Here is a 57,050-nt window from a genome sequence, read left to right on the forward strand (position 1 = left end):
GATGATCGTGACGGTGTCCGCGATGGCGCGGATCTCCTTCAGCTTGTGGCTGATGATGATGCAGGTGATGCCCTGTTGGCCAGTCCCATCCTCATCATGCGCGACATCGTCAAGGAGTTCGGCGGCGGCGTCCGCGCCCTCGACGGCGTCTCGCTCTCGGTCCAGCCCGGCGAGGTCCACGCCATCTGCGGCGAGAACGGCGCCGGCAAGTCGACCCTGATGAAAGTCCTCTCCGGCGTGTACCCGTACGGCAGCTTCGAGGGCACCATCGAGTTCGAGGGCGAGGAGGCGCAGTACCGGTCGATCAACGACAGCGAGGCCGACGGCATCGTGATCATCCACCAGGAGCTCGCCCTCAGCCCCTACCTCTCCATCGCCGAGAACATCTTCCTCGGCAACGAGAAGTCGACCCGCGGCGTCATCAACTGGAACGCGACCAACGCGGAGGCGGCCAAGCTGCTCGCCCGCGTCGGCCTCGCCGAGAGCCCCGCGACCAAGATCCTCGAGCTCGGCGTCGGCAAGCAGCAGCTCGTCGAGATCGCCAAGGCCCTCGCCAAGGAGGTGAAGCTCCTCATCCTCGACGAGCCCACCGCGGCCCTCAACGACGAGGACAGCGACCACCTGCTCGGCCTGATCGACCAGCTCCGCAAGCAGGGCATCACCTGCATCATCATCAGCCACAAGCTGAAGGAGATCCGCGCCATCGCGGACACCGTCACGATCATCCGCGACGGCCGCACCATCGAGAGCTTCCCGATGGCCGGCGAGGAGGCGTCCGAGAGCCGGATCATCCGCGCGATGGTCGGACGCGACCTCAACAGCATGTTCCCGCCGCGCGACCCGCAGATCGGCGAGGAGAAGCTGCGCGTCGAGAACTGGACGGTCCACCACCCCGTCGACATCAACCGCGTGGTCGTCGACGACGCCTCCTTCACCGTACGCGCCGGCGAGATCGTCGGCTTCGCGGGCCTGATGGGCGCCGGACGCACCGAGCTCGCGATGAGCATCTTCGGGAGGAGCTACGGCACCGGCATCTCCGGCCGCGTCTACAAGGACGGCAAGGAGATCCAGACCCGCACCGTCGACGAGGCCATCCGCAACGGCCTCGCCTACGCGACCGAGGACCGCAAGCGCTACGGGCTCAACCTCATCGGCGACATCACCGTCAACGTCTCGGCCGCCGCGCTTTCGCGCCTGGCCCGGCTCGGCGTGATCGACAAGCACCGCGAGTACAAGGTCGCCGACTCGTACCGATCGAAGATGAACATCAAGGCGCCGACCGTCTCGGCCGTCACGGGGAAGCTCTCCGGCGGCAACCAGCAGAAGGTCGTCCTCTCGAAGTGGATCTTCTCCGGTCCCGACGTGCTGATCCTCGACGAGCCCACCCGCGGCATCGACGTGGGAGCCAAGTACGAGATCTACGGGATCATCAACGAGCTCGCGGCCCAGGGCAAGGCGGTCGTCGTCATCTCGTCCGAGCTGCCCGAGCTGATCGGCCTCGCCGACCGCATCTACACCATCTCCGAGGGACGGATCACGGGCGAGATCGATCGCGCCGACGCCACCCAGGAGCACCTCATGCACTACATGACCGCCGGAAAGGAACAGGCCCGATGAGCGCCACGACCACCAGAGCGCCGGCGGACACGCCCGCCAACACGCCCTCCACCCCGCCCAAGCGCTCGCGCCGGCTGAACATCAACCTCCGGCAGTACGGCATCCTCGCCGCGCTGGCCATCATCGTCCTGCTCTTCCAGGTGCTGACCGGCGGGCGCCTGCTCCTGCCCGGCAACGTCAACAACCTGATCCAGCAGAACGCCTACGTGCTGATCCTCGCGATCGGCATGGTGATGGTCATCATCGCCGGCCACATCGACCTCTCGGTCGGCTCGGTCGTGGCGATGGTCGGCGCCATCTCGGCGATCGCGATGAACAACTGGGGCCTGCCCTGGTGGGCGGCCGTCGTCGTCGCCCTCGTCACCGGCGCCGCCGTCGGAGCCTGGCAGGGCTTCTGGGTCGCCTTCGTCGGCATACCGGCGTTCATCGTGACCCTCGCGGGCATGCTGATCTTCCGCGGCTTCACCCTCGTCCTCCTCACCGGCGGGACGATCAACGGCCTCCCCACCGAGTTCACCGCGATCGGCGCCGGCTGGCTGCCGGGCGTCCTCGGCGGCATCGCCGGCCGCGACGCGCTCACCCTGGTCCTCGGCCTGATCGTCTGCGTCGTCCTCGTGGCCCAGCAGCTCCGCAGCCGCGCGACCCTCCGCCGCCTCGAGCTGCCCCGCGAGCCCATCGGCTCGCTGGTCGCGAAGTCGGCCATCGCCGTCGTCGCGATCATGGCCCTCTCCTGGCTGCTCGCCGGCTACAGCGGAACCCCGATCATCCTGATCGTGCTCGCCGTGCTGATCCTCGCCTACAGCTTCGTGCTCGGCCGGACGGTCTTCGGCCGCCACATCTACGCGATGGGCGGCAACCTGTTCGCCGCGATGATGTCCGGCGTCAAGACGAAGTGGGTCAACTTCTTCATCTTCGTCAACATGGGCGCACTGGCCGGAGTCGCGGGCATCGTCAGCACCGCCCGCGCCGGCGGTGCGGTCGCCTCGGCCGGACAGAACTACGAGCTGGACGCGATCGCCGCGGTCTTCATCGGCGGCGCCGCCGTCCAGGGAGGCGTGGGCACCGTCGTCGGAGCCGTCATCGGCGGACTCGTGATGGGCGTGCTCAACATGGGCCTGTCCATCCTCTCGGTCGACGCAGCCTGGCAGATGGCGATCAAGGGCTTCGTGCTCCTGCTCGCGGTGGCGTTCGACATCTTCAACAAGCGCCGCGCCGGCGGCCGCTAGGCGAACGCCGGGCGCCGCCCAGCGGCGCTCCTCGTCCTTCTCTTCTACAGTTCTCGGGCGCGGCTTCTCCTCGGGGGAGCCGCGCCCGAGTGCATCCGAGACCCGTCGGGGTCCAGCGACAGGCAGGCGATCATGGCAGGAGCAGTCGGAGCCTCCAGCAACGCGCTGCTGCGCCGCACGAACCTCGCGAGCCTCGCGACGCTGGTGCACCGCTCCGGTCCCACCAGCCGCGCCGAGCTCGGCCGCCTCACCGGGCTGAACCGCTCCGCCGTCGCGAACCTGGTCGGCGAGCTGAGCGAGCTCGGCTGGGTGGCGGAGGAGACCACCGCACCGGACGGCCGCATCGGCCGCCCCAGCGCCACCGTCGTCCCCGGCGACCGGTTCGCGGCCGTGGGCGTCCACCTCGACACCGACGCGATCATCGTCGGCCTCGTCGGCCTGCACGGCGAGCTGCTGCGCCGCGTCCGCTTCGACACCCCCAAGCCCGCGAGCCCGGCCACGGTGGTCCGCGTCGTCACCGGCATCGTCGAGGGCTTCCGCTCCGAGCGGGAGTCGCTCCGCACGCTGGTCGGCGCGGGCGTCGCCGTCCCCGGCCTCGTCCAGGCCGACTCCGGCTTCGTCCACCGCGCCCCGCACCTGGGCTGGCGCGACGTCGACCTCGCCACCCAGCTGAGCCGCGCCCTCGACCTCCCGGTCGCCGTCGGCAACGACGCGACCCTCGGCGCCATCGGCGAGTCCCTCTTCGGAGCCGCGCACGGCGTGGCCGACGTCGTCTACGTCACCGGCGGCGCGGGCGGCATCGGCGGAGGAGTCATCATCGGCGGCGTCCCGCTCCAGGGCTCCTCGGGATTCGCGGCCGAGCTGGGCCACACCCTCGTCGCCACGAACGGCCGCCTCTGCGGCTGCGGCCGGCGCGGCTGCCTCGAGGCCGAGGTCCGGATGCGCTCCCTCCTCGACGTCCTCGGCGCCCGCGTCCTCGACCAGGACGAGCTCGACATCGCCCTGGGCACCTCCCGCGACCCCGCCGTCCTCGGCGAGGTCGCCCGCCAGGTCGACCTGCTCTCGGAGGGCCTGTCCACCTACATCAACCTCTTCAACCCCACCGCGGTCGTGCTCGGCGGCTTCCTCGGCTCGCTGCTCACCGTCGACCGCGAGCGCCTCGCCGCCCGCGTCTCCGCCCGGGCTCTGAGCGACCTCGCGCGCGGCGTGCGGATCGAGCGGGCCGCCCTGCGCTCGAGGCTGGAACTCGTCGGCGCCGCGGAGCTACCCTGGCGGCGGGCGCTGGCGGATCCCGCCGCCGTCACCGGGGGCGCGCAGCCGCCGGGTGGGAGCAGCAGCCGCGAGGACGCCCTGGGCGCCCGCGCCTGACCCCGGCACTCGAGTGCCGGCACCGCGTCGAGGAGGACGAGCATGGCCGACTGGAACGACACGATCATCGAGGAGTTCCGCGCGAACGGCGGGACCGTGACCACGGGCGGCTTCGGGAGGAGCCTCGTGCTGGTGCACCACCGCGGCGCCCGCTCCGGTGAGGAGCGCGTGACTCCGCTGATGGCGCTGCACCCCTCCGAGGACGTCTGGCTGCTCGCCGCGTCCGCCGCCGGTGCGCCCAAGCACCCCGCCTGGTTCCACAACATGGTCGCCCACCCGGACCTGGCGAGCGAGACCCCCGACGACGGCACCGTCGACGTCCGGGCGCGCGTCCTCGCCGGGGAGGAGCGCGACGCCGGCTGGGCCCGCTTCACCACCGCCTCCGCCGGCTTCCTCGACTACGAGAAGCGCACCACCCGTATCATCCCGGTCGTGGAGCTCACCCGCCGCTGACCGCGAGCCGTCAGCGCAGCAGCACGGGCACCGTGTCCGGCGTGCTCCAGCTCAGCGCGATCCGCTCGCGGAAGCCGCCGCTGCGCAGCTCCGCCTCGAGCGCGTCGATCACCACGGGGAGCAGCGCGCGCCGCTCGATCAGCAGGTCGAGCACGAGCCGGTCGCCGGCCGTCAGCAGCACCGGGCCCGATCCGGGCAGCACCGCGATCCACTGGCACTCCCCCACCTGCACGCTCCGGTGCCGGCGGAGGCGTCGGAGCAGCTCGGGCAGCGCCTGCGGATCGAGGGCGGACACGTCGGCACGGAGGGCGATCACCCCGCGAGCGTGCCCGCGCCGGACGACCTCGCGCCGACCTCCCGGTGAACACCGCCCCTCCGCGGGACGCCGCCCGCGAGAACGACACGACAGGAGCCCGCCCCGCGGCGCACCGCACCCGGGAACGGGAGAAGCCCCCGACCGGACATCCGATCGGGGGCTTCTCCTCTGGTTCTCTCGAACCCGGTTCTCTCGAACTCCGGTTCTCGTGAACTCTGGTGCGCGAGGGGGGAGTTGAACCCCCACGCCCTTTCGGGCACACGGACCTGAACCGTGCGCGTCTGCCTATTCCGCCACTCGCGCTCACCAGCGGCACCGAAGCGCCGACGAGAAATCGTAGCATCCCCCGGCCCCGGAGCCGAACCGGCACCCGCCGCCCCGGGTCGGAGCTCCCCCGGGAGCCGCCACCGGGCCGTGCCGGTGAGAGCGCGCACACGGCACTCCGGCCGCGAAACCACCGCGGAGGATCGCGCATCCAGACCATCCCAGTAACATGCCCGTAGCCGTGCGCGGCGCAGACCAAGAAGAGGAAGCGGCGACGGGCGCGCAGACATCTCGATCCGTGCGCGACCGCCGAGAAGGCGAAGAACCGGAAGATCGGAAGACTGTGGGCATACTGGACAACTTCGAGAAGGGACTCGAGCGCGTCGTCAACGGCGCGTTCGCGCGGACCTTCAAGTCGGGTCTGCAGCCGGTCGAGCTCGCCTCCGCCCTCCGCCGGGAGCTCGACACCACCGCCGCCGTGGTCAGCCGCGACCGCATCCTCGTCCCCAACAGCCTCGTCCTGCGGATGTCCGCGACCGACCTCGACCGGATGCAGCGCCTCGGCGCCACCCTGATCGACGAGCTCACCACGGTCGCCACCGAGCACGCCACCAAGCAGGGCTTCCGCTTCCCCGGCCCGATCGACATCTCCCTCGCCGTCGATCCGGCGCTCAGCGACGGCATGGTCGAGGTCGACTCCCGCAGCGTGAAGGGCACCGTCGCCTACACGCCCGTCCTCGACATCGACGGCCGGCGCCACCCGATCACGAAGGCGCGCACCGTCATCGGCCGCGGCAGCGACGCCGACATCACCGTCGACGACTCGGGCACGTCCCGCAAGCACGTCGAGATCCTCTGGGACGGCTCCCGCGCCCAGGTGCACGACCTCGGGTCCACGAACGGCTCCAAGCTCGACGGCCGGCCCGTCACGCAGGCGCCCCTGGCCCCCGAGCAGACCATCACGATCGGGCGCACCTCGATCGTCTACCGCGTCGTGCAGGGCTCCGCGCCCGCACGCACCGACCGCCCGTCCTCCGGCAGGGCAGCCGGACGCGGCTCCGAGGGATTCTGGGACGACCGGCTATGAGCGAGCTCACTCTCTTCCTCCTGCGCATCGCGTTCCTCGCGCTGCTGTGGTTCTTCGTGTTCGGCATCGTCTACGCGCTGCGCTCCGACCTGTTCGGGCAGCGCGTGCGCAAGCTGCCGCCCGGCGCGCAGGCCGCGTCCCCCGAGGCCCCGTTCGTGACGGCGGCCCAGCCCGTGGTCGCTGCGGCCGCCCCGGCTCCCGCGCCCGCGCAGCCCGCCTCCCCGTCGGCACCCTCGGCCCGGAGGAGCCGCGAGGCCGCCGCCGAGCGCGCCGAGCAGGGAGGCGCCGCCACGGTCCACACGGCGCAGCGCCTCGTGATCACCTCGGGCCCCAAGCGGGGCACCGAGCTCGAGCTGACCGGCGACCCGCTGACGATCGGCCGCTCCGCCGAGTCGACTCTGGTCATCCGCGACGACTACACCTCGACCCACCACGCGCGCCTTCTCCTCTGGAACGACGAGTGGATGATCCAAGACCTCGACTCCACCAACGGCACCTTCCTCGACGGCCGCCGTGTCGGCGCGCCCACCAAGGTGCCGCTGGACACGCCCGTGAAGGTCGGCACCACCACCTTCGAACTGCGGCGGTCGTAGCGCGTGGCCCCCACTCCGGAGAGCGGCTCCGGCCACGGCGCGGTGCGCGAGAGCGCCGCCGTCTCGCACGTCGGCAGAATCCGCTCGAACAACCAGGACTCCGGCTACGCGGGCCGGCAGCTCTTCGTCGTCGCCGACGGCATGGGCGGTCACGCGGGCGGCGACGTCGCCTCCTCCATCGCGATCAAGCGCATCGCGGAGGCGGACCGCGTCTACGCCTCCACCTACGAGGCCGAGGACGAGCTCAAGCGCACCCTGCTGGCGGCCAACACCCTGCTGGCCGACGCCGTGGTCGACCACCCCGAGCTCACCGGCATGGGCACCACCGTCAGCGCGATCGCCCGCGTCGGCGAGTCGGTGGCGATCGCGCACATCGGCGACTCCCGCATCTACGTCCTCCGCGACGGCCGGCTCGAGCAGGTCACGACCGACCACACCTTCGTGCAGCGCCTGGTCGACTCCGGCCGCATCACGGAGGAGGAGGCGATGACGCATCCGCGCCGCTCCGTCCTGATGCGGGTCCTCGGCGACGTGCACACCAACCCCGAGATCGACACGCTCACGCTCGAGACCGAGCCGCACGACCGCTGGCTGATCTGCTCCGACGGCCTCTCCGGCGTCGTCCCGCACGACGAGATCCTCAAGGAGCTCAACCGCGACGAGACCGCGCAGGAGGTGGCCGACCGCCTGATCCGCGACAGCCTCTCGCACGGCGCCCCGGACAACGTCACCGTCGTCGTCCTCGACATCCCCGGGGCGGGCGACACCGCGCGCATCCTCGCCCCCGTGGAGGAGCCGGTGGTCGTCGGATCCGCCGCCGCGCCCACGCCCTTCAGCACCGACGACTCGCAGAACCGCGTCCGGATCCCCGGCCTCCGCCTGCACACCCGGGCTCCCGCCGCGCAGGGCCCCACCCACTTCGAGCCCGCGTCCGAGGACTACCTCGACGAGCTGATCGAGGAGGACCGCCGCCGGCACCTGCGCCGCCGCATCACCTGGCTCGTCGGCCTGTCCCTCGTGCTCATCATCGGATTCCTCGGGATCCTCTTCGCCTACGACTGGACGCAGTCGCGCTTCTACGTCGGCACCGACGGGGACACCGTGATCATCTACCAGGGCATCCAGCAGTCGGTCGGCCCGCTCTCGCTCTCGGAGGTGAAGGAGGACACGGGAATCCCGCTCGACTCCCTCCGCGCCTACGACGTCGAGCAGCTGGAGCAGACGATCAGCGCCGACTCCTACGCCGGCGCGGTCGACATCGTCGAGCGCCTCACGGACGCGAACGGAGCACCATGACGGACGCCGCCACGGCCACCGCCCGCCCCGCCCCCGAGCGGCAGGGCTTCTTCCGCCAGAAGCTGCGCAATCTCGAGCTCCTGCTCCTGATCGGCGCGTGCCTCATCGACGCCGGCGCGATCGTGCTCGTGCAGCTCGGCGCCCTCGGCTCGATCGACACCACGCTGGTCTCGCTGGGCGCCGGCCTCTCGGCGCTCGTGCTCGCCGTGCACGTCGTGCTGCGCTTCGCGGCCCCGGCGGCCGACCCCTTCCTCCTCCCGATCGCCACCGTGCTGAACGGACTGGGGGTCGCCGAGATCTACCGGATCGACATCGCCGACGGCGCGACCGGCTGGGAGTCGGTGGCGGTGCGGCAGATCTTCTGGAGCGCCCTGGCCGTCGTGGCGGCGATCGTGGTGCTGCTGGTCATCCGCAACCACCGCGTGCTGTTCCGCTACACCTACGTCGCCGGGTTCGCGGCGATCGTGCTGCTCCTGCTGCCGCTCCTGCCCTTCATCGGCCGCGAGGTCAGCGGCGCGCGTGTGTGGATCGGGATCGGCGACGTGGCGAGCTTCCAGCCCGGCGAGATCGCCAAGATCGCCCTCGCGGTCTTCTTCGCCGGCTACCTCGTGCGCAACCGCGACTCCCTCTCGATGGTGGGCCGCACCGTCCTCGGGATGCGCTTCCCGCGCCTGCGCGACCTCGGCCCGATCCTGGTGGTCTGGGCGGTCACGATGGGCGTCATCGTCTTCCAGCGCGACCTGGGGACGGCGCTGCTCTACTTCGGCCTGTTCCTGGTCATGCTCTACGTCGCGACCGCCCGCACCAGCTGGGTCCTCATCGGCGTCGGCCTGTTCCTCGGCGGCGCGCTGCTGGCGAGCCAGACGCTCGACTACGTGGGCAACCGCTTCGCCAACTGGCTCGAGCCCTTCAGCGCCGAGCGCTACGGGGCGGATCCGGGCGGCAGCTACCAGCTCGTGCAGGGCCTCTTCGGCCTCGCGCACGGCGGGCTGCTCGGCACGGGCCTCGGCCAGGGGATGCCGGATCTCACGCCGGTCCCGCAGTCCGACTACATCATCGCCAGCCTCGGCGAGGAGCTGGGCCTCGCCGGGCTCTTCGCGATCTTCGGCCTCTACCTCCTGCTGGTCTCGCGCGGGTTCCGCATCGGCTTCGCCGGGCAGGACGACTTCGGGCGCCTCCTGGGAGTCGGCCTCTCGTTCGTGATCGCCCTGCAGTGCTTCATCGTCATCGGAGGCGTCACCCGCGTCATCCCGCTGACCGGCCTGACCACGCCGTTCCTCGCCGCCGGCGGCTCCTCCCTCGTGGCGAACTGGATGATCGTGGCGGTGCTGCTGCGCCTGTCCGACACAGTCCGCAGTCAGCCTCGTCTGGTGGTGTGATCCGTCGATGAACCGAGAACTCAAACGGGTGAGCCTCGTCGTGCTGACGATGTTCGTGGCACTCTTCCTCTCCACCACCACCATCCAGGTGATCCAGGCCGACTCCCTCGACGAGGACGGCCGCAACACGCGGACCCTCTACGAGAGCTTCTCGACCGAGCGCGGTGCGATCCTCGCCGGCGGTCAGCCGATCGCCTCCTCGACGCCGTCGGACGACCTCTACAAGTTCCAGCGGCAGTACGCGAACGGCCCGCTCTACTCCGCCGTGACCGGCTACTTCACTCTGAACCAGGGCACCACCGGCATCGAGCGCACGCTCAACGACTACCTCTCGGGCACCTCGAACTCGCAGTTCTTCGACGAGATCAACAACCTCGTCACGGGCCAGGACCCGAAGGGCGCGTCGGTCGAGCTCTCGATCGACCCGGTCGCCCAGCAGGCCGCCTTCGACGCGCTCGGCGACTACACGGGGGCCGTCGTCGTGACGGAGCCGGCCACCGGCCGCATCCTCGCGATGGTCTCGAAGCCCACCTTCGATCCCACCGCGCTGGCCTCCCACGACACCGACGACGTCCTCGCCGCCTACCGGGCGCTGAACGACGACTCCTCCGAGCCCCTCGTGAACCGGGCGATCGGCGGCTCGCTCAACCCGCCCGGCTCCGTCTTCAAGCTCGTCGTGGCCTCGGCCGCCCTCGAGTCCGGCCGCTTCACGGCCGACTCGAGCTTCCCCAACGTCGAGTCGTACACGCTGCCCGGCTCCTCGTCGCAGGTGATCAACTCCGGAGGCGGTCTCTGCGGCTCCGGAGAGACGGTCACGCTGGCCACCGCCGTCTCGCTCTCCTGCAACGTCCCGATGGCCGAGATGGGCGTGCAGCTGGGAGCAGACGCGATCCGCTCGCAGGCCGAGAAGTTCGGCTTCGACACCGAGCTCGAGATCCCGATGTCGGTCGAGGCGAGCACCTACCCGACGAAGACGGACGACGCCCAGACGGCCCTCACCGCCTTCGGACAGTACGAGGTGCGCGCGACGCCGCTGCAGATCGCCATGGTCTCCGCGGCGATCGCGAACGGCGGCGAGGTGATGCAGCCGAACCTGGTCGACTCGATCCGCTCGCAGGACCTCAGCGTGCTGCAGCAGTTCCAGGAGAAGTCGCTCGGCCGGGCGGTGAGCACGCAGACCGCGGACGCCGTCAAGGCGATGATGGTCGCCAGCGTCCAGGGCGGCGCGGCGACGAATGCAACAATAGGGGGCGTCACTGTGGCCGGTAAGACCGGTACCGCCGAGAACGGCGGGGACGACCCGTACACCCTCTGGTTCACCGGCTTCGCGCCTGCGGACGACCCGCAGTACGCCATCACCGTGCTCGTGGAGAACGGTGGAGGGCTCGGCCAGACCGGGTACGGCAACCTGATCGCCGCACCCATCGGACAACAGGTACTAGAGGCGGTGCTGAACAAATGAGACCCACGACAGGCCTCACCTTCGGGGGACGCTACGAGCTGCAGTCCCGGATCGCCATCGGCGGCATGGGAGAGGTGTGGCAGGCGACCGATCTCGTCATCGGCCGCACCATCGCGATCAAGATCCTGAAGGACGAGTACCTCGGCGACCCCGGATTCCTCGAGCGCTTCCGCGCCGAGGCCCGCCACGCGGCGCTGGTCAACCACGAGGGCATCGCCAACGTCTACGACTACGGCGAGGAGGACGGCTCGGCCTACCTGGTCATGGAGCTCGTCCCCGGCGAGGCGCTCTCGACCGTCCTCGAGCGCGAGCGCGTCCTCTCGACCGACAAGGTCCTCGACATCGTCGCGCAGACCGCGCTCGCCCTGCACGCCGCGCACGCCGCGGGCCTCGTGCACCGCGATGTGAAGCCGGGCAACCTGCTCATCACGCCGGACGGCCGCGTCAAGATCACCGACTTCGGCATCGCCCGCATCGCCGACCAGGTCCCGCTGACGGCGACCGGGCAGGTCATGGGCACGGTCCAGTACCTGTCCCCGGAGCAGGCGAGCGGCCAGCCCGCCTCCCCCGCCACCGACATCTACTCGCTGGGCATCGTCGCCTACGAGTGCCTGGCCGGGCGCCGCCCCTTCACGGGCGAGTCGCAGGTCGCCATCGCGATGGCGCAGATCAACGACACCCCGCCGGAGCTGCCGGTCACGGTCGCGGAGCCGGTGCGCAACCTCGTCTACTCCTGCATCGCCAAGAAGCCGGCCGACCGCCCCGCCACCGCCGCGCACCTCGCGCGGGCGGCCCAGGCGCTGCGCTCGGGCGACGTGCGCGGAGCGGCGCTGGCCGTCCCCGCGGTCCTCAGCGACCTGCCCGCGACGCAGGCGACCACGGTCCTCCCCTCCAACCAGGGCGCGACGCAGGCGACCACGGTGCTCCCCTCCGGCGCGGCCGCGGCCGCCGCTCCGTTCGTGCCGATCGAGGAGCCGCTCGAGCCGGCCGAGGAGCCGCGTCGCCGCAGCCCCTGGACCTGGCCGCTGATCGCCCTCATCGTGATCCTCGCCGTCGTCATCGCGGGCACGATCTTCGCCCTGACGACCGGCGGGAGCAGCGACCCGGCCGCCTCCCCCACCGCGCCGACCAGCACGGCCCCGTCGCCGACGCCGTCCGAGACTCCGAGTCCCACGCCGACGCCGACCTCGAACACGGTCGTCATCGACAAGGCCGACTACGTCGGGCGCTCCTTCGACGACGTCGAGACCGAGCTCGAGGCCCTGGGCATGGGCGTCCGCCGCGCGGACGGCCCGAGCGCCCCCACCGCCGAGCAGGTCGGACTCGTCGAGGACGTGAACCCCACCGCGAACGTGGTGAAGGGCACGACCATCGAGGTCTCCGTCTTCACCGAGGTCGCGACCCCGGACGCGCCGACCGCCGTGCCGACCGTCACCCCCGCCGCCTCCAGCGTCGAGGCGGGCGCGACGTTCAACGTCACCTGGAGCAACTACAACCAGTGCCCGAGCGGAACCTCCGTGAGCGGTTACCGGGTGACCGCGACCGGTGAGGGCGCGAGCGTGACGAGCACCAACCCGTCGAACTCGACGACCGCGACGATCCAGGCCGGCACCACGGCGGGCACGATCGACGTCACGTACACCGTGCTCTGCGGCGAGTCGGAGTCGGCGGCCTCGCCCACCCTCTCCGTCACCGTCGAGGAGCCGACTCCGACCCCGGCGCCGACCCCCACCTCGAAGGCCACCTCGACGCCCACCCCCTCCGAGTAGCGGCGGCGCGCCGGTCGGGGCACCACTCCGGCCCGGCGCCTCGCGGCCGTCGCGTCGCGCCCCCGCCCGGAACACCAGGGGCCCATAGGTACACTTGCCGTGGCTCCTCGGGGCCGCACCACACGGAAGTACAGGGCGGGAGCGTGCGCGTGACGGATGAGGGTCGCCTGATCGCGGGACGGTACCAGGTCGGGCCCCGGCTCGGCCGCGGCGGGATGTCCGAGGTGTACCTCGGCACCGACACCCGGCTCGGCCGCACCGTCGCCATCAAGGAGCTGAAGCTCTCCCTCTCCTCCGACTCCGCCTTCCGCCTGCGGTTCCGGCAGGAGGCGCAGTCCGCGTCGCGCATGTCGCACCCCACGATCGTCCGGGTCTTCGACGCGGGCGAGGAGGTCTCGCTCGACGACAACGGCGCCGAATCGCGCCGGCCCTTCATCGTCATGGAGCACATCGAGGGCCGCCTCCTCAAGGACCTGATCGCCGAGGGCCCCCTCGACGTGGACGAGGCCGTCCGCATCACGGAGGGCATCCTCACCGCCCTCGAGTACTCGCACCGCGCAGGCGTCGTCCACCGCGACATCAAGCCCGGCAACATCATGCTGACCCCGTCGGGCCAGGTGAAGGTGATGGACTTCGGGATCGCCCGCGCCGTCTCCGACTCCGCCGCCACGGTCGCTCAGACCACGGCGATCCTCGGCACCGCGGCCTACTTCTCCCCCGAGCAGGCGAAGGGCGAGCAGGTCGACGCCCGCAGCGACCTCTACTCCGCCGGCATCGTGCTCTTCGAGCTCCTCACCGGCCGTGCGCCCTTCCGCGGCGACACCCCGGTGGCCGTCGCCTACCAGCACGTCAGCGAGACGCCGCCGGCGCCGAGCTCCATCAACCCGGCCGTCACCCCCGCACTCGACGCGGTCGTCGCCCGAGCACTCTCCAAGGACCGCTACGAGCGCTTCCAGGGAGCTGCGGAGTTCCGCGACGACCTGCGCGACGCCGCCGCCGGACGCCTCCCCGACCACCGCCCGATCGACGAGCTGACCACCTCGCTCTTCGCGGCCCGCAGCCAGGGCGGAGTCAACGACTCCGAGCTCGCCCTCCGCCAGCTGGCCGAGGACAACTCGATCGTCCGCACCCAGCGCCGCCCGCCGGTCCTCTGGATCTGGTCCTCGATCGTCGTGCTGGCCGTGATCGTCGCCGCACTCGTGATCTGGGTGCTGACGCTCCAGCCCGCGTCGACGCTGCCGTCGCAGTCGCGCGAGGTCCCCACCCTCACCGAGACCACCTACGACAGCGCCCAGTCGACCCTGACCGAGCTCGATCTCGTGCCGAGCCAGGTCGCGGAGTACAGCTCGACCGTCCCCGAGGGCGAGGTGATCCGCACGGATCCGGGCTCGGGCACGATCGTCGCACCCGAGACGGTCATCCGCATCGTCGTGTCCCAGGGCCCCCAGCCCGTCGCCGTGCCGGACACCGTCGGGCAGAGCCTCGCCGAGGCCATCGACGCGCTCACCGCCGTCGGCTTCGTCGAGGGCTCTCAGACCCGCGAGAACTCGCCGACCGTCCCGGGCGACGTCGTGCTCTCCGCCTCCCCCGGAGCGGGCCAGCAGGTCGCCCCGGGCACGCCGGTCGACCTCACCGTCTCCTCCGGCCAGGTCACGCTCCCCGACCTCGTCGGGACGTCCCTCAGCAGCGCGCTGGCCACCCTCGCCTCCGAGAAGCTGCAACTCGTGGGGGTCGAGGTCCCGGACGAGACCTGCGACGCGACCCGGGCGAACCCGCCCATCACGACCCAGTCCCTGGCTCCGGGCGACGTCCCGCAGGGATCGACCGTCCAGCTCGGATACTGCGCGGGCTGACCCGGCCTGCAGCCCGCTGCGGCTGCGGCGTCGACCGACGGCGCCCGGTGGAGGCCGGGCCGCTGCTCTGCGCGCCGAGAAGGGCTCGTCGGGACGTTGCTCGTCGGGGTCGATGCTCCACGGAGCCGACGGCGCCGAGGTGAACGGCTACGCCCGGCGCGCGTCGGCGAGCGGGGGCTGGAGCCGCACGACCTCGCCGGCTGCCGATCCGTCGGCGGGACGTGCGATCCTGCCGCGGATGTCGCTCGGGGTGAGCCCCTCGCGGCGCTTGAGCGCACGGCGGAGGTGGTCCGCCGAGGAGAATCCGGACGCGGCGGCGATCGCCTCGAGCGGGACCTCCCGCGGGCGGCGGCGCAGGAGCTCCACGGCGCTGGCGACCCGGGAGCGCTCGATCTCGCTCGCGACAGTGGTGCCCGCGTCCTCGAAGAGCCGCTGGAGGGAGCGGGTGGACACGTTGACCGCGTCGGCCACCGCCTCCGGGGTGCAGCGCGGCGTGCGGTGCGTCCGGTCGATGACCGTGCGCGCGCGCCCGAGCGTGGCGGCTCGCACGCTCGTGGTGCCGGGCTGCGAGCTCGCCGCCGCGAGGAACGCGCTGGTGAGGAGCTGCTTGACCACGTGGGCGAAGCCGGTGACCTCGCCCTCGCCGGGCAGCCCCGTCCCCGACTCCGCCGCGAGGGCGAAGGCGGTCGTGAAGGCGTACGCGGCGCGGGTGGACCGGGCGTCGGGGTCGAGCGCGTAGACCGGGGCCGACGTGTCGAAGCCGTAGCGGCGCATCTCGTCGGCGCGCAGCGAGAGGTGGAGGATCGTGGCCGGAGTCGTCGACTCGGTCGTGAACGTCGTCGTCCCCTGCTGGTACGAGATCGAGCCCGGACGCAGCAGCACCGTTCGGTCCGGGGCGACCATGCGCACGAAGCCGTCGATGAGGAAGCTGAAGGTGAGGAAGGAGGTGTCGTCGGCCGGCCACGTCCCGCGGAGGACGCGCAACGGCGAGACCGTCATCAGCACGACGCTCAGATCGGCGGTGCCGAATCCCGAACCGGTGATGCTCGGAACGGTGCCGGGTTTGACGACGATGCGCGGTCCGAGATTCTCGAGTTCTCGGATTCCCGAGAAAGCCCAGGAGATCGATGCGACCATGAGGTCCCCCCGGACTTCTCTTCTGCGGCGCCGACCCCCTGTCGGCGCCCTCTGATTATGCAGGGAAAAGAAGCCGCATCCTCCGCCGGGAGCCCGTCAAATCCCGCCACCTGATCGGGGGGTGCGCAAGGGGGTGGACAAGGTCACGCCCATACCCTGTCGCGGCGTTCTCCTCCGCCCGCCGTCATTTAGCCGTCAGATGGCGGATTTCTACGTGAGAACGCACTCAGGGCGGCATCCCCGTTCGGGGGACGGTGGTCGCTGATCATTCTCAATGCTCTCGACTCGATAACGAGCCCGATAAGCCCGGCGAATTCCAATTCATCGAGCCGGGATCGAGAGTCCGGGCGTGTCGTCGGCCGATACGGACGCTCCGCCCGGCCTCACCTCGCGCAGCCAGTTCTCGAGAAGGCGCCGCCCGCCCTCGGTGAGGACCGACTCCGGATGGAACTGCACGCCCACGAGCGGTGCACTCCGGTGCCGGACGGCCATGACCACTCCCTCCGGTGTCCGCGCCGTCACCCGCAGCTCCTCGGGAAGGCTCTCACCGTCGACCGCGAGCGAGTGGTACCGCATCGCGGCGAATCCGGAGGGCAGGCCGTCGAAGAGCGGATCTCCGTCGTGAAGGACCGCGGACGTCCGGCCGTGCAGCAGCTCCGGCGCCTCCGTGACGCGGGCGCCGAGAGCATGGGCGAGCACCTGGTGGCCGAGGCAGACTCCGAGCAGCGGCCGCCCGGTCGCCTCCGCCCGCTGCACGAGCGCCGTCGACGCGGGGACGTCCTCAGGACGGCCCGGCCCGGGAGAGACCAGGACCCCGTCCGCCTCCTCCGCGCGAGCCAGGAGCGCCGTGGTCCCGAGGTCGTCGCCCTCGACCACGTCGACCTCGGCACCGAGCTCGCGGAGGTACGAGACGAGCGTGAAGACGAAGCTGTCGTGGTGGTCGACGACCAGGATCCGCGGGGCCGCGCCGGCGGTCACGAGCCGACGGTCACGTTCCGGTCGAGCACGAGCGACTGCACCCAGGGGAACACCCACTCGTCGAGCGCCACCAGGACCGCCGCGACGAGGACGAGGACGATCAGGAGGCGGACCCACCACGGCCCGGGAAGGAGCCGCCACAGCGCTGCGTACACGGTCAGCCCTCCTCAGCCAGCGAGGCGGCGATCTCGGCGGGGGCCCCCGCGGACCGCGGCTGGAACGAGTCGAAGACGCCGTACGCGATGATCCGCTCGGCCGTCGAGTAGAGCGGGTTGCAGCTCGTCAGCGTGATCAGGCGGTCGGTCGGAGCCGCGTCCGGAGTCCACGGGACCGGGTCGATCACCTGGACGTCGGAGGGCTGGACGTACTCGAGGTTGCGGAAGCGGTAGGTGTACCAGCCGTCCGCCGTCTCGATGTAGATCGGGTCGCCGAGCTGGAGCTCGTCGATCAGGTGCATGCCTCCGCCGTACGCGCTGCGGTGCGCGGCGAGCGCGAAGTTGCCGGCCTGGCCGGGCATCTGCGTCCCGGGGTAGTGGCCGATGCTCCCCTCGTCGAGCACGTTCTCGGCGTCGATGCCCTCGGCGATCGTGCGCACCCACCCCTCGCCGTAGCGGGGGATGTAGAGGTTGCCGAAGGAGGTGTCGAGGGCGGCGACCGACGCGACGACCGGCTCCGCCGGGGCGGCCTCGGTCGGCTGCGGGGCCGGAGAGGAGTCGCCCCAGGTCTCGCGGAGCTCCGCCGCCTGCGTCGTCTGCCGGCCCGCGATCACCGCGTCGTTCCACCAGAGCTGCCAGGCCAGGAAGAGCAGGACCAGGACGCCGGCGGTCATCAGGAGCTCGCCGACGACTCCGAAGAACGAGAGTCGTCGGACCGGGCGGGCCCTCCGTCGCTTCGCTCGCGGCCGCAGAGCCGCCCCGTCGGGGTTCTGGGCGGTCATGCGACGAGTCTAGGCGCGAGCCGTGACCGGCTGTGGCGCATGATCCGGACCTGTGGAGAGCCCTCCCGAGTCGCCGCCTGAGGAGGGCCGATGGGACCACTCGAGCGCCTGCACCGGCCGCTCCGCGAGTCCGCACAGCACCCGCGCAGCCCCAGTGCTCCCGGCCCGGAGCCTCCGCCAGGTACAGTGGTCGGCATGGCACGAGCGACGAAGAGCCCGAAGCCCGAGCGCGACGAGGCCCGGACCGGCGAGAACGCACCGAATCCGGTCTGGTTCAAGCCGGTGATGTTCGGCTTCATGCTGCTCGGACTCGCCTGGATCATCGTCTTCTACGTGAGCCAGGGCACCCTGCCGATCCCCGATCTCGGCAACCTCAACATCCTGATCGGCTTCGGCATCGCGTTCATCGGCTTCCTGATGACGACGCGCTGGCGCTGAGCCTCCCCCAGTCGTGAACGACGCCCCGTCCGGTCCGCCGACGGGGCGTTCGTCGTCGGTGGAGCGTCTGCGCACCGCCGGCTGCGTCTTCGCCGAGGAGGAGGCGGGCCTGCTCGAGGAGGCCGCCGACTCCTCCTCCGACCTCGAGCTGCTGCTCCGGCGCCGCGAGACGGGCGAGCCCCTCGAGCAGATTCTCGGCTGGGTCGCCTTCCGCGGCCTGCGCGTCCCCGTCGCACCCGGCGTCTTCGTGCCCCGCATGCGCACCGAATGGCTGGTCGACTGCGCCCTGGAGATCCTCCCGGACGGCGCCGTGGTGCTCGACCTCTGCTGCGGATCCGGCGCCCTCGCCCGGTCGATCTCCGAGGAGCGGCCGGACGTCCGCCTGCTCGCGGCCGACCTCTCCCCCGCCGCCGTCGCCTGCGCGCGCCGCACGCTCGCAGGCCGCGGCGACGTCCACGAGGGCGACCTCTTCGACGCGCTCCCCGGGAGCGAGCGCGGGCGGATCGACGTCGTCGTCGTCAACGCCCCCTACGTCCCCACCGCCGCGATCGCGCTCATGCCGCCGGAGGCCCGGGTGCACGAGCCGATGCTCACGCTCGACGGCGGGTCGGACGGGCTCGCCCTGCACCGCCGCATCGCTCAGGAGGCGGGAGCGTGGCTCGCACCCCACGGCGTCGTCGTGATCGAGGTCGGCGCGGATCAGGCCGCGGCGAGTGCCTCGGCGTTCCAGGCGGCCGGGTTCGCCACCTCGCTGCACCGCGACGACGACCGTGAGGCGACGGCCCTGGTGGCCGTCCGCCGGAGAACTACACCGCTGTAATTATCCCCAGCTGTGGAATCTCCTGTGGAGAACTCCGCGGTCCCCGCCGCGCTGGCCTGCTCGAGGTGAGGAGGGCCCGGATCCGCACCAGTCCGCCGGTCCTCGGACGCGCCGCCGTCCCCGGATCGTCCTCCCGAGGAGGACACCCGGGACGTTCTCCCCAGTGTTAACAACTCTGTGGATAACTTCCTCCCCACCTGTTGAGAGCACCTGTGGACAGCGGTGGAGACGGTCGCCACGGGAACGACGAAGCGGCGGGCCCGGGAGTGCGCGAGGCACTGCCGGACCCGCCGCTGCGGGAGGGGGAGGGATCAGCCGAGGACGTAGGCGCCGGCGGTGATCGCGACCAGTCCGACTCCGATGAGCCCGACGAGGAGGTTCTGCGTGCGCCGCTGGGCGCGCTGCCGGGTCTTCGTGAAGACCAGCCCGATGAGCGCGCCGGCCACCAGACCGCCGACGTGCGCCTGCCACGCCACGTTCATCCCGGGCAGGAAGCCGATGACGAGGTTCAGTCCGACCAGCACCAGCAGCTGCGACGCCTGACCGCCCAGATGCCGGAGGATCACCAGGTACGCGCCCATCAGCCCGAAGATCGCACCGGAGGCGCCGATCACCGGGGTCAGCGGGTTCGCGAGGAGCAGGACGCCCACCGACCCGGCGAAACCGCTCAGGAGGAAGAGGGTGAGGTACCGCCCGCGGCCCAGCATCCGCTCGAGCACCATGCCGAACACCCACAGCGTGTACATGTTCAGCACCAGGTGGAACGGGATGACGATGAAGAGCGACGTGCTGTGGAGGAACACCGAGGTGAGCATCCGCCACGGCTCGAAGCCGGCGCCGAAGCCGGGGAGCGTGTAGGCGGGGGCGTACAGGAGCGCGTTGACCGCCGGCCCGCCGACGAAGGGGAGGATCTCGACGATCCACAGCACGATGCAGAGCGCGATGATCGCGTAGGTCACCGTCGGCTGGTCGGCACGGGTCATGGCCCGCACGCGGGAGAGGAGGGGACCGCGGGTGCGCGGCGCGGTGGCGCGCTGCTGCGCCATGTCGTCCGGGCAGATCACTCCGACCGGAGCGGGAGTCTGGCACTCGCCGCAGATGGTGCGGCCGCACCGCTGGCAGCGCACGAAGCTCTGCCGGTCGGGGTGTCGGTAGCAGGAGTAGGTGCTGCTCGGCGGGACCTGGGTCACGGACGTGCCTCCGGGGAGAACGAGGGCCGGGCCCTGACGGACCCGGCCCTCGAATGAGTGGTGGATGAGGCGATCAGACCTCGGTGATCTCGACGCTCTCGATCACGACGTCCTCGAGCGGCTTGTCACGGCCGTCGGTGGGAACAGCCGAGAGCGACTGCACGAGCTTCTTCGACTCCTCGTCGGCGACGGCGCCGAAGATGGTGTGCTTGCCCTGGAGCCAGGTGGTCGGCGCCACGGTGATGAAGAACTGCGAGCCGTTGGTGCCGCGGCCCGCCTGCTTGCCGGCGTTCGCCATCGCGAGGATGTAGGGCTGGGTGAAGTCGAGCTCCGAGTTGATCTCGTCGTCGAACTGGTACCCCGGGCCGCCGATGCCCTGACCGAGCGGGTCGCCGCCCTGGAGCATGAAGTCGGGGATGATGCGGTGGAAGACGGTGCCGTTGTAGAGCGGCTCCTTCGTCTTCGCACCCGTGGCGGGGTGGGTCCACTCGATGTCGCCGGTCGCGAGACCGACGAAGTTGCGGACCGTCTTGGGAGCGTGGTTCCCGTAGAGGTTGACGACGATGTCGCCCTTGTTGGTGTGGAACGTCGCGACTGCGGTGTGCAAAGGCATGCTCGGATTCTCGCACAGCGCGTCTGTAGGCCCCTGCAACGCCCGGTGTCAATGCGCTGGGTGCGCGATGCGGACGCCGATCGATGAGTGGCAGTATTGAGGCGTTCGCTGCTCGTAGCCGATGGAGGACCAACATGGGTCTGTCACGTAAGCACAAGAAGGACCTCAAGCGTCTTCGCAAGAACGCCGAGGCGGTCTGGGGCGAGCAGCAGGAGGTGCTGGCGCACGCGGCCTCCGTGCTCGAGAAGAGCCGCCGCCACGCGTCGAAGTACGCCAAGAAGGAGCTCGTCCCCTTCGTCAAGGACACGTATGACTCGCGCGTCAAGCCGGTCTACGACAACGGCGTCTCGGCCGTCGAGGGCACGTACTCCTCGGCCCGCAACGCCTACAAGCACAAGGTCGTCCCGACCTTCGCCGCTGTGGGCGGCACGGCCGCCGCCGCCTTCGAGGCCGCCAAGGACTCGAAGAACCGCGCGAAGCTCGCCGAGATCTCGAAGGCGCGCTGGGAGGAGCTCACCACTCCCCCGAAGAAGAAGAGCAAGGCCGGGACGGTCTTCGCGATCGGCGCCGCGCTGGTCGCCGTCGGCGGCATCGGCTACGCCGTCTGGCAGACGTTCCGCGCCGACGACGAGCTGTGGGTCGCCGAGGACGAGCCGCAGAGCGCCGCGCAGAACGCGGCCTCGACCGCTTCCTGACGTTCTCGTCGCTGGAGCCGGGCCCCTAAAGGGGTCCGGCTCCTTTGCATGCCCGGGTTAGGCTTCTGCGGTGGACATCCGGGTCGCCGCGTACGGCGTGATCATCGACGGTGAGCGGATGCTGCTCGCGCACTGGAGCCAGGGCCCCTGGTCGGCCTGGACGCTTCCGGGCGGCGGGATCGACGAGGGCGAGTCGCCCGCCGACGCCGCGGTCCGCGAGATCTTCGAGGAGACGGGCTACCGTGCCGAGCTCGAGGCCCTCATCGGCGTGGACTCGCACGTGATCCCCGCGCACCGCCGCAGCGACCCCGAGGCCGGCCCCCTGCACGCCATCCGCGTCGTGTACCGCGCCCGCATCGTGGGCGGGGAGCTCACGCACGAGGTGGACGGCTCCACGGACGCCGCCGCCTGGTTCCCCCTGAGCGACGTCGAGGAGCTGGAGCGCGTCGAGCTCGTCGACGCGGCCCTCACCATGAACGAGGCCTGGCTCCTCCGCTGACGGTGCCCGGGAATCCCCGGCCGCGCCCCGGCGTTCCCTTCGTCGTGATCGTCGAGCTCTACACCTCCGCCTTCTGCGGCGCCTGCCATGCCGCGCGCTCGGTGCTGGAGCGCGCCGCGGAGCTCGTCCCCGCCGCCGAGATCCGCGAGCGCGACGTGGCCTTCCACCCCGTCGAGGCCGAGGCCGCCGGCATCCGCTCGACCCCCACGGTCGTCGTGCGGGACACGGCCGGAGAGGTGGTCTTCCGAGCGGAGGGCGCTCCCTCCCTTCCGCAGGCTCTCGCCGCTCTGGCCCTCGCCCTGCCCGCGTAGGGTGGCCGCGGGAGGACCCATGCACCGTCGCGCCGCGCTCGCGAGCACCGTCGTTCTGCTCGGCAACCTCGCGCTCTCGGGGTGCGCCTCCGAGGAGCCGGTGACCACGGCCGCGGTCGGGCTCGGACGGAGCGGCGAGCGAGGCGAGGTCCTCGGGGTCGTCGTCGTGTGCTCGGGGTCCGTCGACGGCCTCGACCTCGCCGCCTCCGACTCCGCCCCCCTGACCATCGGCGACGGGCTGCGGAGGGTCACCCGCTGGGTCTCCCCGTCCCCGGTCACGCAGCTGGGCGCGACCGACCTCTCCGGATCCACGGTCTGGCCGGCCGACACGGTGATCGAGCGGTTCCCGCTCGGCGTCGACCTCGCGCTGGGCGCCTACGCGACCGACCGCTCCGTGCTCGCCCGCCCGGTCGTCTTCACGGCCGAGCAGTTCGACACGCTCTCCGTCGGTGAGATCATCGTCGGCGACATCCGCGACGGCACGTCCGAGACCCTCTCGGTCCAGCAGTTCCTCGGCCTCGCCTGCGTGGACCGCTGAGCGGGCGACTCGGCCGTCCGAGTGGCGACCTCGATCGCGGGGACTGCACGGTCGGCGACAGGAGAGGCCGCCGAAGACCTCGACACGGTGACCCCGCGACGGCGGAGGACCCGGAGTGCCGTGGGCCGGTGGACCAGAAGGGCCGACGAAGGGGGAGCACCCGCGAGCGGGGAGGAAGTGTGGAGCCTAGGAGATTCGAACTCCTGACATCCTGCTTGCAAAGCAGGCGCTCTACCAACTGAGCTAAGGCCCCGGGCCGGAGACGGGGCGATCCGTCTCCGAGAGTCGAACGGCCCGCCACCGCGAGGTGACGGGCCGTTCGGACCGGGTGGGGGTACCAGGACTTGAACCTGGGACCTCTTCATTATCAGTGAAGCGCTCTAACCGCCTGAGCTATACCCCCGGAATGGCCAGAGGAGACTCTACCCGACATCGAGCAGGAATCCCAATCGGCCGGACCGTGCGCCCTACTGGTTGGTGAAGCCCACCAGGAGGCCGCCGGTGATCTTGACGCTGAGGTTGTACAGCAGCGCCACGATCGCGCCGAGCGCGGTGGTGACGATGGTGTTCAGCACCGCGACGACGATCGCGAAGCCCATGACCTGCGGCAGCGAGATGATCGTGTTGAGGTCGAACGCCTCGGCGCCGGCGATGTCCTGCACGAGGCCGTTGACCTCGTCGAACACTCCCGTCTGGGCCAGGACCGTGTAGACCAGGTAGACGACGACGATCGTGATGATCGCGAGCGTCAGGCCCAGCAGGAACGAGAGCTTCACGGCCGACCAGAAGTCGACGTAGACCAGCTTCAGGCGGACCTGCTTCGCCGCCGGGCTCTTCGCGGACTTCCTGGCGAGCTTCTCGGCGACGGTGCTACTCATCTACGGACCCATCCTCCTCCGACACCGGGGCGGACTCGGCCGGCGCCGCGGCGTCGGGATCCTCGTCCTGGGCGTCGAGATTGCGTTCGGTGTTCTTGGCGAGTGCGATGATGCGGTCGTCCTCAGCGAATCGTGCGAAGACGACTCCCATGGTGTCGCGACCCTTGGCCGGTACCTCGGCCACCGCAGAGCGTACCACCTTGCCGCTGGCGAGCACGACGAGCACCTCGTCGTCCTCTCCGGTGATGATGGCGCCCACGAGGTCGCCGCGCTTCTCCTCCAGCTTGGCCACCTTGATGCCCAGCCCGCCGCGTCCCTGGAGGCGGTACTGGTCGACCGCGGTGCGCTTGGCGTAGCCGCCCTCGGTGACCACGAACACGAAGCCCTCGTCACTGACGACGTTGGCGTCGAGGAGGCGGTCCTCTCCGCGGAACGACATGCCGCGGACTCCGGAGGTGGAGCGGCCCATCGGACGCAGCGCCTCGTCGGACGCGGTGAAGCGGATCGACATGCCCTTGCGGGAGACCAGCAGCACGTCGCTGTCCTCCTCGACCAGGAGCGCCGAGACGAGCTCGTCGCCGTCGCGCAGCTTGATCGCGATGATGCCGCCGGAGCGGTTCGTGTCGTACTCCGAGAGGGCCGTCTTCTTCACGAGGCCGTCGCGCGTGGCGAGCACGAGGTAGCGGGCCGCCTCGTAGTCGCGGATGTCGAGGATCTGCGCGATCTGCTCCCCCGGCTCGAGCGCGAGCAGGTTCGCGATGTGCTGGCCCTTGGCGTCGCGGCCGGCCTCCTGCAGCTCGTAGGTCTTGGCGCGGTACACGCGGCCGGTGTTCGTGAAGAACAGGAGCCAGTGGTGCGTAGTGGTGACGAAGAAGTGCTCGACGATGTCGTCGGCCTTCAGCTGCGCGCCGCGCACGCCGCGGCCGCCGCGGTGCTGCGCCCGGTAGGAGTCGCTCCGGGTGCGCTTGAGGTAGCCGCCGCGGGTGACGGTGACGACCATCTCCTCCTCGGGGATCAGGTCCTCGACGCTCATGTCACCGTCGAACCCGAAGAGGATCTCGGTGCGGCGGTCGTCGCCGAAGCGGTCGACGATCTCGTCGAGCTCGTCCGAGATGATCGTGCGCTGGCGCTCCGGGCTCGCGAGGATCGACTTGTAGTCCTCGATCTCGGCCTGGATCCGGTCGTGCTCGTCGATGATCTTCTGGCGCTCGAGGGCCGCGAGGCGGCGCAGCTGCATGTCGAGGATGGCGCGGGACTGCACCTCGTCGATGTCGAGCAGCTCCATCAGGCCGTCGCGCGCCTCCTCCACGGTGGGGGAGCGGCGGATGAGGGCGATGACCTCGTCGAGCGCATCGAGCGCCTTGAGGTAGCCGCGCAGGATGTGGATCCGCGCCTCCGCCTCGTCGAGGAGGTACTGGGTGCGGCGCACGATGACCTCGACCTGGTGGTCGACCCACGCGCGGATGAAGCCGTCGAGCGAGAGCGTGCGCGGGATGCCGTCGACGATCGCGAGCATGTTCGCGCCGAAGTTCTCCTGCAGCGGCGTGTGCTTGTAGAGGTTGTTCAGCACCACCTTCGCCACGGCGTCGCGCTTGAGGACGACGACGAGGCGCTGGCCGGTGCGACCGGAGGTCTCGTCGCGGATGTCGGCGATGCCCGAGACGCGCCCGTCCTTGACCAGCTCGGCGATCTTGATCGCCAGGTTGTCCGGGTTCACCTGGTACGGCAGCTCGGTGACGACGAGGCAGGTGCGGCCCTGGATCTCCTCGATGGAGACGACGGCGCGCATCGTGATCGAGCCGCGGCCGGTGCGGTACGCGTCCTGGATGCCGCGGACGCCGAGGATCTGCGCACCGGTGGGGAAGTCGGGTCCCTTGATCCGCTGCAGCAGCGCCTCGAGGAGCTCCTCGCGCGTCGCGTCGGGGTTCTCGAGCGCCCACTTGGCGCCGGCGGCGACCTCGCGCAGGTTGTGCGGCGGGATGTTGGTCGCCATGCCGACCGCGATGCCGACGGAGCCGTTGACGAGCAGGTTCGGGAACCGGGCCGGCAGGATCGCCGGCTCGCGCGTGCGGCCGTCGTAGTTGTCCTGGAAGTCGACGGTGTTCTTGTCGATGTCGCGGACCATCTCGAGCGCGAGCGGCGCCATCTTGGTCTCGGTGTACCGGGGGGCGGCGGCGCCGTCGTTGCCGGGGGAGCCGAAGTTGCCCTGCCCGAGCGCGAGCGGGTAGCGGAGGCTCCACGGCTGCACCAGGCGGACCAGCGCGTCGTAGATCGCGGAGTCGCCGTGCGGGTGGAACTGGCCCATCACGTCGCCGACGACGCGCGAGCACTTCGAGAACGCCTTGTCGGGACGGTAGCCGCCGTCGTACATGGCGTAGATCACGCGGCGGTGCACGGGCTTCAGGCCGTCGCGCACCTCCGGCAGGGCTCGCCCGACGATGACGCTCATCGCGTAGTCGAGGTAGGAGCGCTGCATCTCGAGCTGCAGGTCGACCGGCTCGATCTTGTCGTGACCGTGGATCACCACACCGGTCTCGGTGACGATGTCGTCGCTCTCGTCCGGGCCGGTGGGGGTGGTGGGTTCTTCTGCCATGGTCTCTGGTCTCTCAGGTGGGTCCGTGCCCCGGAGGAGCGGGGGCGGCGGTCGCGCTGGGTGTCAGGTGTGTCGTCGGTGTGCGGGCCGGTGAGGGCCTCTGTCGCGTTCTGGTCGAGGATGCGGCCCATCGAGGGCCGCCGTCACGTGTTCGAGGTGGTCGCGAGGGCGGTCCACTGGACCGCCCGGCTGCCGCCTCTCGAAGGACGTCCGTTTCCTCGACAGCTAGATGTCGAGGAAGCGCACGTCCTTCGCATTCTTCTGGATGAAGGAGCGGCGGGACTCGACGTCCTCTCCCATGAGGGTGGAGAAGATCTCGTCGGCCGCGGCCGCGTCGTCGAGCGTGACCTGGAGGAGGGTCCGCGTGGCGGGGTCCATCGTGGTCTCCCACAGCTCCTTGTAGTCCATCTCGCCGAGGCCCTTGTAGCGCTGGATGCCGTTCTCCTTGGGCATGCGCTTGTTGGTCGCCGAGCCGTGCGCGATCAGGGCGTCGCGCTCGCGGTCGCTGTAGACGTACTCGTGCGGGGAGTTCGACCACTTGAGGCGGTACAGCGGCGGCTGCGCGAGGTACACGTAGCCGAGGTCGATCAGCGGGCGCATGTAGCGGAAGAGGAGCGTCAGCAGCAGCGTCGTGATGTGCTGGCCGTCGACGTCGGCGTCGGCCATCAGGATGATCTTGTGGTACCGCGCCTTGTCGGGGTTGAAGTCCTCGCCGATGCCGGCGCCGAACGCCGTGATCATCGCCTGGACCTCGTTGTTGCCGAGAGCACGGTCGAGCCGCGCCTTCTCGACGTTGAGGATCTTGCCGCGGAGGGGGAGGATCGCCTGCGTCTCGGGATTGCGGCCCTGCACCGCGGATCCTCCCGCCGAGTCGCCCTCGACGATGAAGATCTCGGAGATCGACGGGTCCTTGGACTGGCAGTCCTTGAGCTTGCCCGGCATGCCGCCGCCCTCGAGCAGGCCCTTGCGGCGGGCGGTCTCGCGCGCCTTGCGCGCCGCCATGCGGGCCGAGGCCGCCTGGATCGCCTTGCGGATGATGTCCTTGGCCTGGCTCGGGTTGCGGTCGAACCAGTCGGCCAGCTGCTCGCCGGCCACGCGCTGCACGAACGCCTTCGCCTCGGTGTTGCCGAGCTTCGTCTTGGTCTGGCCCTCGAACTGCGGCTCGCCGAGCTTGATCGACACGACGGCGGTGAGGCCCTCGCGGATGTCGTCGCCCGAGAGGTTCTCGTCCTTCTCCTTGAGCAGGTTGTTCGCGCGCGCGTAGCGGTTGACCAGAGTGGTCAGCGCGGCGCGGAAGCCCTCCTCGTGGGTGCCGCCCTCGTGGGTGTTGATGGTGTTCGCGTAGGTGTGGACGCTCTCGGTGTAGGCCGTGGTCCACTGCATGGCGACCTCGAGCGAGATGCGGCGCTCGGTGTCCTCGGACTCGAAATCGATGATCTCGGAGTGCACGAGGTCCGACTTCTTCAGCGAGTTGATGTACTCGACGTAGTCGACGAGGCCCTTCTCGTAGTGGAAGACGTCGGTCCGGTCGCCCTCGGTCTCGTTCTCGCCCTCCCCCTCGAACTCGACCTCGTTCTGGTCGGTCAGCGCGATGCGCAGGCCCTTGTTGAGGAACGCCATCTGCTGGAAGCGCGCGCGCAGGGTCTCGTAGTCGAACTCGACCGTCTCGAAGATGCCGGCGTTGGGCCAGAAGGTGATCGTCGTGCCGGTCTCGTCGCTGGCCTCGCCCTTCTCGAGCGGGGCGTCCGGCACTCCGTCGGTGAAGCTCATCCGGTACACGGCGCCCTGGCGCTTGACCTCGACGTCGAGGCGCGTCGAGAGCGCGTTGACCACGGAGGAGCCGACGCCGTGCAGGCCGCCGGAGACCGCGTAGCCGCCTCCGCCGAACTTGCCGCCGGCGTGGAGCACGGTGAGGACCAGCTCGACCGTGGAGATGCCCTCGGTCGGGTGCATGTCGACCGGGATGCCGCGGCCGTTGTCGGAGACGGTGACGCCTCCGTCGGCGCGCATCAGGATCTCGATGTTGTCGCAGTAGCCCGCGAGCGCCTCGTCGACGGCGTTGTCGACGATCTCGTAGACCAGGTGGTGCAGACCGCGCGGACCCGTGGATCCGATGTACATGCCGGGGCGCTTGCGGACCGCCTCGAGGCCCTCGAGGACCTGGATCTGGTTCGCGCCGTAGTCGCCGGACGACTTGGTCGACATGCTCTCGTGCGGAGCGGAGGGGGCTGCTGAGCCGTTCGCGTCCAGGTCGTTCGCTGCGGGTGACGTGGAGTCGTTCGGCTCGTGAGTCATAGCTGTGGAGTTCTCCTCTGACGGTCCGTCGCGACGCGCACGGTGATCTGGAGATCGCCCGCGCGGCGGCGTCACTGCGGTTCGGCGGCCCTCCATTCTACCGCGTGCCGGGTCGATCCGAAGCGCTGGACGGCGATCTGAGGCGCGAAAGATCGGCGGTCGACCGAAAATGCGTCCTCAGCCGTAGGTGTCGCGCGGACCACGCCCTGGAATCGACCTGGGACCCTTTTTCCAGTTCGGGACGTCCGGGCCCTGGAAACGGATCGACGCGATGCCCGCGTCGGGGAAGTTCACGGCGATGTGGTTCATGATCTCGATCCGCATCAGCCGGAGCTGCGTCGACCACGCCGTGGACTCGCACGCGACCGTCAGCACGCCGTCGACGACGCCCACCGGAGTCGAGTGCTTCGCGGTCTCCTCGCCGGCGATCGCCGTCCACGACGACATCAGGTCGCCCTGCGCCAGCGGCGCCGTCCAACCGAGCTTCACCGTGAGGGAGTCGAGGACGTCGCCGAGGTCGTGCGGGTCGCGGCCCTTGCCGAACGGGATCGCGTCGCCCTTGGGCTCGGCGCGCTCGACGGTCTTCCGGATGCGGCGCGGGCCGTCGGCGCCGAACACCTCCTTGAGGTGGCGGTAGACCCGGGCGGCCTCGGAGTCGGGTGCAGGGGCTCCGCGGCGGGGGGAGTCAGCCATCGGCCGGCTCCGACGGGGCGGGGGCGGGCGGCTCCGGGGACGCGGGATCCGTGGACGCCGGCGCTGGGGACGCGGGCTCCGAGGAGGAGGCCGCGGCGGAGGAGACGACACCAGGAGAAGGGGAGTCGGACGAGACCGGATCGGGAGAGGAGGAGCGGGAGGACTCGGGATCGGGAAGAGGGGAGTCGGAGGACACCGGATCGGACGAGGCGGAGTCGGGTGCGGTCGGCTCCGGCACGGCGATCGGCGCGGCGGCGGCGCCCGTGCCGACGATCCGGCCGGCCTCGATCCGCACGGTGTGCGCGGCCAGCGCCTCCGGGACGTCGTCGAAGACGGCCGCGGTGATCAGGACCTGCTCGTAGTCGGCGACCACCGAGGCGAGGCGCTCGCGCCGGCGCGCGTCCAGCTCGGCGAAGACGTCGTCGAGCATCAGCACCGGATCGCCCATGGGGGAGTCGCGCCGGAGCAGCTCCGCAGCGCCCAGCTTCAGCGCCAGGGCGAACGACCAGCTCTCGCCGTGGCTGGCGTAGCCCTTGGCCGGCAGCGCGTTCAGCTCGAACTGCACGTCGTCGCGGTGCGGGCCGACGAGGGAGACGCCCCGGTCGAGCTCGCGGCGGCGCACCCCGGCCAGGGCGGACGCGAATGCCTCCGCCAGTCCCTCGCCCGCCGCCGGTGACGCGGCGCCCGGCTGCTCCACGGGCTCGCCGTCGTCGTCGACCGCGCCCTCGATGCTCAGGCGGGAGCGGAGCACCGGACGCTGGTCGGCACCGGCGACCGCCTCGTACGCGGCGCGCACGGGTCCGCTCAGCTCCTCCACCAGGGTGAGGCGCGACTGCATGATCTCGGTCCCGAGCGCGATCAGGCGCTCGTCCCAGATGTCGAGGGTGCCGAGCTTCGACGGGTCGCGGACGCCGCTCGCGCGCGCCGACTTGAGCAGCGAGTTGCGCTGGCGCAGCACCCGCTCGTAGTCGGCCTGGACGGCGCTCATCCGCGGGGAGCGGAGGATCACCAGCTGGTCGAGGAAGCGGCGGCGGGCCGACGGGTCGCCGCGGATGAGGAGGAGGTCCTCCGGGGCGAAGAGGACGCTGGAGAAGAAGCGGGGGAGCTCGCGCGGCTTGATCCCGCCGCGGTTGATCTGCGCGCGGTTGGGGGAGGAGCGGTTGATCTGCACCTCGGCCAGCAGGTCGCGCTCGCCGTTGCGGAGGCGGGCGCGCACCACGGCGCTGTCCCGGCCGGCGCGGATGAGCGCCTGGTCGCTCGACACGCGGTGCGAGCCCAGGGTGGAGAGGTAGCCGAGCGATTCGACGAGGTTCGTCTTGCCCTGGCCGTTGCGGCCGACGAAGAGGTTCGGTCCGGGCACGAGCTCGACGTCGACCGACTCGTAGTTCCGGAAGTCGCTGAGCGCCAGCTGCGTCACCTGCACGTCGCGCTCCTCTCCTCCACCCGTCGTCGCGGGCCTTCCCTGCACCCCTGCGGGCTCCTCGCCCGTCCCGATCGGCCGATCCACCCGCTCCGGCGCCTGCGGTCCGCTCTCCCCCTGCCGGCCTGGCCTGCGCCCCCGGTCTCGACACACCCCTGCGGGCTACTCGACCGACACGGCGGCGGAACCGTCCGGGACGCGGATCCCGATACGCCCCTCCGGGGCCACTACTCGCTCACCATGATCGGCCGAGCCCCGTCCCCGCCCGTGAAGGCGGCCGCAGGCTCGCCGCCCGACGTCGGTAGCAAGGTGGAGGCGGCCGGAGGCCCGCCGCCCCCGTGAGAGCATCCCTGCCTCACGGGGGCGGAGGGCCGCAGTCCGCCGTCCGTCACCGGCCCTGCGGAACGCGCCCCCCTCCGGAAGCCGACCGCCGTGAGGACTGCCGGAGGCAGTCCTCACCAGCCGACTCAGTCGACGGCCTTGACGGAGTGCCCGCCGAACTGGTTGCGGAGCGCTGCGACGGCCTTCATCGCGGGGGAGTCCTCCTGGCGGGAGACGAAGCGGGCGAAGATCGAGGCGCTGATCGTGGGCACCGGGACGGCGTTGTTGATGGCCTCCTCGATGGTCCAGCGGCCCTCGCCCGAGTCCTGCACGTAGCCCTCGATGTTCTTGAAGTCCGGGTCCTGCTCGAGGGCGCGGACGAGGAGCTCGAGGAGCCAGGAGCGCACGACCGTGCCGCGCTGCCAGGCCTTGAAGGTGCCGGTGACGTCCTTGATGATGTCGCTGCGGGTCTCGAGCAGCTCGTAGCCCTCGGCGAACGCCTGCATCAGGGCGTACTCGATGCCGTTGTGGACCATCTTCGCGTAGTGGCCGGCGCCGACCTCGCCGACGTGGACGAAGCCCTCCTCGCGGGGGCCCTCGGGGCGCAGCGCATCGAAGACGGGCATGGCGTACTCGACGAGCTCCTTCGGGCCGCCGACCATCAGGCCGTAGCCGTTCTGGAGTCCCCAGACGCCGCCGGAGACGCCCGCGTCGATGTAGTGGATGCCCTTGGGCTTCAGCAGCGCGTCGTGCTTGAAGTCCTCGGTGAAGCGGGAGTTGCCGCCGTCGATGACGAGGTCGCCCTCGCTGAGCTTCTCCGACAGGTCCTTGACGACCGCGTCGGTGATCTCGCCGGCCGGCACCATCACCCAGACGATGCGGGGCGAGGGGAGTGCGGCGATCATCTCGTCGAGAGAGGCCGCGTCCGAGACGTCGGGATTGCGGTCGTAGCCGGTGACCTCGAGCCCCTTGGAGCGGAGGCGGGAGCGCATGTTGTCGCCCATCTTGCCGAGGCCGACGAGTCCGATGTGCATGGTGAACCTTCCTGGATTCGTTGTCCGGCGGGCGGGCGCTCGTCGGGAGCGGGGCGGTCGCGGCTCTGCGATCCGGGGAGTGGTCAGCGCAGCAGCAGGTTGGGCTGGAGCAGGTAGCGGTAGCTGTCGCTGCCGGGCTGCTCCCGCGAGGTCTGCGCGGTGATCAGGACGGGGCCGGGCTTGTTGGGGTTCTCGGTCTTCGTGAACGCGATGCGCACGAACTCCGAGTGGACGGCGGCGAGGCCGTCGAGCAGGAACTGCGGCTTGAGCGAGACGACCACGTCGTCGCCGGTCACGATCGCGTCGATGCTCTCGGACGCCTGCGCCTGCTCGGAGCCGATGGCCTCGAGGGTGAGGCCGTCGCTGCTGAAGCTGAAGCGGAGGGCCGCCTCGCGCTCGAGCACGAGCGAGACGCGGCGGGTGGCCTCGATGAGGTCGCTGGTCGACATGACCGCGTAGTTCTCGACGGAGGCGGGGAAGAGGCGCTTCACGGGCGGGAAGTTGCCCTTGATCAGCAGCGACGTGACGGTCTTGCGGTCCGCGGTGAAGGCGATCAGCTCGCGCTCGTCGCGGTTGGTGATCGCGACGGAGACGGTGCCGGAGTGGCCGAAGGTCTTGCCGACCTCCTGCAGCGTGCGCGCGGGCACGAGGGCGGTGAGCGGCTGGGTGGGCGCGGGGTTGTCCCCGTTGTCCCAGTCGATCTCGCGGACGGCGACGCGGTAGCGGTCCGTCGCGACGAGGCCGATCGTGTTCTCGGTGATCTCGAGCTGCACGCCGGTGATGACGGGGGTCACGTCGTCGCGGGAGGCGGCTACCGCCACCTGCGAGACGGCGGCCGCGAAGGCGTCGGCCGGGACGAGGCCGGTGGAGGCGTCGATCTCGGGGATGCTCGGGTACTCCTCCACGGGCATCTGCAGGAGCGTGAAGTGCGCCGAGCCGGCCGAGACCGAGACGCGCGACTCCTCCGTGGCGATGCGCACGGGAGCGTTGGGGAGGCGGTTCGCGATGTCGGCGAGCAGACGGCCCGAGACGAGCACGGTCCCCGTCTCCTCCACGTCGGCCGCGATCTGCGTCTGCGCGGACACCTCGTAGTCGAAGGAGGACAGCGTCAGACCCTCGGAGGTCGCCTCGATGAGGACTCCGGAGAGGATCGGCAGGGTCGTGCGCTGCGGAAGCAGCTTGACCGCGAAGGACACCGCCTCGCTGAAGACATCGCGGTTGGCTTGGAACCTCACGAGTACACCCCTGACGAGTCGCGGACGAAGACCGTCGCCCATCGTACCCGCCGGGCTCGACGAGCTCGGAAGGGGGTGGACCGCCGAGCACTCCCGAGCCGCTGTGGAGAGGTTGCCGGTCGAGGCTTCATTAAAGAGAGAACTGCGTTAACAGTGTTAACACGTGTGGAAACTGTGGAAAACGCTTCGGACCCCTACTCCTGGGTGGGATCGGAGGGACCCGCCCCTGTGGAGGGAGTGTGAGCGGGCCCGTGGAGGCCCTGTGGAGCGATCCGGGCCGACCTGTCGCCCTCCACAGGCGGGCTCTCCCGGCGCACAGTCCCGAGGCGGTTGTCCACAGTTATCCACAGGTTCCTCACACTGTGGAAATCGGCCCTCCGGGGCGCGCGAGGCGGCGTGTCCGAGGCGCGCGCGGAAGGTCCGAGGAGTCCGTCGACGACTTCTCCGGTCACGACGGAGACCGTCGAGGGCAGCTGCCGCCGTCCGAGCGGCCCGGAAGACAGTGCGCGCTCCCTCTCCCCCCGTTGCCCTCCGGGCCAACGCACGGCGGATCGACACCGTCCGATCGCACGCCGGCCGCTCAGCCGCTCACCCGGACCCCTTGAGCACGTGCGGTTCATGCTGGTCGAGTAGCCCCAGCGCGCCGACACCGACGTCCTGCTGCTCGCGCCGCGACCCCCGTCGCCTCCGCCTCCCCTCACACGAGGAGAGGGGAGCGACTACCCGGCCACCGCGCACGGACGCCGATGGACCCCGGGGCACGCCACCCGGGACAGGTGGTCCCGGGGACCGTACGACTGCCGGCTAGCGGTTCGTCTTGATGCGGGTGGTCAGCTCGGTGACCTGGTTGTAGATGCTGCGGCGCTCCTTCATGAGCTCCGAGATCTTCTTGTTCGCGTACATGACCGTGGTGTGGTCGCGGTTGCCGAACAGCTGGCCGATCTTGGGCAGCGAGAGGTTCGTCAGCTCGCGGCACAGGTACATGGCGATCTGGCGCGCGGTGGCGACGGCCTGCGAGCGCGACGAGCCGTAGAGGTCGTCGACCGTGAGCTTGAAGTAGTCCGCGGTGTGGTTGATGATGTCGACCGGCGAGATGACGTTGTCCTCGTCGAGCGTGATCAGGTCCTTCAGCACGGTCTGCACGAGCGACATGTCGACCGGCGTCCGGTTCAGGCTCGCGAACGCGGTGACGCGGATGAGCGTCCCCTCGAGCTCGCGGATGTTGCTCGACACCTTCGACGCCATGAACTCGAGGATGTCGTCGGGCACGAGCAGCTTCTCGCTGACCGCCTTCTTGCGGAGGATCGCGATGCGGGTCTCGAGGTCGGGGGCCTGCACATCGGTGATGAGGCCCCACTCGAAGCGCGAGCGCATCCGGTCCTCGAAGCCCGTCAGTGCCTTCGGCGGCAGATCGGACGTGATCACGACCTGCTTGTTGTGGTCGTGCAGCTGGTTGAAGGTGTGGAAGAACGCCTCCTGCGTCTCCGCCTTCCCCTGCAGGAACTGGATGTCGTCGATCAGGAGGATGTCGACGTTGCGGTAGCGGCCGTGGAAGGCGTTGCCCCGGTTGTTCGCGATCGAGTTGATGAAGTCGTTCGTGAACTCCTCGCTCGAGACGTACCGCACGCGGATCCCCGGGTAGAGGCTCATCGCGTAGTGGCCGATGGCGTGGAGGAGGTGCGTCTTGCCGAGCCCGGAGTCGCCGTAGACGAAGAGCGGGTTGTAGGCCTTGGCGGGAGCCTCGGCGACCGCGACGGCCGCGGCGTGCGCGAACCGGTTGGAGCCTCCGATGACGAAGTTGTCGAAGCTGTACTTCGGGTTCAGCCGGGTGTCGGTCGCCGGCACGGTCCGCAGCTCCTCGACCCCGCGGGTCGGCGCGACCGTCGCCGAGGAGGCGGTGATCGGCTCGAACGGGTTCATCGACTCCTGCGACGACGGGGAGCTGAGGGGCTCGTGCTCGATGTCGGGGTTCACCACGAAGGCGAACGTCGTGACGCCGAAGGAGTCGTCGAGCGTCCCGATCGCGCTGAGCAGGGGCACGCGCACGCGCTGCTCGAGCATCCCGCGGGTGAACTCGTTCGGGACCTCCAGGTAGAAGGTGCCCGCCATGATGCCCTTGGGCTCCACGAGCGAGACGAACCCGTAGAGGGGAGCGGTGATCCGCTCGTCCTGGGACAGTGCGCCGAGGATCACGTTCCACGCGTCGACCATCGACGTGTCGTCTGCCATCTGTCTCCGGTCCTGGGTGCTGTCGCTGTGAAGTCGCTGCGGGATCGCCGTCTCCGCCGGACCCGTCGCCGCCCGCTGCAGGGGCGTCGCGGACCGGGCGCGGAGCCGGGTCTCGAGTGCCGCTCTCTCCACAGGGTTGTCCACCGGCCTCGAGCGATGCCTGTGCGGGCGCGGGAGGACGCGGATCCCACCTGTGGATAACTGCGGCTCAACACCGTAACGAACGGAGCCGACGGGAGACAAATCCACCACAGCGACACCCGCGTGTCAATGCGCGGAACCCCGTGTCCCGTGTGCATGATCGAGGTTTCGCGCCGTCCACATTTGACCGGTGACGGAACAGGCCGTAGTTTAAATCAGTTGACGCCTGCCCGGTGTCGTCCGTGCGGCCCTCGCAGGCCGAGCGGATTCCGCAGCCGGGCACCCCTTCTTCCCGGAGGATCCGAGTCTCCGCCCGAGCGGGTGGCGCCGGTTCGCGCCGCGGAACACGTACGTGGAGATCTGATTATGAGCAAGCGAACCTTCCAGCCGAACAACCGTCGTCGCGCCAAGGTGCACGGCTTCCGTCTGCGCATGCGCACCCGTGCCGGCCGCGGCATCCTCAGCGCGCGCCGCGCCAAGGGGCGCACCGAGCTCTCCGCCTAGCAGCGAGCGGTACCGACCAGCGGTGCTGGCCAGAGCCAATCGCATCGTCCACGGAGGCGAGTACCGGACAGTCGTCCGTCGCGGTGTGCGGTCCACAGGACCGCACACCGTCACGTATGTCCGCCGGTCCTCCGCGGGCGATCCGGCGCGGTTCGGGTTCATCGTCGCCAAGACGGTCGGCACCGCGGTGACGCGCAACACCGTCCGTCGCCGGCTCAAGGCCGTGGCGTTCGAGCTCGTCCCCGAGATCGACCCCGGCACCCAGGTCGTCGTCCGCGCGCTGCCCGGCAGCGCCAACGCCCCCTGGTCGGAGCTGCGCTCCGAGGTGTGGTCCGCGATGGCGCGAGCCGCGCGGAAGAGCGGGGCGTCCTCGTGACCGCCGTGATCCCCCGCCGCGAGGCGCCGTTCGCCCGGCTCGGGTGGGCGATCCTCCTGCTGCCGCGGAACATCGGCGTCCTGCTCCTGATCGTCTACCGGGCGGTCGTGTCCCCTCTCTACGGGGACGTCTGCCGTTACTACCCCTCGTGCTCCGCGTACGCGCTCCAGGCGGTCCAGCTCCACGGGCTCGTCCTCGGCTCCGTCCTCGCGGCCCGCCGTCTGCTCCGCTGCCACCCGTGGGCGGCCGGCGGCATCGACGACGTCCCGACCTCGATCCCCCTGCACCGACCGGCTTCCGGCCGGACCCGCTTCGCCGTGACGCGAGCCGGGTTCGTCGTGGGCCCTCGAAAGGACTGACCCCACTCCATGGACCTCCTCGGCACGATCCTCTGGCCCCTCAAGTGGGTGGTCGAGCTGCTCCTCGTCGCCTTCCACCAGCTGCTGACCTTCACCGGCATGGAGGCGGCCGCGGGAATCACCTGGGTCCTCTCGATCGTCGGCCTGGTCATCGTCATCCGCGCAGCGCTCATCCCGATCTTCGTCAAGCAGATCAAGAGCCAGCGCCGGATGCTCGAGGTCGCACCCCAGCTCAAGAAGATCCAGGACAAGTACAAGGGCAAGCGCGACCAGCTGTCCCGCGAGGCGATGTCCCGCGAGACCATGGAGCTCTACAAGAAGACGGGCACCAACCCGCTCGCCTCCTGCCTGCCCCTGCTGATCCAGATGCCGATCTTCTTCAGCCTGTTCTCGGTGCTGAACGCGGCTCAGCACAGCCAGAAGGGCGTGGGCCCGCTCGACGAGACGCTCGCCCGCCAGTTCGGCGAGGCGAACCTCTTCGGCGTCGCACCGCTGCACCAGTCGATCCAGGGCGCACTCGCCGAGGGCGGCCAGGAGCCGGTCATCATCATCGCGGTGATCATGGTCGTCCTGATGACCGCGTCGCAGTTCATCACGCAGCTGCAGATCGTGTCGAAGAACATGTCGCCCGAGGCGAAGGCCTCGCCGACGTTCAAGCAGCAGCGGATCCTGCTCTACATCCTCCCCCTCGTCTTCGCCTTCTCGGGCTTCGCGTTCCCCCTCGGCGTCATGTTCTACTGGCTGACCTCGAACATCTGGACGATGATCCAGCAGTTCATCGTCATCCGGAACATGCCGACCCCGGGCAGCGAGGCCGCCAAGGCCCGCGAGGAGCGCCTGCGCCGCAAGGGCAAGCTGGTCGAGGAGACCACGGCCGCCGGCGACGTCACCCTCGTCGAGAAGAAGGCCGTGCAGCGCACGCAGCCCGTGAGCAAGAACCGCTCCAAGAAGCAAGCCGGAAAGAAGTAGAGCCGCCATGACCGATCCGATGCAGACCATCACCGACGACGCGTCCGCACCCGCGGACGTGGACGCGTCCGCCGTCGACGAGGCGCCCGAGTCCACGCTCTCGCAGCTCGAGGACGAGGGCGACGTCGCCGCCGACTACATCGAGGAGTTCCTCGACATCTGCGACCTCGACGGCGACATCGACATCGAGGTCCGCAACGGCCGCGCCTACCTCTCGGTCACCGCCTCCGGAGACACGAACCTCCGGGTGCTCTCCCGCCCCGACGCCGTCCAGGCACTGCAGGAGCTGACGCGCCTGGCGGTCCAGACGAAGACCGGCGCGTTCTCCCGCCTCATCCTCGACATCGGCGGCTCCCGCGACGCCCGCGAGGCGGAGCTCGCCCAGCTGGTCGACCGCGCGATCGAGCGGATCGAGGACGGCGCCACGTCGGCCTCGCTCCCGCCCATGTCGTCGTACGAGCGCAAGCTGGTCCACGACATGGTGGGCGAGCGCGGCTTCGTGTCGGAGTCGCGCGGCGAGGCGCGCGAGCGCCACACCGTCATCACCCGCGGCTGAACGGCGTGGAGTCGACCCTCGAGGCCGAGCCCGCAGCCGCTGCGGCGATCGCCGGCGACCGCCTGCCCCTCCTGCGGCGGTTTACGGAAGCTCTCGCTGACCAGGGTGAGGAGCGCGGCCTGATCGGGCCCTTGGAGCTCCCCCGTCTCTGGACGCGGCACGTGCTCAACAGCGCCCTGGTGGCCCCTCTCCTGCGTCCGGGACTGGTGGGTGATGTCGGCAGTGGCGCGGGCCTTCCCGGGCTCGTCCTCGCCATCGTGCGGCCCGACGTCCGCTTCGTGCTCATCGAGCCGATGGAGCGTCGCGTCGTCTGGCTTCAGGAGCAGGTGGACGGACTCGGACTCGAGAATATCTCAGTTCTTCGAGCCCGTGCTGAAGAGGCGGAGCTCGCGGAGCCTCTCGACCAGGTGACCGCTCGGGCGGTCAGCGCCCTCTCGAAGCTGATCCCGCTGACCGCGCCGCTGCTGCGGCCCGGAGGCGAGCTGGTCCTGCTGAAGGGCATCAACGCCGAGAAGGAGATCGAGGCGGCGGCCAAGCAGATCCGTCGTTTCCGGCTCTCCCCGCCCGAGGTCGTCGTGCTCGGCGACGGCGTGCTCTCCGAGGTGACGAGGGTCGTCCGGGCTACAGTGGGTTGATCGCCACGACGCCGCAGTGAGCCCCCGACTCCTCGTCCGTCGACTCCTCGGTGCTGATGTCCGTCCCACTCGCTGAGCGAAGGTTTCACGTGAAACAAACCGATTCCGCCGGTCTGACCGGAGGCTTCGATTCCTCGACTCCCCTGGCCCGGGAGATCGCGGACATGACCCGTCGGCGCGCACTGTTGAACGCCCAGCCGCTGCCCAAGCCCGAGTCGACGCGCGTCATCACGATCTCGAACCAGAAGGGCGGCGTCGGCAAGACGACGACGACCGTCAACCTCGCCGCCGGGCTCGCCCGCGGTGAGGCGAAGGTGCTCGTCATCGACCTCGATCCGCAGGGCAACGCGTCGACGGCCCTGGGCATCGAGCACCGCGCCGAGACGGCCAGCGTGTACGACGTGATCGTCAACGACACTCCCCTCGCGGAGGTCGTGCAGAAGAGCCCGGAGTTCGCCTCGCTCTACGGTGTGCCGGCGACCATCCACCTGGCCGGCGCCGAGATCGAGCTGGTCTCGCTCGTCGCACGCGAGCAGCGTCTTCGCCGTGCGCTCGACCGCATGCTCGACACCATGGACGAGCCGTTCGACTACGTCTTCATCGACTGCCCGCCGTCGCTCGGTCTGCTGACCATCAACGCGTTCGTCGCCGCTCGCGAGGTGCTCATCCCGATCCAGTGCGAGTACTACGCGCTCGAGGGGCTCAGCCAGCTGCTCAAGAACATCGACTTGATCGAGCGGCACCTCAATCCGAACCTCGGTGTCTCGACGATCCTCCTGACGATGTACGACGGCCGCACGAACCTCTCCCAGCAGGTGGCAGCGGATGTCCGAGAGCACTTCCCGAAGGAGGTGCTGCGCGCGGTGATCCCGCGCAACGTGAGGATCTCGGAGGCGCCGAGCTACGGACAGAGCGTGATCAGCTACGACCCGCAGTCGTCCGGTTCGCTGGCGTATCTGGAGGCGGCCGCGGAGATCGCACGACGCGGAGCCCGGAAGACACCCGAGACGGCACACGAAGGAGAGGCACGCTGATGGCGACCAAGCGCACGGGACTCGGCCGGGGGATCGGCTCGCTCATCCCGACCAGCGACGAGTCGCGCTCCCGGCCCGTCGACGTCTTCTTCCCTGATCAGGTCGGCGATTCGGCCCGTGCCGAGGAGCTCCTCGAGGTCCCCGGAGCGCGCTTGGCGCGACTCCCCCTCGCCGACATCACCCCCAACACGGCGCAGCCGCGGTCGGTGTTCGACGAGGACGACCTCGCGGAACTCGTCCACAGCATCCGCGAGTTCGGAGTGCTGCAGCCGATCGTCGTCCGGCCCGTGACGGCTCGCGGCGGAGCGAAGTACGAGCTCGTCATGGGTGAGCGCCGGTTCCGCGCCTCGAAGGCCGCGGGACTGACCACCATCCCCGCGGTCGTCAAGGACACGGCCGACGAGAACATGCTCCGCGACGCGCTGCTGGAGAACCTGCACCGCGCCGACCTCAACCCGCTCGAGGAGGCGTCCGCCTACCAGCAGCTCCTCAGCGACTTCGGGATCACCCAGGAGGCCCTGGCGACGCGGCTCGGACGTTCGCGGCCGCAGATCTCGAACACACTCCGTCTCCTGCGGCTCCCGGCCGATGTGCAGGCCCGCGTCGCTGCCGGCGTCCTGACCGCAGGACACGCGCGTGCGGTTCTGTCCCTCGACGACGTCGAGATGATGCGCCGCCTGGCCGACAAGATCGTCAACGAGGACCTGTCCGTCCGTGCCGCCGAGGCTGCCGCCGCGCAGATGAAGGCGCCGCGGACGACCACGCGTCCTGTGGTGGAGGAGCAGGGCGGCCACTCCGGACACCTCTCGTCGATCGCGGATCACCTCGGCGACCGGTTGAACACGCGTGTCAAGGTCACTCTGGGTGCTCGCAAGGGCCAGATGGTCATCGACTTCGCCACCATCCAGGACCTGAACCGCATCCTCGCCGAGATCGGGGAGCCGACCGAGGTGTCGCTCGCTCCGTAGTGGCCGGCCTAGCAGCCGCCACTGATTCGCCGTGCGGCTGGCGTGCGCGTGCTCGCGCTGTGTTCTTGGCCGCAATCGCCGGTGTGGCGATATCCGCTCCCCTCGTCGGCACCGCGATCGCAGATCAGCACGCTTGGGGCGATCTTCGAGATGCCTTGTGAGCTGAGAATTCTCGGTTGTCGTCCTCTCTGATTGATAGGCCCTTCTGACCGGTACAGACCGATGAAGTGGTCCCAGGTTCTGCGGGGCCCTGCTGGCTCCGGTCCTGGTCGAGAATACGGCTGGTATTGCCGAACGGTGACGATCGCCGAGTATCTGGGGCATTGATCTCTGGATAGAGCAGCTCACGATGAGCCTACATGGCGGTTGAGTAGGCGTGGAGCGCCGGATCTAGGGTTGGCTGAGTTCAGACGTCGTTGACCTCGGGAGTTCATGTCGCTTTCGGTGACTCGCTGGCGGGCGCTGGACGGGTGCCCGGGCGGGTCGTACTCGGTGGCGCTCTCCGCTGCCCAGGGCGACGTCATGGTCGCCGATATTCGCGTGCGCAATGTTTCACGTGAAACATTCCTACGTTGGCCGCTGAGATGAGGATCACCTCGGCTGTCCGTGCATCCCAAGTCGCCGGTGAGGAGTGCTTCTTGGACCTCCAGAAATTGGCCGGCGGGGGGCAAGCTTAGACGAAAGGCAGTATCGCTTCGTTTTCGCGGATCGATGCAGATGTGATGAGTGGCTTCGCCGAGGTTTGACGGAGGACCCCGTCGGCGGTCGCCCCCAGAGAGCACTGAAAGAGACGATGGAAAGGCCGTTTCACGTGAAACGGTCCGCTCTAGGGCGGCCTAGCCATTGAAGAGCTACGAGCTTGTCATGTACGAGAGGAGGCCCTCGTCGGCTCGACTCGCTCCAACGGGCGCAACATTTCGGATCGAAGTTGCTCAACGCCTGCGGAAGCGTTTCACGTGAAACGCCCCTGCCGAGAACATTGGACGCCCATGCGGATCATCGTGGGACCGACTTCGACCGCAATGCTCGAAAGCGATTGCTCGCCTGACCAGCGGAAGAGAGACACCACCCCCCCGAGGCGAAGTTGAGGTCGGAGAACCAAGCTAAAGGGGTCCCTTCGGGCCGTGGGTCTCGGTACGTCGCGTAGTGGCTACTCGACCAGCATGGCGACGGGTACCTGGTGTCGATCAGCGTCGATCGACCATGTTGTGTCTCCCCAGAGATGGCGCGGGTGGCGATCGTGGTGAGCCTCGATTCGACGCACTACTGCTCTTCACCGGTATGTCTGCGGATATGGCCAGACAGTGGGCGCGGATACATCGCTCCAGGCAACGCCCGCCAGGTACCCACTGGGGGTGGCCGGGTCTCGATACGCGGCAATGCGTCTACTCGACCAGCATGATGACGAGGACCAGGTGGCGATGGATGCCCGTGGGGCTGGTGAAAAGGTGGCGGCGGGGGCGGGATGTACCACTCTGATCTGCGGATGATCGGCCGGCGCGGCGACAGATGTCTAAGGTTGGTGGGAGTCGATACGCGCCCTCGGGTTCTTCCCCGAGTTGGCACTACTGGTCTGCTGATGAAGACGTGGACCCGTTACTGAGCGGCTACTCGACCCGCATTGTAGGGAGAAGGCGGCGATAGAGGGTCCTGATCGGCCGCGACGCAATTACTCGTCTGGCATGGATTCGAGCACTCGTCAGAACTCAGCAGCCACGTGATCAGCAGCGTACGCCCAGCGGACCGTTTCACGTGAAACGGTATGGAGTCAGGAGGCTGCGAGCTTCGCGAGGGTGGAGTAGACGTCGCCGAGGTAGCGGCCGGACGCCTCGATAGCCTGGGGAACGAGCGAGGTCTCGGTCATTCCGGGAAGGACGTTCGCGTCGAAGAACCAGGGGAGTCCGGCGTCGTCGATGATGAAGTCGAGGCGCGACAGATGGCGGAGCCCCAGCAGTTCGTGGATCGCAACGGCCACGCGGGACACCTCCTCCGTGATCTCCGGCGAGATCCGTGCCGGCGTGTAGAAGTGCGTCTCCCCCGCGTTGTAGCGCGCCTCGAATGTGTACTGGCCCGCGACGGGTGCGATCTCGACAGGCGGCAGGGCGAAAGGACCGTCACCGAGGTCGAGAACACCGACGGAGATCTCGGTCCCCTGGATCTGCTGTTCGATGAGCACGACGTCGCCATAGGTGTACGCCTCGACCATCGCTCGCGGGAGCTGCGACGACTCCGTCACGATGCTGACGCCCTGGGCCGAACCGCCCTGAGCGGGCTTCACCACGAGGGAGCCCGGCAGGTGCGCCTCGACCTGCTCCAGGATCCCGGCGGCTCCGAGCTCGCGGAAGGTCTCGCGGGGGAGGGTGACGGAGCTCGGGGTCGAGAAGCCCGCGCGAGCGACGAGCGTCTTCGCGGTCGGCTTGAACCAGGCCAGGCGCGCCGCGTCCGTCTGCGAGCCGACGTAGGCGAAGCCAGCCGCCTCGAGGAGCCCGAGGAGCGCACCGTCCTCACCGCTCGCCCCGTGCACCGCGGGCCAGACGACGTCCGGACGCTTCTGCAGGAGCGTCGAGAGGAGGCCGGCGTCCGGTTCGTGCAGGGAGACGCGGTGGCCCATCGCGGAGAGACGATCCGCCACGCGACGGCCCGACCGCAAGGAGACGTCGCGCTCGTGGCTGATGCCACCGCTGATGACGACGATGTCGAGTGTACGGTCGAGCACAGAGAAATCGGTCATGACCAGGGCTTTCTTATCGAAGGAGCGGTGTCAGGAGACGTTCGGCGGCAGGACGGCGTCACGCTTGCTCGCGTCGGCGCTGCTCAGCCGGCCCGTGCCCGCGAAGGTCGACAGCAGATCGAGCTCCCCGTTGATGACCGTGGCGAGGCGGCGGATGCCGTCACCGATGCGCTCCGGCGTCGGGTAGCAGAACGAGAGGCGGATGTTCTGACGTCCGTCTCCGTTACCGTAGAACGCAGTGCCCGGCGTGTACGCGACGAGCTCCTTCACTGCGCGCGGCAGCATCGCCTTGGAGTCGAGCTCCTCGGGCAGCGTGACCCAGACGTAGAAGCCGCCGTTCGGGTTCGTCCAGCTGAGGCCGGGCAGATGGGTCTGCAGGCCCTTCAGCATCGCTTCCTTCCGCTCGCGGTAGACGCCGCGGAAGGTGTCGATCTGTCCGCGCCAGTCGGCCGTCTCGAGGTACTTCGAGATGACCAGCTGGCTGAAGGACGACGGACTGAGGACGGCCGCCTCGTTGGCGAGGATCAGCCGCTCGCGGATCGCGTGCGGAGCGAGAGCCCAGCCCACCCGGAAGCCGGGAGCCAGCGTCTTCGAGAACGTCCCGAGGTAGATCACCCCGTCCTCCTCCAGCGAGCGCATCGCCTTCGGCGGGACATCCTCGAAGTAGAGGAGGCCGTAGGGGTTGTCCTCGAGCACGAGGATTCCCTCGGACTTGCAGATCTCGAGGATCTCGACGCGGCGCTCCCAGCTGAGGGTCACGCCTGCGGGGTTGTGGAAGGTGGGGATCGTGTACAGGAACTTGATCGTCTTCCCGGCGGCGCGCACGCGGGCGATGTGCTCGCGGAGGGCCGCGGGGATGAGCCCGTGCTCGTCCATGGGGACGTGCTCGACTTCGGCCTGGTACGACCGGAAGATGACCATCGCCGTGACGTAGCTGGGGCCCTCGGAGAGGACGACGTCCCCCGGGTCCAGGAACAGCTTGGAGACGAGCTCCAGGGCGTGCTGAGACCCCGTGGTGACCACGATGTCGTCCGCGCTGGCGGAGATGCCCTCGAGGGCCATGACGTCGAGGATCTGCTCGCGCAGGACGGGGACGCCCTGGCCCGACCCGTACTGCAGCGCGACGGGCCCCTGCTCCCGCATCACGGTGTCGATGGCGCCGGTCACCAGGTCCTGGGGGAGCGCGGACACGAACGGCATGCCGCCGGCGAGCGAGACCACTTCGGGGCGTGACGCGACGGCGAACAGGGCTCGAACCTCGCTGGCGGCCAGACCGGCCGTGCGCTCCGCATAGGAGTTGTACCAGGGGTCGAGGTTGGTGCCGCGGTTGGTCACGATGGTTCCGCTTCGCTCGGTGGACAGGGTCTCTCCGGCCAGAGCCGGGTGGATCCACAGTACCGGCCGGTCCTGTGCTGCGGCGGGGCGGTCGGGCGCCACCGCAGGGAGCGTGGCCTGCGTCCCAGCGGGGCTGTTTCACGTGAAACAGCCCCGGGAACGAGGAGAGCCCCCGTCACGACGTGACAGGGGCTCTCGGAGACCGCAGAGGGCGGTCAGGGGTGTGAACTCAGAGGAACGCGGCCAGGTCGGCCTCGAGGGCCGGCTTCGGCTTGGCGCCGATGACGGTCTTCACGACCTCGCCCTTCTGGTAGACCTTCATCGCCGGGATCGACGTGATCTGGTACTTCGCAGCGGTCTGCGGGTTCTCGTCGACGTTCAGCTTGACGATCTCGATCTTGTCGCCGTGCTCGGCCGAGATCTGGTCGAGGATCGGTGCGACCATGCGGCAGGGGCCGCACCACTCGGCCCAGAAGTCGACCAGGACGGTCTTCTCGGAGTCGAGGACGTCGGACTGGAACGATGCGTCGGTGACGCTCTTCGCGGTGGACATGGTGTTTTCTCCTTCACGAGTCGGCGGGCTGCCGGCTCCGATGTGCGATGACCGGACGGTCAGCGGGTGATGAGCTCGGCCCGGGGTGAGCCTTCGGTGTGGGCGGTGCCATCGGCGAGCGAAGCGAGGTAGTGCTCCGCGTCGAGGGCGGCGACCGTTCCGGATGCCGCGGCGGTGACGGCCTGACGGTAGGTCGGGTCGATCACGTCGCCCGCGGCGAAGACGCCGGGAACGGAGGTCTGGGAGGAGCGGCCGACCACCGAGATGGTGCCCTCGGTGGTGAGGTCGAGCTTGCCGTGCACGACGTGCGTGCGCGGGTCGTTGCCGATCGCGATGAACAGGCCGTCGAGGTCGAGGTGGGACTCGGTGCCGTCGACCGTGTCGCGCAGCTTCACGCCGTCCACGTGGTTCTCGCCGGTGATGCCGGTGACCTCGGCGTTCCAGATGAACTCGATCCTGTCGTTGTCGAAGGCGCGCTTCTGCATGACCTTCGAGGCGCGGAGCGAGTCCTTGCGGTGGATCACGTAGACCTTCGCGGCGTGCTTGGTGAGGAAGGTCGCCTCCTCCATGGCGGAGTCGCCTCCGCCGACGACGGCGATTGTCTTGCCCTTGAAGAAGAAGCCGTCGCAGGTGGCGCACCACGAGACACCGTGTCCCGATAGGCGGTCCTCGTCGTGGAGGCCCAGCTTGCGGTAGGCGGATCCGGTCGCGACGACGACGGTCTTCGCCTCGATGCTCTCGCCGGAGCCGAGGTGGACGGTCTTGATCTCACCCTCGAGATCGAGGGAGGTGACGTCGTCGTAGAAGGTCTCGGCGCCGAACTTCTCGGCCTGCGCCTGCATCGAGGTCATCAGCTCGGGGCCGAGGACGCCGTCGGGGAAGCCGGGGAAGTTCTCGACGTCCGTCGTGTTCATCAGGTCGCCGCCGATCTCGACCGACGAGGCCACGACCACCGGGTGCAGCTCGGCGCGCGCCGCGTAGATGGCGGCGGTCCAGCCGGCGGGGCCGGATCCGATGATGACGATGTCGCGCACGGCAACTCCTCGGGGTCTGTACGAGCGGTGACGGGTGGGGCGGGAGCCGAGCACCCGGAGCCGGTCGCTCGAATCGTTCCGCGGCTCCGTGGGCTACAACACATCCTAGGCGGGCACTATTCCGCGGGCCCGGGAGTGCCGGTCGTGCCACGCGCCGCTCGATGCAGCAGCCCAGGAAATGCACTCTGACCAGGCTTTTACCGGAGCAGCATCAGCGGCCCAGTCGGCGGAGCACCGGAGCGAGGACGGCGCGCAGCTCCGGCACCCGGAGGAACCAGAGGACCGCGAAGTAGACGAGCGCCATCACGGTGCCGATCGCGGCCATCGAGAGCAGCGGCTCCACGTAGTTCGAGACGGCGAAACCGCCCGCGCGCGTGCCGCCGAGGGCGACCAGGACGCCGTAGCCGGCGGCGGCGGAGGGCACCGCGGCGAGGACGAACTGCGCGAGCCTGACGAGGATCCGCCTGCCTCCGCGGCCGCCGAGCCGGCGGCGCAGGAGGAGGGCCGCCACGAGGGCCTGCACGCAGATGCCGAGCGAGGTCGCAGCGGCGATGCCGACGGCGGTGCGGTCGGCGGGGAGCCGGAGCACGATCAGGTACCCGGCGACCGCCACGACGACCTGCACCAGGGTGAACAGGAACGGCCGCGCTCCGTCGCTCAGGGCGTAGAACGCGCGCTGCATGATGGCGATCGAGGAGAACAGCGGCAGGGCGATCACGTAGGCCATGGCGATCGCTCCGATGGCCTTCGCGTCCGCGAACGAGTCGGTGAAGACGGAGCCGAACGGCACCGCGACCACGACGATCGCGGCGGCGGCGAAGACGAGCATCATCAGCACCAGGCGGAGCGAGGTGGAGACGTCCGAGCGGAACTCCTTCATCTCCCCCCGCGCGGTGTGGCCGCTCATCTTGGTGAAGTACGCCATGGCGATCGAGATCGCGATGACCGAGTGGGGCAGCATGAAGATCAGCCACGCCTTCTGCAGCGCCGCGGCCGAGGGCCCCTCGCCGGACGCGGTGGAGGAGACCTGGCTCTCGACGATGCCGGCGACGACGGTCAGCAGCACCGTGGCGAACGACCACAGCGACATCCGCCCGGCCGTGCCGAGACCGACGCCCCGGAAGCGGAAGTCGGGGCGGTAGCTGAGGCCGACCCTCCGCCAGAAGAGCATCAGGAACAGCGACTGGACGACGATGCCCAGTGTCGCGCTCCCGCCGAGGAGGGTGACCATCGCCGGGGACCACGAGTCGACCGGACGGTTCCCCTCCGGATCGGCGCCGAACAGCACCATGAAGGCGACGAGCCCGGCGATCACCACGACGTTGTTCAGCACGGGCGCCCAGGTGAAGGGGCCGAACGAGCCGCGGGCGTTGAGCACCTCGCCGAGGATCGTGAAGAGGCCGTAGAAGAAGACCTGCGGCAGGCACCAGAACGCGAAGGCGACGGCCAGCTGGTACTGCTCCGGTCCGTAGCCGGGCGCGTAGAGGCGCACGAGCAGGGGAGCGAGGACCGTGGCGGCGATCGTGGTCACCAGGAGCAGGCCGAGCGCCAGGGTCAGCAGGCGGTTGATGTAGCCGCGGCCGCCGTCGGCGTCGAGGCCCGCCCGCACGATCTGCGGGACGAGGACGGCGTTCAGAGCGCCGCCCGCGATGATCGAGTAGATCGTGTTGGGCAGCAGGTTCGCCGTCGTGAAGGCGTCCGCGCCCGGCGCGACCGCGGCTCCGATCGTGTTCGCCATGACGATCGACATGATGAAGCCGAGGATCCGCGAGACCATCGTGCCGGAGGCGAGGACGGCGCTCGCGCGTCCGAGGGAGAAGCTAGCCACGCGGGTCCGATCGCTGGTCGTCGAGATCGGGCTGGACCTCGAGCACGGCGTTCGGGTCCTCCTCGTCCTCAGGGGTGTCGCCTCGACGGCGACGGCGGATGTTGCGGAGGATGCCGGCTCCGAAGACGACGACGAGCGCGATCCCGATGACCAGGGTGCCGACGGTCTCCCAGTCGGCGCGGACGCTGGTCGTCATGCCCGTGGGGGTGCCGATGGGGACGCCCTGCGCCGAGGTCAGCTGCAGGCCGAGGCTCGTCTCGCCGTTGCCGACCCGGGCCTTCACGGGGATGAGGACGCGGCCCTGCGAGCGGGCGTCGATCTCGGTGGTCTCGATCGCCTCCTCGTCGATGTCGAGGACGGCGTTCGAGGTCGAGGCCTGGATGCGGACGGCGATCGGCCAGGGGAGCTCGTTGCGGACGTACACGGGGATGCTCGAGTCGCGGGAGACCTGCAGGATGCTGCCGGTCGCGTCGATCGACACCAGCGAGAGCGTCCGGTCGGCCTCGGTCATGGCCGCGCCGACGGCGTCGCCCCAGCCGCTGCCGTCTCCGCGCCAGGTCACCGAGAGCAGCGCCAGCACGTCGTTGCGGCTCTTGCCCGACAGCAGCTCCGGCTCCTGCAGCACGGAGGAGAACGCCTCGACCTCGGAGCCGGCGTCGAGCAGGTCGCGCACCCGGTCGAGCCGCGACTCCGACTCCGGCGAGTCGACGACGCTCGCGCCCTCGGTCGCGGGGACGGCGAGGGCGGTGGAGAGGGCGACTCCGCGGGCCCAGGGCAGCGACTCGATCGCGTCGAGGGTCTCGGAGAGGCGCGCGGCGCCGATCGCCGAGCCGCGGCCGAGGGTGAGGACGACGTCCGGCGCGGTCCCCTCCTCCTGCACCTCGGCGAGATCGGTGGCGATCTCGGACATGCGGGCGCGCCACTCGGTGTCGTCGGTGGCGGTGGCGGCCGCGTCGAACGCCTCGGTGAGGCGCGAGTCGGCCACGACCAGGTCCGAGTCGCCGACGGTGGCGCGCGAGGTCGTGGTCACCTCCTCCGGCAGCAGGAGACCGGAGGAGGGGACGACCGTGCGGTTCACTCCGCTGGCCGCGTAGACGTCGAGGTCCGACCCGCGGAGGGTGCCCTCGTCGGGCCAGGCGACGCTGCCGAGGGAGGTGCTCCAGTCGGAGGCGAGCAGCGACTCGGTGCTCGGACGCGCCGGCAGGTCCTCGGCCGGCTGGTCGGAGTCGACGGCGACCGTGGGCGCCGGGCTGGCGGTGCCGGGGACCGCGGCGAAGCGGGTGTCGTCGATCGCGTACTCGAAGGAGGTGGGAGAGAGGAGCGCGGAGAGCCCGGCCTGCGCCTGGGCCGAGACGTCGGCGTCGGCGTACGGCAGTGCGAAGCGCTCGTTCGGCACGGACTGCAGCCGGTCGAGCCAGTCGAGGGCCGACTCCGGAGCGGCGCTGCCGAGGATCCGGATCGAGGCGAGGATGCGCGGGTCGACCCCGATCGTGACGCCCTTCCCCGCGACCGCGTCGAGCTGCCGGGTGAGGGTCCCCGTGCCGTCGGTGTAGTCGGCGAGGGCCTCGGCCGAGAGCAGGCCGTCGGCCGTGTCCGGGACGGTGAGCGGGACGAGGACGCTGACCCCGGTCTCTCGCTCCGGGACCGCCGCGTCGTCGGTCAGCTCGACGGCCGTGCGGGCGGTCGAGACGACACCACCCGGACCGGTGACCGTGACGAGGACGGCGTGGGTGCCGAGCGCGGTCCGGTCGTTGGAGAAGGGGATCTGGTCGACCGGCACGGTGAGGCCGGCCTCGGCGGTGCTGGAGGGCAGCAGGCGCAGCTGGGCGGTCGCACGGACCGGGTCGGTGTCGTTGTCGGCCTCGGCGTCGAGCCAGTCGTGCAGCTCCGCGCGGGTGTCGAGGGTGGCGTAGGAGAGGGCGACCGTCACGTCGGCGCTGTCGATCGCCTCGGTGGTGCCGTTGCGCACGGCGATCGAGAGCTCGAGGTCCTGGCCGGGCCGCAGGACGCCGTCGCTGCCGGCCCCGGCGGTCGTGGTGACGGTGCCGGGAACGGGCGTCGAGGTCGCCGTCGCGGCGGCGACCGGGGCCGCGAGGGCGGGGGAGGCCACGCCGGTCAGGCCGAGCGCGAGGGCGGCAGCACCTGCCGAGCGGAGCAGGAGGAGGGCCGCCCGCGAGCGGCGGGAGCGGAGGGAGGGGTCGCGCCGATGCATCGGACTCACTCGGCCTCCATGCGGGTGATTCTACGGGCAGCCCTCCTCGGGGCAGGCGGTGCGTCCGCTGTGCAGGCGGTTCCCCCGCGTAACCCCCTGGCACGGTCACCCGCTGCCGGGACACCCCCCGCCACTAGGATCGTGCGAATGCACAGCGTCCAGACCGCTCTCGAGACCCTCCGCGCGCTCGCGGGGACGCCCACGGTGGCGCGGCTGGCGGAGGCGTTCGCAGCCCAGGGCCACGAGCTCGCGCTGGTCGGCGGCCCGGTCCGCGACGCCTTCCTCGGCCACGGCGTGCACGACCTCGACTTCACCACCTCCGCACGCCCCGACGACATCGTGCGGATCGTCGCTCCGATCGCCGAGGCGCACTGGGACATCGGCCGGGCCTTCGGCACGATCGGCGCTCGCGTGGCCGGCGAGACGGTCGAGATCACGACCTACCGCAGCGACAGCTACGACGGGGTGAGCCGCAAGCCCGAGGTCGAGTTCGGCGACTCGCTCGAGGGCGACCTGGTGCGGCGCGACTTCACGGTCAACGCGATGGCGCTGCGGCTCCCGGAGGTCGTCCTCGTCGATCCCTCGGGAGGAGTGGAGGACCTGCTCGCCGGCCGGCTGCGCACCCCCTCCCCCGCCGACCTCTCCTTCGGCGACGATCCGCTCCGGATGCTCCGCGGCGCGCGCTTCACCTCGCAGCTCGGCTTCCGCACCACCGACGAGGTCGAGTGGGCGATGGCCGAGCTCGCCGGCCGGATCGACGACGTCTCGGCGGAGCGCGTGCAGGAGGAGCTGCGGAAGCTCCTCGCGACCGCCTCGCCCCGAGCCGGCCTGGAGCTGCTCGTCGACACCGGTCTGGCCGGTCGCTTCCTCCCGGAGCTGCCCGCGCTGCGCCTGGAGCAGGACGAGCACCACCACCACAAGGACGTCTACACCCACAGCCTCACCGTGCTGGAGCAGGCGATCGCGCTGGAGGAGTCGCGGCACCCCGGAGCCGCGCCCGACGTCGTGCTGCGGCTCGCCGCCCTCCTGCACGACATCGGCAAGCCGGCCACGCGGCGGCTCGAGCCGGCCGGAGCGGTGAGCTTCCACCACCACGACCTGGTCGGCTCCAAGCTCGCGATCAAGCGGATGCGCGCCCTGAAGTTCGACAACCAGACGACGAAGGACGTGGCCCGCCTCATCGAGCTGCACCTGCGCTTCTTCGGGTACACGGACGGCGCGTGGACCGACTCCGCGGTGCGCCGCTACGTGACCGACGCCGGGCCCCTGCTCGAGCGGCTGCACATCCTCACCCGGGCCGACGTGACCACGCGCAACCGTCGCAAAGCCGACCGGCTCGCGCACGCCTACGACGACCTCGAGGCGCGCATCGCGGAGCTCGCCGAGAAGGAGGAGCTCGCCTCCAAGCGCCCCGACCTCGACGGCACGCGGATCATGGAGATCCTCGGCCTCGCCCCGGGCCCCGAGGTCGGGCAGGCGTACCGGTTCCTGCTGGAGCTGCGGCTCGAGGAGGGTCCGCTCGGCGAGGAGGTCGCGACGCAGCGGCTCCGCGAGTGGTGGGCGTCGCGCTGAGGCGCTGAGCCGGGCCCCGTGCTCGCCCCGCCCTGCGCCCGGGATGGTGCGCCTCGAGCGGATCCGTCCGGCGCGTCGCGGCGGTCCTGTTGTAGTCTGTACAGGTTGTCCACGACCAGACGCACTCGCGTCCGCGGGAGTGGGCAGATGCTACATACCCTCCTGTCACGGAAATACCGTGGCCGTTCAGTCCGAAGGAGGTGGGTTAGTGACGCATCAGTACGAGATCATGGTCATCCTGGACCCCGAGATCGATGAGCGCACCGTCGCTCCGAGTCTCGACAAGTTCCTCAACGTCATCCGCACCGATGGTGGATCCATCGACAAGGTCGACGTCTGGGGCCGCCGTCGTCTGGCGTACGAGATCAACAAGAAGTCCGAGGGCATCTACGCCGTCGTCGACTTCACGTCGACCTCCGCCGCAGCGAACGAGCTCGACCGTCAGCTGAAGCTGTCCGAGGCCGTCATGCGCACCAAGGTGCTGCGGGCCGAAGAGGGCATCGCCCAGGTCGCGGCCGCCGCGAAGCTCGCCGACGAGAAGGCCGCCCGCAAGGCTGCCAAGGCCTCGGCCGCTCCCAAGGCGTAGCGCTCATGGCCGGCGAGACGATCATCACCGTGGTGGGGAACCTCACCGCCGACCCCGAGCTGCGCTACACGCAGGGCGGGCTCGCGGTCGCGAACTTCACCATCGCCTCCACGCCGCGCACCTTCGACCGTCAGGCGAACGACTGGAAGGACGGCGAAGCGCTGTTCCTCCGCGCCTCCGTCTGGCGCGAGTTCGCCGAGAACGTCGCAGGAACGCTGACCAAGGGCAGCCGCGTCATCGCGACCGGCCGCCTGAAGCAGCGCTCCTACGAGACGAAGGAAGGCGAGAAGCGCACCAGCATCGAGCTCGAGATCGACGAGATCGGGCCCTCGCTGCGCTACGCGACCGCGCAGGTCACGCGCGCCTCCGGTGGAGGCGGACGAGGCCAGGCCGGTGGCGGCCAGGGCAACGGCGGTCAGATCGGCGGCGGCCAGGGCGGCTTCGGCGGCGGCAGTCAGGGGGGCTCCGGCAACGCCGGCGGCAACCGTGGCGGTCAGGCCGAGGAGCCGTGGGCGCCGAGCGCTCCCGCCGGTGGCGACGTGTGGAGCACGCCGGGCAGCTACAACGACGAGACGCCGTTCTGAGCCTCGGCTCGGACGCTCTCCTCACCTGAATCACGCCTCCCCCGCACCGCGATCGCTCGCGGCGGGGCAGGGGCGAACCAGAATCTAAGGAAACCACTATGGCTGGAAAGAGCAGCGGCGACCGCCGCAAGCCGATCCGCGGCAAGGGCGCGAAGAACGCGGCCCCCGCGAAGTCGGTCCGCGTGGGTGTCATCGACTACAAGGACGTCGCGACCCTCCGCAAGTTCATCTCGGAGCGCGGGAAGATCCGCGCCCGTCGTATCACCGGCGTCTCCGTTCAGGAGCAGCGCCTCATCGCCCGTGCCGTCAAGAACGCCCGCGAGATGGCGCTCCTGCCCTACGCCGGCAGCGGAAGGTAGGTAACGGTATGTCCAAGGTCATCCTGACCCACGAGGTCGACGGACTCGGCTCGGCCGGCGACGTCGTCGACGTGAAGAACGGGTTCGCCCGCAACTACCTCATCCCGCAGGGCTTCGGCGTCGCGTGGACCCGCGGTGGCGAGAAGCAGGTCGAGCAGATCAAGTCGGCGCGAGCCGCTCGTGAGCACAAGACCATCGAAGAGGCCCAGCACACCAAGCAGGTCCTCGAGGCCAACCGCGTGAAGCTGACGGTCAAGGCCGGCAAGGACGGCCGCCTGTTCGGCTCGGTGAAGACCTCCGACATCGCGAACGCGGTGGCGGCGGCCGGATTCGGCGAGCTCGACAAGCGCAAGATCGTCATCTCGAACGCGATCAAGCACGTCGGCGAGCACGAGGCCGTGGTGCGTCTGCGCGACGACATCCAGGCCACTGTGAAGCTGCAGGTGGTCGCGGCCAAGTAAGGCCGCGAGAACGCCGCGGAGGGCGGTGCGACGGGACTTCCGAGTCCCCTCGCACCGCCCTTCGTCGTTCCCGTTCTCCACAGCTCCATCCACATACACCCTCCGGCGGGACCAACCTTCACTGTGGTCTTGAGACTCTTTTCCCCACACACCTGTGGAAAGCAGGAAATGCCTGGTCAAGAGGCGGAAAAAACTTGCTGAGGGCCGCTGATCCCACAGGGTTGTCCACACGTTGCCAACAGTGGGCCCGGCGTTTCCCCTCGGTTCTGCACAGCTCTCTCCACAGTGCGGTTTGCGTGCCGCGGGCGGCGGTCCGTAGGGTGGCGCAGCGCCCCGCGAGGGGTGCGGGCAGGCGCCCGTGCGCCGCTGTCGGAGGTCGCTGGTAGACCGGATCCCGGCACCGGCTCGACCGGACGCGCAGCACCCGACAGGAGGAGGCGAAGGCATGACGATCGCGCACCTGGCGGTACCCGGCTCGGAAGGACGGGACGGTCGCGGAGACCGCGGCGAGTCGCGCGGGAACGAGCGGACCCCTCCGCACGACCTCCTCGCCGAGCAGTCGGCGCTGGGCGGCATGCTGCTCTCGAAGGACGCGGTCGCCGACGTCGTCGAGAGCGTCAAGGGCACCGACTTCTACATCCCCAAGCACGAGATCGTCTTCGACGCGATCCTCGCCCTCTACTCGCACGGTGAGCCGACCGACGTCATCGCGGTCACCGACGAGCTCACGAAGCAGGGCGAGCTGCAGCGGGCCGGCGGCGCCGACTACCTGCACACGCTCACCTCGATGGTCCCCACCGCGGCCAACGCGGGCTACTACGCCTCCATCGTCGCCGAACGCGCTCTGCTGCGCCGCCTCGTCGAGGCGGGCACCCGCATCGCGCAGATGGGCTACCAGGGCGAGGGCGAGGTGCTCGACCTGGTCAACACGGCGCAGGCCGAGATCTACAACGTCACCGGCTCCGAGACGGCGGAGGACTACGTCCCGCTGACCGACGCGGTGACCGTCGCGATCGACGAGATCGAGGCGGCCGCTCACAAGGACGGCAGCTTCACCGGCGTCCCCACCGGCTTCGCCGACCTCGACGACCTGACCAACGGCTTCCACGCCGGGCAGATGATCATCGTCGCCGCGCGCCCCGCGCTCGGAAAGTCGACGCTGGCGCTCGACTTCGCCCGCGCCGCCGCGATCAAGCACAACATGGCCACGATCTTCTTCTCCCTCGAGATGGGGCGCAGCGAGATCGCGATGCGCCTCCTCTCGGCCGAGGCGTCCGTGCCGCTGCAGCACATGCGCAAGGGCACGGTCGACCAGCGCGACTGGACGACCATCGCCTCCACCCGTGGCCGGATCAACGACGCGCCGCTCTACATCGACGACTCGCCCAACATGACCCTCGTCGAGATCCGGGCGAAGTGCCGCCGACTCAAGCAGCGGGTCGGGCTCAAGATGGTCGTCATCGACTACCTGCAGCTGATGACCTCCGGCAAGAAGGTCGAGAGCCGCCAGCAGGAGGTCTCGGAGTTCTCGCGTGCCCTCAAGCTCCTCGCGAAGGAGCTTCAGGTGCCGGTCATCGCGCTCTCGCAGCTGAACCGAGGCCCTGAGCAGCGCGCCGACAAGCTCCCCGCCATCTCGGACCTCCGCGAGTCCGGCTCGATCGAGCAGGACGCCGACATGGTGATCCTCCTGCATCGCGAGAGCGCCTACGAGAAGGACAACCCGCGCGCGGGCGAGGCCGACCTCATCGTCGCCAAGCACCGCAACGGCCCGACCCGCACGGTGACCGTGGGCTTCCACGGCCACTTCTCGCGCTTCGCCGACATCCCGGCGGTCTGACGTGACAGGCGCCGCTGCCGTTCCCGAGCCCGTCGACGTCCCGCTGGGCGGCGGGTCGATCCGCCTGGGCCAGTTCCTCAAGTTCGCAGGGATCCTCTCGGGCGGCGAGGCCAAGGAGGCGGTCGCCGAGGGGATGGTGACCGTCAACGGCGAGGTGGATCTGCGCCGCGGGCGCCAGCTCGCCGTCGGCGACGTCGTCGGGTTCGATCGGAACCGCTTCCGCGTCTGCGAGTGAGGGCGGCCGCCCCTTGGCGGTGCGATCGGCCGAGACGCCGCGGAACGGATGAGACGCCGCTCAGAGGCGGCCGCGTCGGCGTGTTGAGCGGTGGCTCGGCGCACACTGGCTCCTGGACATCCCGGGACGACAGGAGACGCGCGTGCAGCTCGGCATTCACTTCATGAACTTCACCCTTCCGGGCGGAAGCGCGGGGATCGCGCCGATCCTCGGAGCGACCGCGCGGACGGCCGAGGACGTCGGCTGCGCCTGGTTCACGCTGATGGACCACTACTTCCAGATGGAGCACTTCGCGACGAGCGAGGATCCGATGCTCGAGGGCTACACCTCGCTCGGCTTCGTCGCCGGCCGGACGGAGCGGATGCGGCTGGGGCTCCTCGTCACCGGCGTGACGTACCGCCATCCGGGACTGCTCGCGAAGATCGTCACCACCCTCGACGTGCTCTCCGGCGGGCGCGCGATGCTCGGCATCGGCGCCGCCTGGTACGAGCGCGAGCACCTCGGGCTCGGCGTGCCGTACCCGCCGCTGAAGGAGCGGTTCGAGCGGCTGGAGGAGACGCTGCGGATCTGCCGTCAGATGTGGAGCGACGACGACGGGCCGTTCGAGGGGATGCACTACCGGCTCGCCGAGACGCTGAACCACC

53 protein-coding genes, 3 tRNA genes and 1 pseudogene (1 of these 57 running past the window's edge) are annotated in these 57,050 nt (G+C 70.0%); 33 read left to right on the plus strand and 24 right to left on the minus strand.

What is annotated here, in order from left to right; all coding sequences use genetic code 11:
* Positions 1–96 precede the first annotated feature (96 nt).
* The 4 genes from mmsA to C5C33_RS07870 all read left to right on the plus strand — a co-directional run bounded on the left by mmsA (position 97) and on the right by C5C33_RS07870 (position 4,664).
* A complete protein-coding gene (gene mmsA, locus C5C33_RS07855; RefSeq protein WP_104255654.1) occupies positions 97–1,617 on the plus strand; it encodes a multiple monosaccharide ABC transporter ATP-binding protein in 1,521 nt (506 codons plus the stop codon).
* Positions 1,614–2,843 (plus strand): multiple monosaccharide ABC transporter permease, encoded by a 1,230-nt coding sequence (mmsB, locus tag C5C33_RS07860; protein WP_104260869.1) that lies wholly within the window; start codon positions 1,614–1,616, stop codon positions 2,841–2,843. Before mmsA ends, mmsB begins: the two co-directional genes overlap by 4 nt.
* A gap of 132 nt (positions 2,844–2,975) precedes the next feature.
* Entirely contained in the window at positions 2,976–4,211 is a 1,236-nt protein-coding gene (locus C5C33_RS07865) for an ROK family transcriptional regulator (protein WP_104222655.1), read from the plus strand.
* A gap of 42 nt (positions 4,212–4,253) precedes the next feature.
* On the plus strand, positions 4,254–4,664 hold the full coding sequence (locus tag C5C33_RS07870) for a nitroreductase/quinone reductase family protein (RefSeq protein ID WP_104260870.1): 411 nt from the start codon (positions 4,254–4,256) through the stop codon (positions 4,662–4,664).
* Between the two features lie 10 nt (positions 4,665–4,674).
* On the opposite strand, the gene C5C33_RS07875 is transcribed toward C5C33_RS07870, so the two are convergent.
* The gene (locus C5C33_RS07875) at positions 4,675–4,980 is read right to left on the minus strand and encodes a hypothetical protein (protein ID WP_104247543.1); all 306 of its coding nucleotides are present in this window, start codon (positions 4,978–4,980) and stop codon (positions 4,675–4,677) included.
* A 216-nt stretch (positions 4,981–5,196) separates the two neighbouring features.
* Positions 5,197–5,283: transfer RNA gene (locus C5C33_RS07880), tRNA-Leu, on the minus strand.
* A 304-nt stretch (positions 5,284–5,587) separates the two neighbouring features.
* On the opposite strand from C5C33_RS07880, the gene C5C33_RS07885 reads away from it, so the two are divergent.
* The 7 genes from C5C33_RS07885 (at position 5,588) to pknB (ending at position 14,683) form a co-directional block, all read left to right on the plus strand.
* On the plus strand, positions 5,588–6,331 hold the full coding sequence (locus C5C33_RS07885; RefSeq protein WP_104222658.1) for a DUF3662 and FHA domain-containing protein: 744 nt from the start codon (positions 5,588–5,590) through the stop codon (positions 6,329–6,331).
* On the plus strand, positions 6,328–6,924 hold the full coding sequence (locus C5C33_RS07890) for an FHA domain-containing protein (protein WP_104225776.1): 597 nt from the start codon (positions 6,328–6,330) through the stop codon (positions 6,922–6,924). Before C5C33_RS07885 ends, C5C33_RS07890 begins: the two co-directional genes overlap by 4 nt.
* 3 nt (positions 6,925–6,927) lie before the next feature.
* Entirely contained in the window at positions 6,928–8,220 is a 1,293-nt protein-coding gene (locus C5C33_RS07895) for a Stp1/IreP family PP2C-type Ser/Thr phosphatase (protein ID WP_258069202.1), read from the plus strand.
* Positions 8,217–9,599 (plus strand): FtsW/RodA/SpoVE family cell cycle protein, encoded by a 1,383-nt coding sequence (locus tag C5C33_RS07900; RefSeq protein WP_104260871.1) that lies wholly within the window; start codon positions 8,217–8,219, stop codon positions 9,597–9,599. Before C5C33_RS07895 ends, C5C33_RS07900 begins: the two co-directional genes overlap by 4 nt.
* 7 nt (positions 9,600–9,606) lie before the next feature.
* The gene (locus C5C33_RS07905) at positions 9,607–11,061 is read left to right on the plus strand and encodes a penicillin-binding protein 2 (RefSeq protein WP_104232999.1); all 1,455 of its coding nucleotides are present in this window, start codon (positions 9,607–9,609) and stop codon (positions 11,059–11,061) included.
* The gene (locus C5C33_RS07910; RefSeq protein ID WP_104260872.1) at positions 11,058–12,830 is read left to right on the plus strand and encodes a protein kinase; all 1,773 of its coding nucleotides are present in this window, start codon (positions 11,058–11,060) and stop codon (positions 12,828–12,830) included. Before C5C33_RS07905 ends, C5C33_RS07910 begins: the two co-directional genes overlap by 4 nt.
* A gap of 149 nt (positions 12,831–12,979) precedes the next feature.
* Positions 12,980–14,683 (plus strand): Stk1 family PASTA domain-containing Ser/Thr kinase, encoded by a 1,704-nt coding sequence (gene pknB, locus C5C33_RS07915; protein WP_104222663.1) that lies wholly within the window; start codon positions 12,980–12,982, stop codon positions 14,681–14,683.
* A 147-nt stretch (positions 14,684–14,830) separates the two neighbouring features.
* On the opposite strand, the gene C5C33_RS07920 is transcribed toward pknB, so the two are convergent.
* The 4 genes from C5C33_RS07920 to C5C33_RS07930 form a co-directional block, all read right to left on the minus strand.
* Positions 14,831–15,820 carry a helix-turn-helix domain-containing protein gene (locus C5C33_RS07920; protein ID WP_104222664.1) on the minus strand — a complete coding sequence of 330 codons (990 nt, stop codon included), beginning with the start codon at positions 15,818–15,820 and terminating at the stop codon, positions 14,831–14,833.
* Positions 15,821–16,141: 321 nt separating this feature from the next.
* Positions 16,142–16,798 carry an aminodeoxychorismate/anthranilate synthase component II gene (locus C5C33_RS07925; protein WP_104222665.1) on the minus strand — a complete coding sequence of 219 codons (657 nt, stop codon included), beginning with the start codon at positions 16,796–16,798 and terminating at the stop codon, positions 16,142–16,144.
* The gene (locus C5C33_RS18465; RefSeq protein ID WP_167299010.1) at positions 16,795–16,953 is read right to left on the minus strand and encodes a hypothetical protein; all 159 of its coding nucleotides are present in this window, start codon (positions 16,951–16,953) and stop codon (positions 16,795–16,797) included. The genes C5C33_RS07925 and C5C33_RS18465 overlap by 4 nt, the downstream gene beginning before the upstream one ends.
* 2 nt (positions 16,954–16,955) lie before the next feature.
* Positions 16,956–17,735, minus strand: a complete 780-nt coding sequence (locus tag C5C33_RS07930; protein WP_104260873.1) for a class E sortase — start codon at positions 17,733–17,735, stop codon at positions 16,956–16,958.
* A 195-nt stretch (positions 17,736–17,930) separates the two neighbouring features.
* On the opposite strand from C5C33_RS07930, the gene C5C33_RS07935 reads away from it, so the two are divergent.
* Together C5C33_RS07935 and C5C33_RS07940 are read left to right on the plus strand one after the other, a co-directional pair.
* Positions 17,931–18,173 carry a cell division protein CrgA gene (locus C5C33_RS07935; protein ID WP_104222667.1) on the plus strand — a complete coding sequence of 81 codons (243 nt, stop codon included), beginning with the start codon at positions 17,931–17,933 and terminating at the stop codon, positions 18,171–18,173.
* Between the two features lie 13 nt (positions 18,174–18,186).
* On the plus strand, positions 18,187–18,993 hold the full coding sequence (locus tag C5C33_RS07940; protein ID WP_219812629.1) for a putative protein N(5)-glutamine methyltransferase: 807 nt from the start codon (positions 18,187–18,189) through the stop codon (positions 18,991–18,993).
* Between the two features lie 311 nt (positions 18,994–19,304).
* On the opposite strand, the gene C5C33_RS07945 is transcribed toward C5C33_RS07940, so the two are convergent.
* Positions 19,305–20,183 (minus strand): rhomboid family intramembrane serine protease, encoded by an 879-nt coding sequence (locus C5C33_RS07945; protein ID WP_104222668.1) that lies wholly within the window; start codon positions 20,181–20,183, stop codon positions 19,305–19,307.
* 73 nt (positions 20,184–20,256) lie between these two features.
* Positions 20,257–20,796: a peptidylprolyl isomerase gene (locus C5C33_RS07950; protein WP_104222669.1), complete on the minus strand. Its 540-nt coding sequence runs from the start codon at positions 20,794–20,796 to the stop codon at positions 20,257–20,259.
* A gap of 134 nt (positions 20,797–20,930) precedes the next feature.
* Here C5C33_RS07950 and C5C33_RS07955 point away from each other — a divergent pair, with 134 nt between their 5' ends.
* The 4 genes from C5C33_RS07955 (at position 20,931) to C5C33_RS07970 (ending at position 22,839) form a co-directional block, all read left to right on the plus strand.
* On the plus strand, positions 20,931–21,491 hold the full coding sequence (locus C5C33_RS07955) for a hypothetical protein (protein WP_104260874.1): 561 nt from the start codon (positions 20,931–20,933) through the stop codon (positions 21,489–21,491).
* A gap of 70 nt (positions 21,492–21,561) precedes the next feature.
* Positions 21,562–21,990, plus strand: coding sequence for an NUDIX hydrolase (locus C5C33_RS07960; RefSeq protein WP_104222671.1), 429 nt, complete (start codon positions 21,562–21,564; stop codon positions 21,988–21,990).
* Positions 21,991–22,034: 44 nt separating this feature from the next.
* Entirely contained in the window at positions 22,035–22,301 is a 267-nt protein-coding gene (locus C5C33_RS07965) for a thioredoxin family protein (protein WP_104222728.1), read from the plus strand.
* A 19-nt stretch (positions 22,302–22,320) separates the two neighbouring features.
* Entirely contained in the window at positions 22,321–22,839 is a 519-nt protein-coding gene (locus C5C33_RS07970) for a hypothetical protein (RefSeq protein ID WP_104260875.1), read from the plus strand.
* 180 nt (positions 22,840–23,019) lie between these two features.
* Here C5C33_RS07970 and C5C33_RS07975 read toward each other — a convergent pair.
* From C5C33_RS07975 to dnaA, 10 genes and pseudogenes are all read right to left on the minus strand, one after another.
* Positions 23,020–23,092: transfer RNA gene (locus C5C33_RS07975), tRNA-Ala, on the minus strand.
* Positions 23,093–23,168: 76 nt separating this feature from the next.
* Positions 23,169–23,242, minus strand: a tRNA-Ile gene (locus C5C33_RS07980).
* A 64-nt stretch (positions 23,243–23,306) separates the two neighbouring features.
* On the minus strand, positions 23,307–23,717 hold the full coding sequence (locus C5C33_RS07985) for a DUF3566 domain-containing protein (RefSeq protein WP_104222673.1): 411 nt from the start codon (positions 23,715–23,717) through the stop codon (positions 23,307–23,309).
* A complete protein-coding gene (gene gyrA, locus C5C33_RS07990; RefSeq protein ID WP_104222674.1) occupies positions 23,710–26,310 on the minus strand; it encodes a DNA gyrase subunit A in 2,601 nt (866 codons plus the stop codon). Before gyrA ends, C5C33_RS07985 begins: the two co-directional genes overlap by 8 nt.
* A 225-nt stretch (positions 26,311–26,535) precedes the next feature.
* Positions 26,536–28,515: a DNA topoisomerase (ATP-hydrolyzing) subunit B gene (gene gyrB, locus C5C33_RS07995; RefSeq protein ID WP_208543372.1), complete on the minus strand. Its 1,980-nt coding sequence runs from the start codon at positions 28,513–28,515 to the stop codon at positions 26,536–26,538.
* Positions 28,516–28,782: 267 nt separating this feature from the next.
* Positions 28,783–29,298, minus strand: coding sequence for a DUF721 domain-containing protein (locus C5C33_RS08000; protein ID WP_104237766.1), 516 nt, complete (start codon positions 29,296–29,298; stop codon positions 28,783–28,785).
* A 262-nt stretch (positions 29,299–29,560) separates the two neighbouring features.
* Positions 29,561–30,721: pseudogene (gene recF, locus C5C33_RS08005) on the minus strand (DNA replication/repair protein RecF); the annotation flags it as partial.
* 464 nt (positions 30,722–31,185) lie between these two features.
* Positions 31,186–32,073 (minus strand): phosphogluconate dehydrogenase (NAD(+)-dependent, decarboxylating), encoded by an 888-nt coding sequence (gnd, locus tag C5C33_RS08010; protein WP_104222677.1) that lies wholly within the window; start codon positions 32,071–32,073, stop codon positions 31,186–31,188.
* A gap of 83 nt (positions 32,074–32,156) precedes the next feature.
* The gene (gene dnaN, locus C5C33_RS08015; protein ID WP_104222678.1) at positions 32,157–33,308 is read right to left on the minus strand and encodes a DNA polymerase III subunit beta; all 1,152 of its coding nucleotides are present in this window, start codon (positions 33,306–33,308) and stop codon (positions 32,157–32,159) included.
* Between the two features lie 804 nt (positions 33,309–34,112).
* Positions 34,113–35,537 (minus strand): chromosomal replication initiator protein DnaA, encoded by a 1,425-nt coding sequence (gene dnaA / locus C5C33_RS08020; RefSeq protein WP_104225789.1) that lies wholly within the window; start codon positions 35,535–35,537, stop codon positions 34,113–34,115.
* Between the two features lie 507 nt (positions 35,538–36,044).
* Between dnaA and rpmH the strand changes: the two genes are divergently transcribed.
* The 8 genes from rpmH (at position 36,045) to C5C33_RS08060 (ending at position 41,079) form a co-directional block, all read left to right on the plus strand.
* Positions 36,045–36,182 (plus strand): 50S ribosomal protein L34, encoded by a 138-nt coding sequence (gene rpmH, locus C5C33_RS08025; RefSeq protein WP_055784512.1) that lies wholly within the window; start codon positions 36,045–36,047, stop codon positions 36,180–36,182.
* 22 nt (positions 36,183–36,204) lie between these two features.
* On the plus strand, positions 36,205–36,558 hold the full coding sequence (gene rnpA, locus C5C33_RS08030) for a ribonuclease P protein component (protein WP_104260876.1): 354 nt from the start codon (positions 36,205–36,207) through the stop codon (positions 36,556–36,558).
* Positions 36,559–36,563: 5 nt separating this feature from the next.
* Positions 36,564–36,917 (plus strand): membrane protein insertion efficiency factor YidD, encoded by a 354-nt coding sequence (yidD, locus tag C5C33_RS08035; RefSeq protein ID WP_258069205.1) that lies wholly within the window; start codon positions 36,564–36,566, stop codon positions 36,915–36,917.
* Positions 36,918–36,926: 9 nt separating this feature from the next.
* A complete protein-coding gene (yidC, locus tag C5C33_RS08040; protein WP_104222681.1) occupies positions 36,927–37,886 on the plus strand; it encodes a membrane protein insertase YidC in 960 nt (319 codons plus the stop codon).
* A gap of 7 nt (positions 37,887–37,893) precedes the next feature.
* Entirely contained in the window at positions 37,894–38,442 is a 549-nt protein-coding gene (locus C5C33_RS08045; RefSeq protein WP_244229531.1) for a R3H domain-containing nucleic acid-binding protein, read from the plus strand.
* Positions 38,443–38,447: 5 nt separating this feature from the next.
* A complete protein-coding gene (gene rsmG, locus C5C33_RS08050) occupies positions 38,448–39,077 on the plus strand; it encodes a 16S rRNA (guanine(527)-N(7))-methyltransferase RsmG (RefSeq protein ID WP_181136218.1) in 630 nt (209 codons plus the stop codon).
* 164 nt (positions 39,078–39,241) lie between these two features.
* Entirely contained in the window at positions 39,242–40,111 is an 870-nt protein-coding gene (locus C5C33_RS08055) for a ParA family protein (RefSeq protein ID WP_258069206.1), read from the plus strand.
* Positions 40,111–41,079, plus strand: coding sequence for a ParB/RepB/Spo0J family partition protein (locus tag C5C33_RS08060; RefSeq protein ID WP_104222684.1), 969 nt, complete (start codon positions 40,111–40,113; stop codon positions 41,077–41,079). The genes C5C33_RS08055 and C5C33_RS08060 overlap by 1 nt, the downstream gene beginning before the upstream one ends.
* Positions 41,080–42,847: 1,768 nt before the next feature.
* On the opposite strand, the gene C5C33_RS08065 is transcribed toward C5C33_RS08060, so the two are convergent.
* The 6 genes from C5C33_RS08065 to C5C33_RS08090 all read right to left on the minus strand — a co-directional run bounded on the left by C5C33_RS08065 (position 42,848) and on the right by C5C33_RS08090 (position 50,772).
* The gene (locus tag C5C33_RS08065) at positions 42,848–43,810 is read right to left on the minus strand and encodes an ATP-grasp domain-containing protein (protein ID WP_104260878.1); all 963 of its coding nucleotides are present in this window, start codon (positions 43,808–43,810) and stop codon (positions 42,848–42,850) included.
* A gap of 30 nt (positions 43,811–43,840) precedes the next feature.
* Positions 43,841–45,148, minus strand: coding sequence for a PLP-dependent aminotransferase family protein (locus C5C33_RS08070; protein ID WP_374953821.1), 1,308 nt, complete (start codon positions 45,146–45,148; stop codon positions 43,841–43,843).
* Positions 45,149–45,374: 226 nt separating this feature from the next.
* The gene (trxA, locus tag C5C33_RS08075) at positions 45,375–45,698 is read right to left on the minus strand and encodes a thioredoxin (RefSeq protein WP_104222687.1); all 324 of its coding nucleotides are present in this window, start codon (positions 45,696–45,698) and stop codon (positions 45,375–45,377) included.
* A 59-nt stretch (positions 45,699–45,757) separates the two neighbouring features.
* Positions 45,758–46,732, minus strand: a complete 975-nt coding sequence (gene trxB / locus C5C33_RS08080; protein WP_104260879.1) for a thioredoxin-disulfide reductase — start codon at positions 46,730–46,732, stop codon at positions 45,758–45,760.
* 211 nt (positions 46,733–46,943) lie between these two features.
* Positions 46,944–48,560 (minus strand): murein biosynthesis integral membrane protein MurJ, encoded by a 1,617-nt coding sequence (murJ, locus tag C5C33_RS08085; protein ID WP_258069203.1) that lies wholly within the window; start codon positions 48,558–48,560, stop codon positions 46,944–46,946.
* Complete coding sequence (locus C5C33_RS08090) at positions 48,553–50,772, minus strand: DUF6049 family protein (protein ID WP_104260880.1); 2,220 nt, start codon at positions 50,770–50,772, stop codon at positions 48,553–48,555. Before C5C33_RS08090 ends, murJ begins: the two co-directional genes overlap by 8 nt.
* Positions 50,773–50,919: 147 nt before the next feature.
* Between C5C33_RS08090 and C5C33_RS08095 the strand changes: the two genes are divergently transcribed.
* The 8 genes from C5C33_RS08095 to C5C33_RS08130 form a co-directional block, all read left to right on the plus strand.
* Positions 50,920–52,344 carry a CCA tRNA nucleotidyltransferase gene (locus C5C33_RS08095; RefSeq protein WP_104225796.1) on the plus strand — a complete coding sequence of 475 codons (1,425 nt, stop codon included), beginning with the start codon at positions 50,920–50,922 and terminating at the stop codon, positions 52,342–52,344.
* A 208-nt stretch (positions 52,345–52,552) separates the two neighbouring features.
* Positions 52,553–52,930: a 30S ribosomal protein S6 gene (gene rpsF / locus C5C33_RS08100; protein ID WP_068207796.1), complete on the plus strand. Its 378-nt coding sequence runs from the start codon at positions 52,553–52,555 to the stop codon at positions 52,928–52,930.
* A gap of 5 nt (positions 52,931–52,935) precedes the next feature.
* A complete protein-coding gene (locus tag C5C33_RS08105) occupies positions 52,936–53,514 on the plus strand; it encodes a single-stranded DNA-binding protein (RefSeq protein ID WP_104260881.1) in 579 nt (192 codons plus the stop codon).
* Positions 53,515–53,612: 98 nt separating this feature from the next.
* On the plus strand, positions 53,613–53,873 hold the full coding sequence (gene rpsR / locus C5C33_RS08110) for a 30S ribosomal protein S18 (protein ID WP_055784551.1): 261 nt from the start codon (positions 53,613–53,615) through the stop codon (positions 53,871–53,873).
* Positions 53,874–53,881: 8 nt separating this feature from the next.
* A complete protein-coding gene (gene rplI, locus C5C33_RS08115; protein ID WP_104222692.1) occupies positions 53,882–54,334 on the plus strand; it encodes a 50S ribosomal protein L9 in 453 nt (150 codons plus the stop codon).
* A 445-nt stretch (positions 54,335–54,779) separates the two neighbouring features.
* Positions 54,780–56,171, plus strand: coding sequence for a replicative DNA helicase (gene dnaB, locus C5C33_RS08120; protein WP_104260882.1), 1,392 nt, complete (start codon positions 54,780–54,782; stop codon positions 56,169–56,171).
* Between the two features lies 1 nt (position 56,172).
* Positions 56,173–56,406, plus strand: a complete 234-nt coding sequence (locus C5C33_RS08125; RefSeq protein ID WP_104247028.1) for an RNA-binding S4 domain-containing protein — start codon at positions 56,173–56,175, stop codon at positions 56,404–56,406.
* A 142-nt stretch (positions 56,407–56,548) separates the two neighbouring features.
* Positions 56,549–57,050, plus strand: the 5' portion of a protein-coding gene (locus C5C33_RS08130; protein ID WP_181067993.1) for an LLM class F420-dependent oxidoreductase. The gene runs 371 nt beyond the window's last position; only the first 502 of its 873 coding nucleotides appear in the window; the start codon lies at positions 56,549–56,551; its stop codon lies beyond the right edge, outside the window.

Source organism: Rathayibacter sp. AY1H3 (assembly GCF_002932015.1).

What these genes read in the sequence shown, in the direction of transcription:
- mmsB (WP_104260869.1), top strand. Translation starts at nt 1,614, where the DNA reads ATGAGCGCCACGACCACCAGAGCGCCGGCGGACACGCCCGCCAACACG.
- C5C33_RS07865 (WP_104222655.1), top strand. Translation starts at nt 2,976, where the DNA reads ATGGCAGGAGCAGTCGGAGCCTCCAGCAACGCGCTGCTGCGCCGCACG.
- C5C33_RS08000 (WP_104237766.1), bottom strand. Translation starts at nt 29,298, where the DNA reads ATGGCTGACTCCCCCCGCCGCGGAGCCCCTGCACCCGACTCCGAGGCC.
- C5C33_RS08090 (WP_104260880.1), bottom strand. Translation starts at nt 50,772, where the DNA reads ATGCATCGGCGCGACCCCTCCCTCCGCTCCCGCCGCTCGCGGGCGGCC.
- C5C33_RS07930 (WP_104260873.1), bottom strand. Translation starts at nt 17,735, where the DNA reads ATGACCGCCCAGAACCCCGACGGGGCGGCTCTGCGGCCGCGAGCGAAG.
- mmsA (WP_104255654.1), top strand. Translation starts at nt 97, where the DNA reads ATGCGCGACATCGTCAAGGAGTTCGGCGGCGGCGTCCGCGCCCTCGAC.
- C5C33_RS07900 (WP_104260871.1), top strand. Translation starts at nt 8,217, where the DNA reads ATGACGGACGCCGCCACGGCCACCGCCCGCCCCGCCCCCGAGCGGCAG.
- C5C33_RS08045 (WP_244229531.1), top strand. Translation starts at nt 37,894, where the DNA reads ATGACCGATCCGATGCAGACCATCACCGACGACGCGTCCGCACCCGCG.
- C5C33_RS07985 (WP_104222673.1), bottom strand. Translation starts at nt 23,717, where the DNA reads ATGAGTAGCACCGTCGCCGAGAAGCTCGCCAGGAAGTCCGCGAAGAGC.
- C5C33_RS07890 (WP_104225776.1), top strand. Translation starts at nt 6,328, where the DNA reads ATGAGCGAGCTCACTCTCTTCCTCCTGCGCATCGCGTTCCTCGCGCTG.
- C5C33_RS07870 (WP_104260870.1), top strand. Translation starts at nt 4,254, where the DNA reads ATGGCCGACTGGAACGACACGATCATCGAGGAGTTCCGCGCGAACGGC.
- dnaB (WP_104260882.1), top strand. Translation starts at nt 54,780, where the DNA reads ATGACGATCGCGCACCTGGCGGTACCCGGCTCGGAAGGACGGGACGGT.
- gyrB (WP_208543372.1), bottom strand. Translation starts at nt 28,515, where the DNA reads ATGTCGACCAAGTCGTCCGGCGACTACGGCGCGAACCAGATCCAGGTC.
- rplI (WP_104222692.1), top strand. Translation starts at nt 53,882, where the DNA reads ATGTCCAAGGTCATCCTGACCCACGAGGTCGACGGACTCGGCTCGGCC.
- rpsR (WP_055784551.1), top strand. Translation starts at nt 53,613, where the DNA reads ATGGCTGGAAAGAGCAGCGGCGACCGCCGCAAGCCGATCCGCGGCAAG.
- yidC (WP_104222681.1), top strand. Translation starts at nt 36,927, where the DNA reads ATGGACCTCCTCGGCACGATCCTCTGGCCCCTCAAGTGGGTGGTCGAG.
- C5C33_RS07935 (WP_104222667.1), top strand. Translation starts at nt 17,931, where the DNA reads ATGGCACGAGCGACGAAGAGCCCGAAGCCCGAGCGCGACGAGGCCCGG.
- gyrA (WP_104222674.1), bottom strand. Translation starts at nt 26,310, where the DNA reads ATGGCAGAAGAACCCACCACCCCCACCGGCCCGGACGAGAGCGACGAC.
- C5C33_RS08065 (WP_104260878.1), bottom strand. Translation starts at nt 43,810, where the DNA reads ATGACCGATTTCTCTGTGCTCGACCGTACACTCGACATCGTCGTCATC.
- C5C33_RS07905 (WP_104232999.1), top strand. Translation starts at nt 9,607, where the DNA reads ATGAACCGAGAACTCAAACGGGTGAGCCTCGTCGTGCTGACGATGTTC.
- C5C33_RS08055 (WP_258069206.1), top strand. Translation starts at nt 39,242, where the DNA reads ATGACCCGTCGGCGCGCACTGTTGAACGCCCAGCCGCTGCCCAAGCCC.
- dnaA (WP_104225789.1), bottom strand. Translation starts at nt 35,537, where the DNA reads ATGGCAGACGACACGTCGATGGTCGACGCGTGGAACGTGATCCTCGGC.
- C5C33_RS07970 (WP_104260875.1), top strand. Translation starts at nt 22,321, where the DNA reads ATGCACCGTCGCGCCGCGCTCGCGAGCACCGTCGTTCTGCTCGGCAAC.
- C5C33_RS07910 (WP_104260872.1), top strand. Translation starts at nt 11,058, where the DNA reads ATGAGACCCACGACAGGCCTCACCTTCGGGGGACGCTACGAGCTGCAG.
- gnd (WP_104222677.1), bottom strand. Translation starts at nt 32,073, where the DNA reads ATGCACATCGGACTCGTCGGCCTCGGCAAGATGGGCGACAACATGCGC.
- C5C33_RS08105 (WP_104260881.1), top strand. Translation starts at nt 52,936, where the DNA reads ATGGCCGGCGAGACGATCATCACCGTGGTGGGGAACCTCACCGCCGAC.
- C5C33_RS07950 (WP_104222669.1), bottom strand. Translation starts at nt 20,796, where the DNA reads ATGCCTTTGCACACCGCAGTCGCGACGTTCCACACCAACAAGGGCGAC.
- C5C33_RS08095 (WP_104225796.1), top strand. Translation starts at nt 50,920, where the DNA reads ATGCACAGCGTCCAGACCGCTCTCGAGACCCTCCGCGCGCTCGCGGGG.
- C5C33_RS07955 (WP_104260874.1), top strand. Translation starts at nt 20,931, where the DNA reads ATGGGTCTGTCACGTAAGCACAAGAAGGACCTCAAGCGTCTTCGCAAG.
- rpmH (WP_055784512.1), top strand. Translation starts at nt 36,045, where the DNA reads ATGAGCAAGCGAACCTTCCAGCCGAACAACCGTCGTCGCGCCAAGGTG.
- trxA (WP_104222687.1), bottom strand. Translation starts at nt 45,698, where the DNA reads ATGTCCACCGCGAAGAGCGTCACCGACGCATCGTTCCAGTCCGACGTC.
- C5C33_RS08060 (WP_104222684.1), top strand. Translation starts at nt 40,111, where the DNA reads ATGGCGACCAAGCGCACGGGACTCGGCCGGGGGATCGGCTCGCTCATC.
- C5C33_RS07920 (WP_104222664.1), bottom strand. Translation starts at nt 15,820, where the DNA reads ATGGTCGCATCGATCTCCTGGGCTTTCTCGGGAATCCGAGAACTCGAG.